Below are 56,107 nucleotides of genomic sequence, written 5' to 3'. Positions count from 1 at the left end.
GCGGTGGACCGCGCCCATCCGGGTGGACCGGTCGCCGGACAGCCCGGCGGGCGGCGCCGGCCAGGCGTTCCTGCCGCAGGTGGACGTGGGGGACAGCGGCGAGGTGGCCGTCACCTACCACGACTTCCGTGCCAACACCCCCGATCCGGGCGCCCCCACCGACGTCTGGATGCTCACCTGCCGCGGCCCGCGGTGCGCGACCGCCCCGAAGGCGTGGCGGGAACGGCACCTGGCCGGGCCGTTCGACATCGAGAAGGCGGCCACCTGGTCGGGCGCCCCCTACCTGGGGACCTCCGTCGGGCTCGGGCACACCAGGGCGGGCTTCCACGCGGCGCTCGTCCTGACCAACGACACACCGGACAACCCACAGGACATCCATGTCGTACGGGCACCGTCGCCCTGACGGCCACTCGAACGGGAGGAACATATGTTCGCGGAAATGATGGCTGGGGCCGGGGCGCGCATCGTGCGGCGGTACCCGCCGGACGGGGCGGCGTACTGGTCCCAGCGGTTCTGGGACCGGGACACCCTGGAGCAGGTGCCGGTCTTCGGCGACCAGCTCCAACTGGTGAAGAAGGACATCGCCGCGCTGATGACCCGGCACGCCACCGACATCGGCACCGTGCTGGAGTTCGGCTGCGGCACCGGGGAGTTCACCGCGATGGCCGCCGAGCTGGCCAGGCCGACCGAGATCACCGCGCTGGACATCTCCCCCCAGGCGATCGAGATCGCCACCCGGCGGGTCGACCACCCGGCGCTGAAGATGGTGTGCGGCGACTTCTGGGCCGACCACGGGCTCGGCCAGGCCGACATGGTGATGTGCGTGGACGCGATCCACCACCTGGGCAACGTCCGCCAGGTGCTCCGCCGGCTGAAGTCCTTCCTGGCCCCGGGGGCCATCCTGGTCGGCAACCTGTGGACCATCGACCACTTCCACGAGGAGCAGCGGCACAAGCACGGCAGCTTCCGCCACCTGGTGAACTGCGCCAAGTTCCTCGGCGGCGCGCTGATGCTGCGCGCCACCAACGGCCGGGTGCGTCCCGCCTCCTACCGCAGCCACCTGCTGCGCTCCCGCGAGGTCGAGCCGGTGCTCCGCCAGGAGTTCGGCGAGGTGCTGGAGGTCATCCCGGCCCGCTACTTCGTGAGCTTCGTCGTCAAGGCCTGACCGGCCGCCCGCGAGAGCAGGAGGATCAATGCGCATCCTGGTCACCGGCGGAGCCGGATTCATCGGCAGGCAGGCCGTGGCGGCCTTCCTGGCAAAGGGCCACGAGGTCCGCGTGATCGACGCCGCGCTGGAGGACGCCCACGGCCCGGTGCCGCCGGCGGCCCCCGAAGGCGCGGAGACGATCTGGGCGGACCTGCGGGACGACGGGGCCGCCGAGCGGGCCGTCGCGGGCGTCGACCTGGTGTGTCACCAGGCCGCGCTGCCCGGGCGGGGCCGCGAGATCTTCGATGCGGCCAAGTACGTCGGCTGCAACGACCTCGGCACCGCGGCGCTGCTGGCCGCCATGGCGCGGGCCGGCACCCCGCGCCTGGTGCTGGCCAGCTCGGTGGTGGTGTACGGCGAGGGCCGCTACGCCTGCCCCGAGCACGGCGAGGTCACCCCCGCGCCCCGGCGGGACGAGGACCTGCGGGCCGGGCGGTTCGACCCGCCCTGCCCGTCCTGCGGGCTGCCGCTGGCCCCGGTGCGGGTGCTGGAGGACGCCGAGGCCGAGCCGCGCAACATCTACGCGGTCACCAAGCTCGCCCAGGAGTACCTGTGCCGGATCTGGGCGCACGAGACCGGCGGCTCGTGCGTCGCGCTGCGGTACCACAGCGTGTACGGGCCGGACATCTCCTACGGCAGCCCGTACTCCGGGACGGTCGCGGCCTTCCGCGCCGCCCTGGACCGCGGCGAGCCGCCGAACGTGTACGAGGACGGCACGCAGCTGCGCGACTACGTGCACGTCCGGGACGTGGCGGCGGCCAACGTGGCCGCCGCCGGGTGGCAGGGGACCGGGTTCCGCGCGTTCAACGTGGCGAGCGGCGACCCCCGGCCGCTGATCGACATGGCCAGGGTGCTGGCCGCCGCGGCCGGCGGGCAGGAGCCGTACATCAGCGGCACCTACCGGCTGGGCGACATCCGGCACATCGCCGCCTCCCCCGAGCGGCTGATGGCCGAGCTGGACTGGCGGCCGACCGTGGACTTCGAGACCGGGTTCAAGGAGTTCGCCACCGCGCGGCTGCGCGACGTCACCCCGCGGGCCGGCGGATGACCAGCGCGATCCTCGCCGAGGGCCTGGTGAAGACCTACGGGTCGGTCCAGGCCCTGTCCGGCTTCGACCTGGAGCTGCCGGTGGGCGGCGTGCTCGCCCTGCTCGGCCCGAACGGGGCCGGCAAGAGCACGGCCGTCCGGGTGCTCACCACGCTGCTGCGCCCGGACGCCGGGCGGGCCACCATCATGGGCGTCGACGTGCTGCGGGACGCCGGCGCCGTCCGGAAGATCATCGGGGTGACCGGCCAGCGCACCTCGGTGGACGACCACCTCACCGGGCGGGAGAACCTGGAGATGGTCGGCCGGCTGTGCCGGCTGTCCCGCCGGGCGGCGCGGGCCCGCGCCGGTGAACTCGTCGAGCGCTTCGGCCTCGGCGGCTTCGCCGGCCGCCCGGCCCGCACCTACTCCGGCGGCCAGCGCCGCCGGCTCGACCTGGCCGCCTGCCTGCTGTCCCGCCCGCCCGTCGTGTTCCTGGACGAGCCGACCACCGGCCTGGACCCGCGCAGCCGGTTCGCGCTGTGGGAGACCGTCGCCGAGCTGGCCCGGGAGGGACACTCGGTGCTGCTCACCACGCAGTACCTGGAGGAGGCCGACAACCTCGCCGACACCATCACCATGGTCGACCACGGCCGGGTGGTCGCCGAGGGCACGCCGGACGAGCTCAAGGCGCGGGCCGGCGGGTCCTGCCTGGAGGTGGTGGTCGCCTCGGCGGACATGCTGGACAAGACCGAGCGGATCATCGAGCACGCGGCGCGCACCCGCCCCGAGGTGGACACCCGGGCGCTGCGGGTCAGCGCCCCGGTACCCGACCAGGCGGAACTCCTCAGCGAGGTGGTGCACGCGCTCGCCGCGGCCGGCGTCCGGCTGGTGGACTTCAGCGTGCGCCGGCGCACGCTGGACGAGGTCTTCCTGGCGCTGACCGGGGAGCCGCAGACGGGAGGCGCGCGATGACCGCGGGAATCGCAGAGGGGAGAGGCCCGATGACCGCGGGAGTCGCGAGCCTCGGCTGGGCGGCCGGCGACGTGCTGGTGCTGACCCGCCGGCACCTGCTGCAGGTGCTGCGCGAGCCGCAGGCCCTGTTCTGGACCATGGTGCAGCCGATCACCAACGTCCTGCTGTTCGTGTACGTGATCGGCGGCATCGTCGCGCTGCCGGACGGCGGCAGCTACCGCGACTACCTGATGGCCGGGGTGTTCACCCAGACCGTCGTGTTCAGCGCGGCGTCCACCGCCATCGGCCTGGCCGAGGACCTGCAGCGCGGCGTCGTCGACCGGTTCCGGGTGCTGCCGGTGGCCCGGTCGGCGGTGCTGCTCGGCCGGACCGTCGCCGACCTGGTCCGCAACACGGCGCTGCTGGCGGTGATGATGGGCATCGCGCTGCTGGTGGGCTGGCGGGCGCCGAACGGCATCGGCGGCGTGCTGGCCGGCGCGGCGCTCATCGAGTTCTTCGCCTACGCGGTGGGCTGGCTCGGCGTCATGATCGGGCTTTCGGTGCCGAACGCCCAGACGGCGACCGCGGCCGGGCTGACCTGGGTGTTCCCGCTGATGTTCGTGTCCAGCTCGTACGTGCCGCTGGCCAGCCTGCCGGGCTGGCTGCAGCCGGTGGCCGAGTGGAACCCGCTGACCGCGGTGGTCAGCGGGGCCCGGGAGCTCTTCGGCACCCAGGCCGGCGTGGCCGGCCTCGGGCACCCGTCGATCCCGCTGGCCCACCCCGCGGTCACCGCCGTGGCGTGGGCCGTCGCGGTCATCGCGGTGTCGGTGCCGGCGGCCGGGCGGAAGTACGCGCGGCTGAGCCGTTCGTGACCTTCGCCGCGATCGCGGGGCCGTGCGCGACGACGAATCGGATGATCTCGCAGACGCGGATCACCTCGTCGTCGCGCACGGCCGTTCCGGTGGGCAGGCCCAGCACCCGCCGGGAGACGGCCTCGGTGTGCGGCAGCCGGGGCGAGCCGCGGTAGGTGTCCATCATGTGGCAGCCCGGCGCGAAGTAGGACCGGCACCGGATGTTCTCGGTGGTCAGCACGGCGCGCAGCAGGTCCCGGCTCACCCCGGTCACCCGCTCGTCGATCTCCATGACCACGTACTGGTGGTTGTTCCCGCTGGTGTACGGCAGCACCCGCACCCCCGGCACGCCGGCCAGCTCGGTGGCGTACCGCCGGTGGTTGGCGAGGTTGCGGGCCAGCAGCTCGGGCATCGCCTCCAGCGAGGTCAGCCCCATCGCCGCCGACGCCTCCGACATCTTGGCGTTGGTGCCCAGGTAGGTCACCTGGTCCTCGCCGGTCTGCCCGAAGTTGCGCATCGCCCGGGCGGTGGCGGCCAGGCCGTCGTCGTCGGTGACCAGCGCGCCGCCCTCGAAGGCGTTGACGAACTTGGTGGCGTGGAAGCTGAACACCGACGCGTCGCCGAGCGTGGCGACCGGCCGGCCGTGCCAGCGGGTGGCGACCGCGTGCGCCGCGTCGTACAGCAGCGGCAGGCGGTGCCGGCGGGCCAGCGCGGGCAGCGTGCCCGGGGCGCACGGCTGGCCCCACAGGTGGACGCCCATGATCCCGGTGGTGGCCGGGCCGATCAGGGACTCCACGTGCGCCGGGTCCATCAGGTGCGTCTCGGGGTCGATGTCGCAGAAGACCGGCGTGACGCCGATCCACGACAGCGCGTGCGGCGAGGCGACGAAGGTGAACGACGGCATGATGACCTCGCCGGTCATCCCCATCGCCCGGGCGGCGATCTGCAGGGCCAGGGTCGCGTTGCACATCGCCACGCAGTGCCGGGCGCCGGCCAGCTCGGCCACCCGCTGCTCGAACTCCAGCACCAGCGGGCCCTGGTTGGTCAGCCACCGCCGGTCCAGCGCCTGTTCCAGCCGCTCGAACAGCAGCTTGCGGTCGCCGATGTTGGGACGGCCCACGAACAGCGGCTCGGTGAAGGCCGCGGGTCCCCCATAGAACGCCAGGTCACCAAGAGTCTGTTTCATTGCGCAAGGGTGACAACGCCTGCTCGAAGCCGGCTCGAACGGCCGGCCGGCGCCGTCGAGCGCCGGACGAGCGCCGCTCGAGCCCGCGCTGCGATCGTGGCGTCCCTGGCTGCCCGTGGACGGAGCGCAAGGAGTGGTGGACATGCCGGAGGAGACGTCACTGTCGGTCCTGCTCGGCCCGGAGGCGGGCTTCGAGGACGGCGACCGCATCGAGACGCTGGTGGAGCTGTGGGCGGCCCGGCGGCCGGACGCGCCCGCCGTGCGGTGGCGGGACGGCGACGTGAGCTACGCCGAACTGGTCGCCCGGGCCGGCCGGGTGGCCGCGTCGCTGGCCCGGCTGGGGGTGGGCGCCGGCCGGATCGTCGCGGTGAGGGCGGCCCGGAGCCCGGACATGATCGCCACCCTGCTCGGCGTGCTGAAGCTGCGCGCCGCCTATACCGCCATCCCGCTGGAGTGGCCGCCCGGCCGGGTCGAGGACGTGCTCACCCGGACCGGCGCCCGGCTGTGCGTGGCCGACGAGGCCGCCCCGCCGATCGCCGGCGTCCCGGTGGTGGCGCTGGCCGGCCTGCTGGACGGCTCGGCCGCGCCCGCGCCCGCGCCGTCCTGCACGGTGCCGGTACCGGTGCCGGCGGCGCCCGCGGGGCCGGCCGGCGCGCTGGTCCCGGAGGAGGCGTGCTGCGTCTTCTTCACCTCCGGCAGCACCGGAACCCCCAAGTGCGTGCTGTCCCCGCACCGTGGCACCATCCGGGTGGCCGTGGAGAAGATGATCGGTTTCGCCGACGACACGGTCATGCTGCAGTCCGCCCCGGTCGCCTGGGACGGGTTCGGCTTCGAGGTGTGGTGCCCGCTGGTCAACGGCGGCACCACCGTGCTGCGCGAGAGCGAGCACTTCGGCTACGGCGACATCCGCGCCGCGGTGGCGCGCGGCGTCAACACCGTGTTCCTCACCCCGACGCTGTTCAACGCGACGGTGGACGACGACGTGGACGCCCTGGCCGGCCTGTCGGCGGTCATGCTCGGCGGCGAGAAGGCGTCTGCCAAGCACATCGCGGCCGCCATCGGCCGGCATCCCGGCCTGCGGGTGCTGAACCTGTACGGCCCGGTGGAGGCGACCATGTGTCCGACCGGGTACGCCGCGACCGGCGCGGAGGACGAGGAGGTGCCGATCGGCACCGCCATCGCCGCCACCGGGGTGTACCTGCTGGACGACGAGCGCCGGGTGGTGCCGCGCGGACAGGCCGGTGAGATCGCCGTCTCCGGCGCCGGGCTGGCGCTGTGCTACCTGAACGACGAGGCGGAGACCGCCCGCCGCTTCCCGACGCTCCCGCTCGGGCCGGACGGCGAGCAGGTGCGCGTCTACCTGACCGGCGACCTCGGGGTGGTGGCGCCGGACGGGCTCATCCGCTACCGCGGGCGCAAGGACCGGCAGCTCAAGGTGCGCGGGGTGCGGGTCGACCCGGGCGAGGTGGAGCGCGCGGTGTGCGCGGTGCCCGGGGTGGGCAGCGCGGTGGTGGTCCCGCTGCCGGCCGGCGGCATCACCGTGGAGTCGCTGGCGGCCTTCTACACGGCGGCGGGCGGCGGCCCGGCGGAGGAGGAGGTGCACGCGGCGCTGTCGGCGCGCTTTCCGGCCGCGTTCGTGCCCAACACCGTCCGGCGCGTCCCGGCCCTGCCGGTGACCAGCATCGGCAAGATCGACAATGCCGCGCTGGCCCGGCTGCTCGACGGCGGGCCGGTGGCGGAGGCACCGGCGGACCCCGGCGGGACGGGCACCCTCGGCCTGGTGCTGGCGCACGTGACCGAGCTGCTCGGCCGGCCGGTGGGGCCGCAGGACGACATCTTCCAGCAGGGCGCCACCTCGATCGTGGCGATCCAGCTGGCCAACCGGGTGGGCCGGGACCGGGGGACCGAGCTGCCGGTGGCGGTGTTCCTGCGCGGCCGGACCCCGGCCCGGATGGCCGAGGCCCTGGACGACCCGTCCTTCGCCGCCACCGCGCCCTCCTGACCCGGGCCTGGCGTCCCTCGCCGCCCTGCCCCCGGACGGCCCGGCGCTCGCCGCCGCGCCCCCCGGCCCGCCATCCCGGCCTGGACGATCCGGCGCTCGCCGCCGCGCCCGTCTCCGGCACCACCCGCCCGGCCGCGGGACGAGGCACCGGGGCACCGCCTGCCCGGCCCGGTCACCCGCCCGGCCGGGCAAGGCGGACCGGGCGCTAGTCGCCGACGAGCGTGGTGAGGGTGAGGGTCTCCTCGCCGGCCGGGCCGGTGAGGCGCACCGACAGCTCCCACCCCCCGTCCATGGAGAACAGGCCGCCCTCGGCGACGAAGTGGCCGGGGGCCGCCTTCCGGGCGGTGACCTCGGGCATCGCGTGACCCATGGCGGGCATCACGGCGGCGATGGTTACGGTGTCGGCCGCGCCCCGGTCCACTCGTACGTCGATCGTGTCCCGGGCGGCGGTGACGGTGACGGTGTAGCGGGTGCCCGCGGCGGTCACCGGGTCGGCGCCCGAGGCGCGGGCGACGGCGAACGCGGCCACCGCGGCCGCCACCAGCGCGGCGAACGCCAGGACCAGCAGGCGCTTCGCGCGGGTCAACGGGGTACCTCCACGGTGAAGGGCACGGTGGTGATGCCGCGGCCGGTGGCGTACTGCGCCCAGGCGAGGTAGCGGCCCGGCACGGGGAAGCCGAAGGTGAAGCGCAGCCGGGCGCCGGGCGTCCCCATCTCGTGGACGTGGCCGAGGAACCCGCCGTCCGCCGACCGCACGATGAGGTGGCCCGCCATCCCGAGCCACGGCAGCGGTGTCCCGGCGGTGGCCACCTCGACGGTGGCCGGCCGCCCCGCCCGGGGCACGGCCGGCGTCACCGTCACCGTCCCGGCCGGGGCCGCCGGAACCTCCGGGTCACCCGGCGCCGTGGCACCCGCGCCGCTCCCCGAGCCCGCGCCCTTTCCGGAGCGTGCGCCGTTTCCGGAGCCCGTACCCGTGCCCGAGGCCGTACCGTTCCCTGCGTCTGTACCGGTACCGCCGGCACCCGCATCACCGGCCACGTCCGCGTCGGCCACGTCCGCGCCGGCACCGTCCGCGCCGTCTCCCGGGTCCGCGGCGTCCCGCCCGCCGACCGTGAAGGCGCCGGTGAGGAGCTGGCCGCCGGAGTCGGTGCGTTCGAGCTCGACGTAGGTGAGGTAGCGACCGGGAGGTCCGGCGCGCAGCCGTACCTCAAGGCGGCCCGGCGCGGTCCGCAGCGGGTGGACGTGGCGGAAGTAGCGGCCGTCTTCGGCGGTGACCACCAGGTGGGCCATGGCCTCGTGGTGCACGGCGAGATCGTCGACGGGCCGCCCGGTGGACCCGTCGAACAGCTCCACCCGCGCCACGAACTCCTCGCCCGGGGCCGGCCGGGCCGGCACGGTGGTGATCACCCGTTGGACGTACGGCCGGCCGGCCGGCGCGTCCGTGGGACGCGGTTCGGCGCCGTCCGGCGGTCCGGCGGGCAGCCAGGGGTCGAGCACCACGATCAGCGCGGCGACCGTGAGCCCCGCGGCGGCGACCGCGGTCACCACGAACGCCGACCGGCCGCGCCGGCCGAACGCCCCGGTGAGCAGGCCGCCCACCAGGAGCAGGCCGGCGGTGAACAGGCCGCCGTAGATCAGGAACTCCCACCCCGAGCCGCGGTCCACCAGGACCCGGAACGGGATCACCGTGGTCTCGCCCCCGGCGGTGACGGACAGCTCGTGCGGCCCGGTCTCCTCGGCCCGCAACCGCGCGGGCCGGCCGGGGGCCGCCGTGCCGCGGGTGACCCCACCGCCGGTCATCGACCGGAGCCGCAGGTCAAGGGCGGGGGCGGCGGGGAAACCGATCACCTCGACGCGCAGCGGCCCCGGCACCCGGGTCGTCGCCTTGATCACGAGGGTCAGCTCCGCGCCCGCGATCGTCTGCGCGATCCGCAGGTCGGCCCCCGCCCGGACGTCGTGCGCCGCGGCGGGCGGGGCGATCAGCAGGGCCGCCACCATCGCAAGGACGGCCAGGCGGATCAGCCGGAGCGGCCTGATCATGCCCGCCGGGCGCCGGACTCGCCCGCCCGGGCCGGCGCCTGGTCCGGGAACGGGGCGCCGGGCTCGCCGGCCGCCGGCACCGCGCCCGGCAGGGAACCGGCCGCCGCCGGTACCGCGTTCGGCAGGAACAGGACGCCGAGCGCCAGGCCGATGAGACCCGCGACGATCGGGGCGCCGGTCCACAGTTCGGGTACGGCGGGCAGCCGCCCAGTGACCAGCGAGGCGACCGCGACGTACAGCGACCAGGTGACGAACGACGACAGGCCGGCGAAGGCCCAGTAGGCCGCCCGGCGCTCCCGCGAGGGGCGCAGCCACCGGATCAGCAGGTCGCCCGCCAGCCCGGCGGCGACGAACGTCAGCAGGACCGGGATGTTGTCGAAGGCCGTCTGCGCGCCGGGCATCAGGACGGCCACCACCGACAGCACGGTCACGCTCCCGAACGGCAGGTGCCACCTGCGCTGCAGGAACAGAACCGGGGCGAGCAGCATCACGTTCGTGATGACGATCGAGGCGGCCAGCGAACCGGCCATGCCGTCCTCCGCGCTGGAGAAGGCCCGGACGATGCCCTCCGTGCTCCACTGGACGGCGTTGCCGTAGGACAGGAACAGCGACACCAGCGCGGCGGCGAAGCCGAGAGAGATCAGTGCGGGGAGCAGGCGCGGCAGGCGGGGCCGGTCCCCGAGGTCCGGGGCGCTCCACGCCGAGCGGAGCGGGCTGGTGATGATCAGCATCATCGTCACGATCAGCCCCAGGTGGGACGGGCTGAACAGGATGTCGATGGTCTGCTCGATGCCCAGCAACGTGTGCCACATCAGGTCGGCCAGCCCGAACGCGGCGAACCCGGGGATGGCGAGCAGCCCGGCCAGGTACCCGTCCGGTACCGCGGCCGTCCCGCTCCGCCCCGCGCGCACGTTGCGGTAGACCTGCCAGATGATCCAGCCCGACACCGCCGCGAACCCCGAGTAGAACGCCGCGTGCCAGGGCGTGAAGAACGTCTCCAGCTCGGCCAGGTTGCTGTGCGCCCAGGCGTCGATCATCAGCCCGATGCCGAACCAGACGCCGAGCAGCGTCGTGATCAGGTCGGTGCGCGGGCTCACCCGCGGACGTGCCTGCCCGGAGTCCGCGAGCAGCCGCCGCACTCCAGCGTCCACCGCCATCAGCGTGTCCCTTCCTCGGCCCGGTCCCGGCGGCCGTTCCCGGCCCGGTGACCGGGCGGCAACCGGTCGCCGCGTCACGGCGACTCCCCGTCGCCTTGATCCTCGACGACGGCCGCCGGACCGGGAACCCGGCTGGCCTCCTCATCCGGGTGCGGTTATCCGTACCATCGGGCCGCCGCGCATCCGCCCCCCCGGCGCCGCCGCGCGGCCGCCGCGCACCCGGCCGGGCCGCCGGAGCACCCGACGCGCCGACGAGGACGGGGGCCGGCGGACCCGCCCTCAGGCGTTCAGGTACCGCAGCACCGCGAGCACCCGCCGGTGGTCGTGCGCGCTCGCCTCCAGGCCGAGCTTGACGAAGATGCTCGTGCAGTGCTTCTCCACGGTGCGCTCGGCGATGACCAGCCGTTCGGCGATCGCCATGTTCGTGCGGCCCTCGGCCATCAGCCGCAGCACGGCGCGCTCGCGCTCGGTGAGCCGTCCCAGTGGGTCGCCGGGCTGCCGGTGGCGGCCGACGAGCCGCTCGACGACGACCGGGTCCAGCACCGACCCGCCCGACCCGACCCGGCGGATGGCCGCGGCGAACTCCGCCAGGTCCGACACCCGGTCCTTGAGCAGGTAGCCGACGCCGTCGGTGCGGCCGCCGAGCAGTTCGACCGCGTAGCTCACCCGGACGTGGTGCGACAGCACCAGCACGCCCACCTCCGGATGCCGTTCCCGCAGCGTGACCGCGGCCCGCAGCCCTTCGTCGGTGTGGGTGGGCGGCAGGCGGATGTCCAGCACGGCCACCTCGGGCGGGTCCTGCGCCACGTGCGCGAGCAGGTCTGCGGCGTTGTCGACGCACGCCGCCACCGCGAACCCCGACTCCGCCAGCAGCCGGGCCAGGCCCTCGCGGAACAGCGTGGAGTCCTCGCAGATCGCTACGCGCACGGCAGGACCACCCTCAGCACGGTTCCCTTCCCCGGCGGGCTGTCGATCGTGAGCCGGCCGCCGTTGGCCTCGGCGCGGTCGGCGAGCCCGGCCAGCCCCGAGCCGCCGGCCGGGTCGGCCCCGCCGGCGCCGTCGTCGCCCACCTCGACCAGCAGGCCGCCGTCGCGTCGGGCGAGCCGCACCCAGGCCCGGGACGCGGCGGCGTGCCGGGTCACGTTGGCCAGCGCCTCGTTGACGATGTAGTACGCCGCGGTCTCCACCGACTGAGGCAGCGGCCCGCCCAGCGTCACCTCGCAGGTGACGGGGACCGGGGAGACGGCGGCCAGCTCCTTGACCGCGCCCGAAAGGCCGCGCTCGGTCAGCACCGGCGGGTGGATGCCGTGGCTGACCGCGCGCAGGTCGTCCAGCGCGGCCAGCACCGCTGCCTTGGCCTCGCCGACCAGCGGTCCGGCCCGCCCGGGGTCGGCGCCGGCGGCCTCGGCCAGGCCGAGCGTCATCGCCACCGACAGCAGTCGCTGCTGCACGCCGTCGTGCAGGTCGCGTTCGAGCCTGCGGCGTTCGGACTCGCCCACCTGCAGCATCCGCCGCCGGGAGGCCGCGAGCTGCCGCAGCCGGGCCCGCAGGTCCGCGGTGAGCCGTTCGTTCTCCAGCGCGAGCGCGGCGGCGGCACACGCGGCCTCGACCAGCAACGGCTGCTGGAGGAGGCCGGCGTCGTGCACGAGGACGGCGAGCGGCGCCTCGCCCTGGTCGACGCGGGTGACGGCCCGGCCCGGGCCGGGCGCGAGGTCGACCGGGCGGCCGTCGGCGTCCACGTAGCGGTCCTGCTCCGCGGTCCAGTAGCCCACGGCCAGCCCGGGGTCCCGCAGGGTGGCGGCCAGCTCGTCGCGCAGCGTGTCCGGCCGCCGGCGCCTGCTCAGCTGGACCACGAGCTCGGCCACCCGGCCGTGGTCCATCCGGCTGCGCATCAGCCCGGCCAGGTACGCCAGCGGGACCGCCACGAAGGAGGCCAGCATGACGAGGACGGCGGGAAGCTGCAGCGGGTTCGGGGGCATCAGGTCGGCCATCCGGTCCCAGGCGAAGGCGACGGTGGCGACCATCGACGCGCCGGTGACCGGGGCGATCGCCCGGCGCTGCGCGTGACCGGCCCGGCGCCAGCGCCGGACGGTGAGGACGAGCACCGCGGCGCAGATGGACACGGTCACCTGCCAGGACGACGCGTCGATCTGCAGGACGGTGTGCCGGAGCGGCGCGGGCAGCGGCAGGCGGAGCAGGGCCTGGGCGCCGGGCAGCACCAGGGCCGTGCCGTACGCCAGGGCGGTCACCACCTGGTAGGACACGGACTCCAGCCGGCCGGTCGGGAAGGCGAGGAACAGGTGGCAGGCGACCCCCGCCCACATGCCGCACGACGCCAGCGCCCACAGCGGTTCGTCGGGGAGGAACAGCAACTGCTGGGGGATCCAGGCGATGCCGAGCACGACCATGAGCGGGCCGACCTGGTTGCCCGGGTGCTCCCGCGAGATCACCACCCCGACCGTGAGGAAGGTGAGGCCGACGATCGCGCCGAGCGCCCAGATCAGGCCGTTGCGCCAGATGACGCCCTGACCGGCCGCCAGCACGGTGACGACCAGCAGCCACGCCGCTCCGGCCGCGACGGCGAGCGACGCGGTGGCGCCGGTGGAACGCGGTGACGTGGCGGCGCCGGCTGAACGCGGTGACGCGGTGGTGCCCGTGGAACGCGTGGCCATCGCCCACCCCCGATGGGGATTGTACGGACGAACCACCTCGGATGCGCATGATCGCCGAACGAGCCGGCGATCAGCCGATCCGCCGGACGAAGTCGCGGGTGACCCGGGTGCCGGCCTCGCTCAGGAAGGTGGCCAGGTCGGCCGACATGAGGGCCTGGTCGACGCCGATGACGAGGTCTTCGGCATCGATCTCGGCGACCGCCAGCTCGGACCCGAGGTCCCCGCTGCGCCGCACCCGGACGCGCAGCGCGGGTTTCGGGCGGGTCTCCTCCACCGGCTGGAGCAGCTCGAGCGCCGTCCGGCCGATCTGGTCCAGCCGGGAGGTCAGCACCGGGTCGAAATGCGCTTCGCCGACGTAGGCGATGATCCGGTGGCCGGGCACCAGGTGGCTGATCACGCCTGGGCAGCCGCCTGGCAACGAGACGCGCCGGAACTCCACGCTTGCCGCGGACGGCGAGGACGGACGGGTCATCCACCGCAGCCTTTCTGCCGTACTTCCCGGGCTTTGGTCCGGCCGTCAGGCCCCCGGGTGACAGAAAGTTTGGCGTATCGGACGCCGGCCTCGATGCATTATCCGGAAAACTATGGTTCTCGTGGATTGTCGGATTTATTAGCCGGATCCAGCGCCCTGCCCAGCTCGTCGGCCAGCCGGTCACACTGTTCATCGGTGTAATCGCCAGGTACGCGAAATATAAGCCGCTCACCACTTGCGAGCTTGATGTCGGCGATGTCCCAACCGATCCACTGGGTGATGGCCAGAGCCTTCACGGTGTCGGGATCCAGGCCAAGCCCGGTCGCCAGCGCGTTCAGCCGCCACAGGTCGGGCATCCGGGGCACCCGGCCGCTGAGCACGTCGGTTATCCACTGCGCGGTCAGGTGCTGCCGAGTGCCCGGGTCGACGGATCGCAGGGCCAGCGCGCGGATGCTGAGGCCTTTGTCTCTTATGTGAGCGCGGATGCTGTCGCTCAGTGGAGTGGGGGACGGGTCCGCTGTCACGCGCCAGGACGGCATTAGGTTGTCAGCTCCTCGACTCTTTCTCGCCGCGATCACCCTCATGATGCCCGCTAGATCTTGACGACAGGAGGTAATCGGCGGCAAACCTGACCCGGACCGCTGTCAATGAAATGCCGGGGGCGAGATAGCGGTTCCGGGGGACCTTCCTTGTTCGCCTGCGGAGGTGCGCTTCTCCGGATTAGAGTGCGACACGCAGTCGAGCTGTCAGCAAAATCTGACGACGTAGCAATCCCTCGGAAAGGTGAACAATGCCGGGTAAGCCGCAAATGCACCTGCGGAGCGCGGTGTTGCTGCGCGTACTGATGTCGGGCGGGACGGCTCGCAGTGTCGCCGAGTTCGCCCGGCGGGCCGCCCTCACCCGGCAGTGCATTGACGGTCTGCTCAAAAGAGGCACATGCCGTCGTACCACGGCGGACGCCGTCGCGTCAGCGGTCGGTGTCCGGACGCTCGACCTGTTCGACCCCATAGTGTCAGCAAATTCTGACGACAAACCGGGTCGGTGACCTTCCACGACTCAGAAAGGACTCGTCTCTTGACGACGAAGAAGACCCTCGTCACCGGCATCCTCGCCGCGGCCGCGACGGCGGTGCTCGCCCCCATGGTGGCGGCCGCGGCACCGGCCGGCGCGACGACCGGCGCCGCCCGGCAGGCGGCCGCGCCGGCCGCCATCGCCCGCCCCGCCGCGCCCGCCGCCCAGGCGAGCCCGGCCCGGGACGCCTTCCGGCCGCCCGCCGGCCGGTCCGGAGCCCGCCGACCCGGCGGCTGGGACCGCGGGCGCGCCCACGAGTTCATCCTGCGCGGCCGGACGTTCGTCCTGCCGAGCTGCCAGTTCGCCATGAACGGCGGCGTCTACGTCGCGCCGGGCTGTGCCTACCGCGACCCGGTGTACATCGTCGGCGGCCGGTCCTTCGACCTGCCGGGCGACTGGTGCGACCAGCCGGTCGGCCTGCCCGGCCGCTGGTACGGCGCCACCGGCTACCAGTTCCGCTGGGCCACCGGCTGGGGCGGCCGGTGGGGCGGCCGCTGGCACGGCGGCCACGGCCCCCGCTGGGGCGGCCACTGGGGCGGCCACTGGGGCGGCGGCAACCCGGGTGGCGGTCACCCCGGTGGCGGTAACCCCGGAGGCGGCAACCCGGGCGGCGGTCATCCCGGTGGCGGTAACCCCGGAGGCGGCAACCCGGGCGGGGGCAACCCCGGAGGCGGTCACTTCGGTGGCGGGCGCTCGTTCACGAGGCTCGGCTGATCGTCAGGCCGGGCCGACCCGCCCGGGCCGGCCGGCCCGCGAGGTTCGTCCCACCCCCGGCACCGGCACCTCGCGCACCGCGCGAGCGGTGACGGAACGGCGGGACCGCACCGGCCACCACCCGGCGTGCGCGACCACGCCCTGGAGACAGGGGCCGTCCAGAGACGCGGAGTAGGCGCCTCTGGACGACATCCGTGGCGAGGGCCGCGACGGCGCCGGCATCCACGGGGCGGCTGCGAGGAGGGGACGCAGCCGCTCCACCGGCCTTTCCGGCCGATCCGGCCACGTCTCGAACGTGGCCCCCAAGCTGCGAGCGGCGCGGACTCCGGCACCACCGGCCGGGTCCTGGCGGTGATTCGACCGATCGGGGACCTCCGGCGACTCGTCCGCCCGGACCCGGCCGGTGGAGTCCCGCCGCTCGCGCCCCTCGGCCGGCCTCGGCCCGGCGGCAGGGACGTGACCAGGAGGTGACGGCGAACACCTCCTCCCCGCCCTGCCGGGCCCTGGCCGGCCCCCTCCCCCCGTCCCCTCTTCTCTTCCCCCGTCCCGCCTCGGCCGCCGTCCGGCCGGTTCGAGGTGATCGACGACACGAGCCGCACCCCCCGGCCGGTCCGCGCGCCGGGGTCGCGGACGAACGGAGTCGCATTGAACGTGCACTGGTGGATCGCCGGCACATCACTTCTCACCCTGCTCGCCGCCTCGGTCTGGCCGCCGTGGCGGGCCGTCCTGACCCGCACCCGGCCGCACCTGTTCGGCGGCATCACCGAGATGGCCCCGGACGACGGTCCGGAGCCGTACACGATGACCAGCGTCAGCGCCGGCTGGTGCACCACGACGCTCGTCATGGCGACCTGGGAGCAGGTCGCCGAGCACGCCGCCCGGCGGTCGGCGGACGCCGACACCTCGTACGTGTGCGTGCTCCGGGGCACCCGCGAGTGGTACTGGCAGCAGGGGCGCCTGACCGACGCCATCGCCAGCTCCGGAGAAGACCACCACCCACCCACTCTCCGTTGACACCGCCCGCGTGATGCCCCGCCGGTGTGATGCCGCCCGTGGTTGTCAGCAGAATCTGCTGACAACCACGGGCTGAAAAATGTCGCAGGAGCCGCCCGTTGGCTCTCCTACGACCGGTTGCCGGTCAGCCGCAGAGGGACGATCCGTAGACCAGCCCGCCGCCGCAGCCGCCGCCGCAGGCGGATCCGTAGACGAGGCCACCGCCGCCGCAGCCGCCGCCGCCGTTGACGACGACTACGCCGCCGCCACCGCCCCAGTAGCCGCCACCCAGGGGATAGCCGCCCCAGAAGCCGCCCCAGCGCGGACCCCAGTAACCGCCCCAGCGACCGCCCCAGCCGCCGCCCCAGTGACCGCCGCCCCAGCGGCCGCCACCCCACCGGCCGCCGCCGCCCCAGTCGCCCTGGGTCGCGGACTGCTCGGCCTTGACCTGGTGCCGGGACGTCGCCGTGTCGGCCGACGCGGCGGCCGGCGCCATGACGGCGAGCGCCGCGCAGGCGGCACCCGTCCACAGCAGTCGTCGGATCATGATCGGGTCTCCTTTTGTCGTTGCCATTCCGTCACTGAGCGTGACTGTGCCCAGGCTAGCCACCCGTCGATCATGCTTCCGGCCGTCCTCGGGTCAAGCACCGGTAATCAGCGCCGGCCCATCCGCCGCACTCGCCCCGATCCCCCGCAGACCGCCCACCGCCCTGGCCCGGTCAGGCAGGAACGGCGCACTCGAACCACACCGTGCGCCCGCCCGGCCGCTCCAGCACGCCCCAGGCGGCGGCCAGCCGATCGACCAGCCACAGCCCGCGCCCGCTCTCGCTGAACGGATCCACCTCCGCGGCCGCCGCCGGAATCCCGGCCGGCGATCCCTCGTCGCCGACCTCGACGCGCACCCGGGTTCCGTCGGCGAACACCCGTACCTCCACGGTCCCGCCCGGACGCCCGGAGTCCGAATGCCGGACCGCGTTTCCCATCAACTCGCCCGCCAGCAACACCGTGTCATCGACCTCGGAGATTCCCGCGGCGACCAGCACCGTCCGGACGTACGACCGGCCGTGCGTCACCGACTCCGGCGTGCCGGCCAGCCGTACCGTGCCGAGCGGGCGCGCGGTCGTGATCCGGGAGCCGCCCCGTACCGAAGCGCCGCTCTCGCCCATGTTCATGGGACCACCTTTCGAGTTCGAAGAAGCCTGGTCAGTGATAGCCGAACCGAATTCCGTTTCCGGTCATCATGTGGTCCGCCTTTGCGGGGAATCCGCTTTCCCAGCGTGCGGTACGGCGGTAGCGTCGGACGGGTGAATCCTTGCACGGTCTAAGCACAGTATTTGTGAGACCGCGGTCGTACTCGTGAGATAGGTGTGAGACTTCAGGAGAAAGCTGGCATGCCTAATCCAATTTCCATTAACCCCGACGAATCACCGCAAGCACGTTTCGCCTACGAGCTGCGCCGCCACCGGCTCGAAGCGGGCTGGACCCAGCTCCGCCTCGCCCGCGCGCTCAACGTGGCCGTCAGCACCGTCGGCATGCTGGAGACCCTGAAGCGCAGGCCCGACCGCGGCTTCGCCGACGCCTGCGACCGGGTCCTCCACCTGGACGGCGTCTTCCACGAACTCTGGAAGAGGACGCGCTGGGACATGGCGCCGGAGCATTTCCGGGATTTCGTGACCCTGGAAAGCCAGGCCTCCGCGCTACGGACGTGGGACCCGATGCTGATTCCCGGGTTCTTCCAGACCGAGGCCTATGCTCGGCGGGTATTCGAGACCGAGCCCGGGATTACACCCGAGGACCTGGAGAGACGCCTGGGGAGCCGGATGGAACGCCAGGCGATGCTGACCCGGCCGGCCGCTCCCATGATCTGGAGTCTCGTCGATGAAGGAGCGCTCCGCCGCCCCATGGGGGACATTTCCATGATGCGCGAGCAGTTGACCAGGCTCATGGAGGTCGCCCGCTTGCCTCGGGTAACGGTACAGATCGTGCCGTATGCGGCGTGGTGTGCGGTCGGCCTGCAAAGCGCGTTCACGATTGCCGAGCTTCGGGGCGTGCCGCATAGTGTCTATATCGAGAGCTCACCGCGCGGCTTCATGATCGGAGAACGCGAGGCCGTCGCGGCCCTCGTGGGACGGTACGACGCTCTGCGAGCCGCGGCCCTTCCCCGGAATCTATCGCTCGGCACCATCGAGGAAGTGAGAGCGCAATGGATCTGAGTACCGCAAAATGGCGTAAATCCTCCTGGTCCAGTGGAGATGGCGGCCAATGCGTGGAAGTGGCCGGCAACCTGCCCGGAGTCATCGCCGTGCGGGACAGCAAGAATCCCGGTGGGCCGGCTCTGGTGGTCTCTCCCGCCGAGTGGCGCGCGTTCGTCCAGGCCGTGCGGCCCGGGGCGCCGCCCCGATAGCGGCGGCGCCCCTGGGCCGGTCAGCGGACGACGGGGCGTTTCTCCTTGGGCAGGGATTCGATCAGGGAGCGGGGGACGTTGAGGGTGTCCGCGCTCACCTGGGGCGGCAGGTTGGCCATCCACTGGGTGGCCGAGACGTCCTCGAAGCGCGGGTTGCGGAACATTTCCAGGAAGACCAGCGGCTCGGTGCCCAGGTTCTCCACGTAGTGGCCGTAGGCGAACGGGACGTAGCCGACGTCGCCCGCCTGGAAATTGAAGGTCCGCGCGGCACCGGAGGCGGCGAACACCCCCATCCGCCCGAACCCGGAGATGTAGTACTGCCACTCGTCGTTGGTGGGGTGCCAGTGCAGCTCGCGCAGCCCGCCGGGTTCGATCTCCACCAGGGCGGCACAGATGGTGGTGGCGGCGGCGAAGTTGGTGGAGTCGGTGATCCGCACGGTCCCGCCGGAGAAGCGTTCGGGCGCCTGGGCGAGCATGCGGTGCTTGAAGGTGCGCGGCACGTCGGCGGTCGGGCTGACCACCCGGTCCGACTCCAGCGGCGGCGGCACCTGGCCGGCGAAGATGTACTTCTCCCGCTCCGGCATGCTCGCCAGCTGCGGCTCGCTCCAGCCGAAGTTCTTGGCCAGCACGCTCTTCGGGGTGTGCGCGAAGAAGTCGCTGATCATGAAGGTGGAGTTCTCCGAGAACATGCCGTCGTCGAAGACCAGCAGGAACTCCACCCCCTCGTCCAGCGCCTGGATGTAGTGCGGGATGCCCTTGGGGAAGAACCACAGGTCGCCGCATTGCACGTCGTCCAGGAAGCGCCGGCCCTCCTGGTCCACCGCGCCGATCCGGCAGCTCCCCTCCAGCACGTACGCCCACTCGGCCTGCTTGTGCCAGTGCAGCTCGCGGTAGGCGCCGGGGTTGAGTTTCATGTCCACGCCGGCCAGCGTGGTGGCGACCGGCAGCTCGCGCTGGGTGACCTCGCGGGTCCAGCCGCCCTCCTCGATCCGGGTGTGCGCCATCGAGAAGGAGAACTTCAGGTTGGGCACGGTGCCGTAGTCGGTGACCGGCGGGGTGAGCAGGTCCGGATTCTGCAGGTCCAGCTGGAGGTTGCGCGGGCCGGTGTCGACGCCGCCCTGGCCGTCTCGCTGCGGCTGCGGGATCTGCTCGCGGGAACGCTTGGCCATGGGTCTTCCTTTTCGAGGTCAGGACAGCAGGACGAAGGGCAGGCAGCAGCCGAGGACGGCGACCACCGCGCCGGCCGCGGCCGCGGCGGCGGTGGTGCGCGGGTGGTTGACCAGCGGGCCCATCAGCCCCGGGCTCCGGCACAGCGTGACCAGCAGGAACAGCGCGACCGGCACGCCGAGGGAGATGGCCACCTGGCTGAGCACGAGCAGCCCGGTGAGCGGGGCGCCGCAGCCCAGGGCGAGCACGGCCGGGATCATGGTGATGAGGCGCCGCAGGTGCACGGGCACCCCGCGGCCGAGGAAGCCGCGCATCACGACGTCCCCGGCCAGGGTGCCGACCCCGGCGGAGGACACCCCGGACGACAGCAGCGCCACCGCGAACGCCAGCGCGGCGGCGCCGCTCACCCGGCCGGCCAGCCCGGCGTGCGCGTCGGCCAGATCGCCCTGCCAGCCGTGGCCGAGCGCCGCGGCCAGCCCGGCACCCAGGGCGATCATGGAGACGTTGACCGCGGTGGCGGCGCCGAGGGCCAGCGCGCAGTCCAGCCGCAGCGCCCGCCGGACCAGGGCGGGCCGCCGCCAGGCCGCCGCCGGGTCCGTCCCGTGCCCTCGCGCCAGCGCGGAGTGCAGGTAGACGGCGTGCGGCATGACGGTCGCACCGACGATGCCCATGGCCAGCACCAGCGAGCCGGTGCCGTCGAACGCGGGCACCATCCCGGTGGCCAGCTCGGCGGCGGACTGGTGTCCCACCGCCAGGATGTCGTAGCCGATACCCGCGCCGACCAGCAGCAGGGCGGCGGCGCCGACCAGCTCGAACGGCCTGGTCCGGCCGCGCCGGCGCAGTTCGAGCAGGGCCAGCGAGACCACCGCGGTGACCAGCGCGGACGCCATGACCGGCATGCCGAACAGCAGCCGCAGGCCGATCGCCGCGCCGACGAACTCGGCCAGGTCGGTGGCGAGCACCACCGCCTCGGCCTGCAGCCAGAGCAGCCGGTTCCCGGCCGGCCCGAAACGCTCGCGGCACAGTTCGGGCAGGCTCCGCCCGGTGGCGACGCCGAGTTTGGCGGCCTGGTACTGCACGAGTATCGCCACCAGGCTGGCCAGTACCACCACCCAGACCAGCAGATATCCCGACGTCGCACCCGCGGTGAGGTTCGTGGCGACATTCCCGGGATCGACATAGGCGATGGCCGCGACGAAGGCCGGGCCGAGGATCGGCGTCACCCGTCCTCGCTCCGCCCGGCCCGGCGGCCGGACGAGAACCGGCGGCGGCCCGTCCGGCCGGGTACCAGCGATCATGTGCATTTCCCTCGGAAGTGTGCGTAGCACTTCATACGTCCTGACGGCTCGATTTTCGAAAGGACGGCGGAAAGATGCACGATTTGGCGCCACGAAAAACTGGCCATGATGCCATGCCTTGGCAAAAGGAAAGCTGTTCCGGGAAATGATGGAAAGTCCAAATAGACGCGTCAGGTGCCGACTCGCCGGTGATTCATAGAAATCAAGGGATGAATTATGTTTTCACGCCCGACCGTCGATGGTCAGAGGCGGGCGAGGAGGTCGGGGGTGTAGAGGTCGCGGATGGAGCAGGCGCCGGCGACGGTGGAGAAGTACCGCTCGATGTCCCCCGGGTCCTCGGCGATGGCCCGCAGCATGGTCAGCCGCTCGGGCTGGACCTGGAGGCGGGCGACGATCAGCGTGGCCTCGTAGATCTCGGCCAGCTCCCGGTCCCGGTCCTCGCCGAAGGCGCGCAGCGCCTTGTCCAGCGCGGCGGCGTCGGCCAGGTCGGTGCCGGACACCCGCCCGGCCAGCAGTTCGGCCTGGGTCAGCGCGTCGCTGATGCCGCGGGCGGTGATCGAGTCCTTGTGGTGGCCGGCGTCGCCGACCAGCGCCCAGCCCGGGCCGGACGCCTCGCGGAAGAAGTTCTGCTGGTCGCCGGTGCCGTACATCCGCTCCACCCGGGTGCCGCCCTGCAGCCGCCGGTACATGTCCGGCGCGGTGTCGCGGATGTTGGCCAGGTAGGCCCCCTCCACGTCGGCGCGCACGGTCTCGAACTCCTCCTGCGGGAAGTAGGCGGCCACGCAGGTCGCGCCGTCGTTGGTCGGCGAGGCGCCCACCCAGCGCCCCGGCGCCTCGTACAGCTCGAAGACCGACGGCACCCCGGTCCAGTACGTGTAGTAGACGCAGGTCAGCCGGGGATCCTCGATCACGGTCCGCGCGCCGGCCAGCCGGGCGACGGTGGAGCGCATGCCGTCGGCGCCCACGGTCAGCGGGGCGCGCGCCTCGAACTCGGCGCCGCCCGCCGCCCGGTAGCGCACCCCGCACACCCGGTCGCCGTCCCGGAGCAGCCCGGTGACCGTGCAGTTCTCCCGCAACTCGGCACCCGACGCCGCGGCGGCCTCGGCCAGGATGCGGTCCAGCACGTGGCGGCGCGGCGCGTACGCCTCGGCGTGCCCGTCCACCGCCGCCGAGGAGCCGGTCAGGCGGACCCCGCCGACCTCGTACACCGTCTCGCGTAGCGGCGGGCAGCCGGTGGCGGCGATCGTGTCCAGCAGACCCCAGCGGGCGAGCCGGGCGACGCCGGGCTGGTGCAGGTAATGCGTGGACAGGGTGTCGCGGGGGAACCTCGCCCGCTCCAGCAGCAGCACCCGGTACCCGGCGCGGGCCAGGAGCATGGCGGTGGGCGCGCCCGCGCACCGCGCGCCGACCACGATCACGTCGTACATGTTCGACCTCCATAGCCTCGGCCCGCACACCGGCGGTGTGCGCCTCACGGTCGCAGCCCCGGCTCGAAGCTCGCTCGATCCGCGCTCCGTGCCACCGGATCGCAGGTCACGGACCCTCGGGGCCGGCCTGGGCGGCGACCCGAGCGCGATTCGAGCGGAGTTCTAGCCGCCGAACCGAGTCTCGGCACATGAGACGAACCGATCTCCACATCGCCGGCGCGGGCATGTACCTGCCGCCCACTCGCACCATCGAGGAGGCGATCGCGGCCGGAGACTGCGACGAGTCGGCGCACGCCGAGACCGGCGTCAGCGGCGTGCGGGTGGCGGGCTCGACGTCCGCGCCCGAGATGGCGGCGCTGGCCGGCGCCGAGGCGCTGCGCCGGTCCGGCCGCGCGCCGGACGAGATCGACGCGCTCTTCTACGCCAACACCTGGCACCAGGGGCCGGACGGCTGGTCACCGCAGTACTACGTGCTGCGCGAGGCGGTCGCCCGGGACGTGCCCGCGTTCGAGGTGCGGCAGGGCTGCAACGGCGTCTTCGCCGCGATGGACCTGGCGGACTGCTACCTGAAGGCGTCGCCGGAGCGCGACGCCGCGCTGGTCGCCGCGGCCGACAACTTCGGCACCCCGCTGGTGGACCGCTGGCGGTCGGCGCCGGGCAGCGCGCTCGGCGACGGCGCCACCGCGTTGGTGCTGTCCCGGCAGGGCGGGTTCGCCGAGGTGCTGTCCATCACGCTCGGTTCGGTGACCGACCTGGAGGAGGTCGACCGGTTCGGCGAGCCGCTGTTCCCGCCGGCCTGCACGGTCGGCACCACGATGGACCACCGCACCCGGTCGCGTCGCTACCTGGAGAGCTTCGAGACGCGGATGCCGCCGATCGTCACCCTCACCCCGGCGGCCACCATCAAGGCGGTGGAGCAGACGCTGGCCGAGGCCGGCGTGACGGCCGCCGACGTGGCGCGGGTGTGCCACGTCAACGTCTCGGAGGCCTACCTGCGCCGGTTCGTGTTCGCGCCGCTCGGCCTGGCGCCGGAGATCGGCACCTTCGCCTTCGGCCGGGGCAACGGGCACATGGCCGCCAACGACGTCTTCTCGTCCTTCGTGCACCTGGTGGAGACCGGTCAGGTACGCGCGGGCGACAACGTGCTGCTCTTCGGCACCGCCCCCGGCCAGTCCATCGCGGCGGCCCTGGTGCGGATCACCGCCGAGCCCGGCTGGGACGTCCCGGCCGCCGGCCGCTGACATCCCCCGGCCCGCCGAAGGAGGCGAGGACCCGTGCGCGTCCTGTTCGTGTCCACCTGGCCCACCCACTTCTATCCGATGGTGCCGCTGGCCTGGGCGCTGCGCTCCCGCGGCCACGAGGTCCGGGTCGTCGCGCCGCCCGCGCACGCCGACACCGTCGCCCGCTGCGGCCAGCTCGCCGTGCCGGTGGGCGACGACGTGGACATCACCGAGCTGTTCAAGCGGGACGTCCAGCCGCTGATCGGGAATCCCGACCCGGAGGTGCGCCGCCGCCGGACGATGGCCGCCATCGGCATCTTCGCCACCGTCGCCGAGGCGATGGCGCCCGGCGCGGTGGACTTCGCCACCTCCTGGTCGCCGGACCTGGTGGTGTACGAGCCGACGGCGTTCACCGGGCCGCTGGTCGCCGGGGTGCTCGGCGTGCGGGCGATCCGCCACCTGTGGGGCCCGGACGGCACCAACGCCGGTCCGGCCGGCGGCGGCCGCATCGAGGTGCCCGTGCTGCGCGCGCTGGCGGAGCGGTACGGGCTGGACGACCTGGACCAGATCGGCGACCACAGCGTCGACCCGTGCCCGCCGAGCATGCAGGCGCCGGTCGAGCTGTCGCGCATCCCGATGCGCTACGTGCCCTACAACGGGTCGGCGCCGGTGCCGCGCGACCTGCTGGCGCCGGCCGGGCGGACCCGGGTGTGCGTCACCTGGGGGGTGTCCACCGCCGCGCTCGCCGGTCCGGAGGCGTTCCTGGCGCCCCGGGTGGTCGGCGCGCTGGCCGGGCTGGACGCCGAGATCGTGGTGGCGGTCAACGCGGCCACCCGCCGGCTCATCGGCGAACCGGCCCCGAACGTGCGGGTGGTGGAGTCGGTGCCGCTGCACCTGCTGCTGCCCACCTGTTCGGCCCTGGTGCACCAGGGCGGCGGCGGGTCGATGCTCACCGCGGTCGCCGCCGGGGTGCCGCAGCTGGTCGTCCCGCAGCTGCCCGACCAGCGGTTCAGCGCCGCCCAGCTGGCCGGCACCGGCGCCGGGCGCACCCTGCCCGCCGAGCAGGCCGAGCCGGCGGCGATCCGCGCCGCGGTCACCGCGCTGCTGACCGCTCCAGAGCACCGGGACGCGGCGGCCCGGCTGGCCCGGGAGAACGCCGCCCGGCCCACCCCGCTGCAGGTGGCCCGGCGGCTGGAGGAGATCTCAAGCCTGCCTGTAGCCGGGCGTCGCAGCATGGCGATGCCCGCCCGATAAGCCCGACACGGAGGGAACGCAGATGAGCAGGACGTTGATCGTGGCCCGGCTGGACCCGGGGCCCGCGGAGGAGATCGCCGGCATCTTCGCCGAGTCCGACGCCACCGAGCTGCCGCACATGGTGGGGGTGACCCGCCGGACGCTGTTCCGCTTCCACGACCTGTACTTCCACCTGGTCGAGGCGGACGACGAGATCACCCCCAACCTGTACCGCGCGCGCAGCCACCCGCTCTACAAGGACATCAACGAGCGGCTCGCCAAGCACGTGCGCCCGTACGACCCCAACTGGAAGGAGCCGAAGGACGCCATGGCCACGCCCTTCTACGTGTGGGAGAAGGACCCGGCCCGCTCCTGACGGCGCCGTGCGGACTAAAAGGAGAGGAACCATGCCTGACAAGGTGGCCTGCTGCCCGGTCGCGGCGAGCGATGTGGCGCCCAACCGGCGCCGGGGCGGCGACATCCGCATCCTGCTCAGCCCGAAGACCGTCGGATCGACCTCCGGCTTCATGGGCGTGCTCACGCTGGAGCCCGGCGAGTACGTGAGCGAGCACTATCACCCGTATTCGGAGGAGTTCCTGTACGTCGAGCGGGGCTCGCTGGTGATGACGGTGGAGGGCGAGCCGGTGACGCTGTCGCCCGGCCAGTCCCTGATGGTGCCGAAGAACGTCCGGCACCGGCTGGTCAACGAGGGCGCGGAGACCGCGTTCGTCGTCTTCCACCTCGGCCCGCTGGCCCCGCGCCCGGAGCTCGGGCACGTGGACACCGAGCCGCTGCCGGCCGCCGGGGAGCCCATCGCCGCCGTCGGCGCCTCACCCGGGGGAGAGGGCGCCGCCTGATGGACACGCTGAGGGTCGTCATTACGGGTATCGGGGTCGTGGCGCCCGGCGGCATCGGCACCAAGGCCTTCTGGGAGCTGCTCACCAGCGGCAAGACCGCCACCCGCGCGATCTCGCTGTTCGACGCGACCGGGTTCCGGTCCCGGGTGGCCGCCGAGTGCGACTTCGACCCCGCCAAGGAGGGACTCACCCCGCAGGAGATCCGGCGGATGGACCGGGCCGCGCAGTTCGCGGTGGTCTGCACCCGGGACGCGCTCGCCGACAGCGGGCTCACCCCGGCCGAGCTGCCCGCGCACCGCACCGGCGTGAGCATCGGCAGCGCGGTCGGCTGCACGATGGGCCTGGAGGAGGAGTACGTCGTGCTGAGCGACGGCGGGCGCAAGTGGCTCGTCGACTCCACCTACGGCGTGCCGCACCTGTACGGCTACATGGTGCCGAGCACGCTCGCCGTCGAGGCGGCCTGGGCGTGCGGCGCCGAGGGCCCGGTGGCGCTGATCTCCACCGGCTGCACCTCGGGTCTGGACGCGGTGGGACACGGTGCCCAGCTCATCCACGAGGGCTCGGCGGACGTGGTGATCGCCGGCGCCACCGACGCGCCGATCTCGCCGATCACCTCGGCCTGCTTCGACGCGATCCGGGCCACCACGCCGCGCAACGAGGACCCCGAGCACGCCTCCCGGCCGTTCGACCGGGACCGCAAGGGGTTCGTGCTGGGCGAGGGCTCGGCGGTGTTCGTGCTGGAGGAGCTCGGCCGCGCGAAGGCGCGCGGCGCGCACATCTACGCGGAGATCACCGGCTTCGCCACCCGGAGCAACGCCTTCCACATGACCGGCCTGAAGCCGGACGGCCGGGAGATGGCCGAGGCCATCCGGGTCGCGATGGACAAGGCGCGGATCCGGCCGGAGGACATCGACTACATCAACGCGCACGGGTCGGGCACCAAGCAGAACGACCGGCACGAGACCGCGGCGTTCAAGGCCAGCCTGGGGCACCGCGCCTACGAGGTGCCGGTCAGCTCGATCAAGTCGATGGTCGGGCACTCGCTCGGCGCCATCGGCTCGATCGAGATCGCCGCCTCGGTGCTGTCCATCGAGCGGGGCGTCGTCCCGCCGACGGCCAACCTGGACACCCCCGACCCCGAGTGCGACCTGGACTACGTCCCGCACACCGCCCGGGAGCACCGGGTGCGCACGGCGCTGACGGTCGGCAGCGGCTTCGGCGGGTTCCAGACCGCGATGCTGCTGTCCAGCCTGGACGTCCGGGACGCGGCATGACCGCGGTCATCACCGGGGTGGGCGTGGTGGCCCCCACCGGGATCGGAGTGGAGGAGCACTGGACCGCGGTCGTCAACGGCGACACCGCGATCCGGCCGATCAGCCGGTTCGACGCCTCCGGTTACCCGGTGCGGCACGCCGGCGAGATCCGGGAGTTCGACGCGGCCGAGCGGGTGCCGAGCCTGCTCGTGCCGCAGACCGACCACTGGACGCACCTGGGGTTCCAGGCCGCGGAGATGGCGCTGGCCGACGCCGGGGTCGACCCGGCCGAGCTGCCGGAGTACGAGATGGCGGTGGTCACCGCCGCCTCGTCCGGCGGCACCGAGTTCGGGCAGAAGGAGATCCAGAAGCTCTGGTCGAAGGGGTCCAGGGCGGTCGGCGCCTACCAGTCGATCGCGTGGTTCTACGCGGCGAGCACCGGCCAGATCTCCATCCGGCACGGTATGCGGGGCCCGTGCGGGGTGATCGCCAACGAGCAGGCCGGCGGCCTGGACGTGCTGGCGCAGGCCCGGCGGATGCTGCGCAACGGCGCGAAGGTGGTGGTCAGCGGCGGCACCGACGCCTCGCTGTGCCCCTACGGCCTGACCGCGCAGCTCAGCAGCGGGTTGCTCAGCCGCGACCCGGACCCGGCGCGCGCGTTCCGGCCGTTCACCCCGGGTGCGGCCGGCTACCTGCCGGGCGAGGGCGGCGGCAAGCTGATCATTGAGGACGCCGCGCACGCGGCGGCCCGCGGGGTGCGCGCACCGTACGGCGAGGTGGCCGGCTACGCGGCGACCTTCGACCCGCCGCCGAGGTCGGGCCGGCCGCCGACGCTGCGCCGCGCCATCGACGGCGCGCTCGCCGACGCCGCGATCACCGCGGCCGAGGTGGACGTGGTGTTCGCCGACGCCATGGGCGAGGCGGGGGCCGACCTGCGGGAGGCCGCGGCGATCAGCGCGGTGTTCGGGCCGTACGGGGTGCCGGTGGCGGCGCCCAAGGTGCTCACCGGCCGGCTGTACGCCGGCGGCGCGCCGCTGGACGTGATCACCGCGCTGATGTGCATGCGCGACGGGATCGTCCCGGCGGTGCCCGGCGGCTGGGAGCTGGACCCCGAGCAGCACATCGACCTGGTCCAGGGGGAGCCGCGGCGGATGCCGGTGCGCACCGTCCTGGTCCTGGCCCGCGGTTACGGCGGGTTCAACGCGGCGCTGGTGCTCCGCGCCCCGTGACGCGGAGGCGACGACCCAACGAGGAGGAGACGATGGCCGACCTCGGCCTGGACGAACTGAAGAAGATCATGCGGACCTGCGGCGTCGCCGAGTCGGTCGACCTGGACGGCGAGATCCTCGACGTCCCGTTCGAGCAGCTGGGCTACGACTCGCTCGCCGTCCTGGAGATCCAGGGCCAGATCGAGCAGGAGTTCGCGGTCGCGATGTCCGACGACGCGCTGGAGCACACCAAGACGCCCCGCCAGATGCTCGACTTCGCCAACGACCTGATCACCACGGGAGCCTGACCATGGCCGCGCACACCGAGAACGAGATCACCATCTCGGCCCCCCTCGAGGTGGTGTGGGAGCTGACCAACGACGTCGCGAACTGGCCGAACCTGTTCAGCGAGTACGCCGCGGCCGACATCATCAGCCGGGACGGCGACACCGTCCGGTTCCGGCTGACGATGCACCCGGACGAGGCGGGCAACGCCTGGAGCTGGGTGTCGGAGCGCACCGCCGACCGGGCGACCCGCACGGTGCGCGCGCACCGGGTGGAGACCGGCTGGTTCGAGTACATGAACATCTTCTGGAGCTACCAGGAGACCGGCGAGGGCACCCTCATGCGCTGGGTCCAGGACTTCCACATGAAGCCGGAGGCGCCGCTGGACGACGACGCGATGGCCGCGCGCATCAACGGCAACAGCAAGGTGCAGCTCGAACTGATCAAGGAGCGGGTCGAGAAGGCCGCGGCGGAACTTTCGGAGGCACGATGAGCACGTCACTGGCCGGTAAGAACGCGCTGGTCACCGGCGGCACCCGCGGCATCGGCCGGGCCATCTCGCTGGCCCTGGCCGCCGCGGGCGCCAACGTCGTCACCAACTACCGCGGCGACGTCGAGGCGGCCGAGAACCTGGCGGTGGAGCTCAAGGAGACCGGCGGCACCCACCACGTGCTGAAGGCCGACATCACCCGGGCCGAGGCCGTCACCGAGCTGGTCGAAACCTGCCGGGAGCGGCTCGGCTCGCTGGACGTCGTGGTGCACAACGCCGGCCTCATCTCGCACGTGCCGTTCGGCAAGCTGACCGACGACGCGTGGTCCCAGGTGGTGGACAGCAACCTGACCGCGGCCTACCGGGTCACTCAGCAGGCGCTGCCGCTGCTCGGCGAGCAGGCGTCGGTGATCTACGTCGGCTCCAAGGTGGCCACCGTGGGCGTGCCGCTGCGCGCCCACTACACCGCGGCCAAGGCCGGCCTGGTCGGGCTGGCCCGGTCGCTGGCCAAGGAGCTCGGCCCCAAGGGGGTCCGGGTGAACATCGTGGCCCCCGGGATCATCGACACCAGCGACCCCGACCGGCTGCCGCCGCAGGAGTACGAGGCCATGCAGGGCCGGCTCGCCGACTACAAGAAGCGCATCCCGCTCGGCCGGCTCGGCCGGGCCGAGGACATCGCGCGCGCCGTGCTGTTCCTGGCCGGCCCGGACGCGGCGTTCATCACCGGCGAGACCCTCAACGTCGACGGAGGCATGTGACATGTCCGAAGGGACCTTCCGGGTGATGCTCCGGATGCAGATCATCCCGGGCAAGGAGGCCGACTTCGAGCGCACCTGGCTCGGCATCGGCGACGTGATCACCGAGCACCCGGCGAACCGGGGGCAGTGGCTGATGCGCGGCGCCGAGGAGGAGAGCGTCTACTACATCATCAGCGACTGGGTGGACGAGCCGCGGTTCCGCGAGTTCGAGACCAGCGCCGAGCACCTGGAGCACCGCACCAAGCTGCACCCCTACCGCTCGGGCGGCTCGATGACGACGATGACCGTGGTGGCCCACCTGGCCGGGTCCGCCGTCGGGGCGGCACGGTGAGCGGCGCCCGCGGCGGCACGGCGCCCGGCGGCGCGGCGGTCGCCCCGGCGATCGACCCGTCCCACCGCGTCCGCGTCGTGGTGTGGTACCGGGCGCCGTCCGGTGACGACGCGGCGGTGCTGAACGCCTACCACGGCATCAGCCGGGCGATGGCCGGCACCCCCGGGCTGCTCGGCAACGAGCTGCTGCGCTCGGTCCCGGACCGGGCGGCCTTCGCCGTGATGAGCGAGTGGGAGAACTTCGAGGTCTTCGATCGCTGGGAGCGCGGCCCCGACCACCAGGGCACCACCGCGCCCCTGGTCCCCTACCTGGACCGCGCGCCGGACCGGCACTTCGAGCTGTACGAGGTCACGGCGGCCTACTGAACCGACCGGCATCCATCTGGAGCGACTATGAGCCTGGCCATCGAAGGACAAGTGACGGACGCGGACTGGCTGATCTGCTCGGGATGCCGTTCCCTGGTGTACCGCAGGCGGTTCGCCGACGATCTGCACGTCTGCCCCTCCTGCGGTCACCACGACCGGCTCTCGGCCCCGCAGCGGCTGGCCCTGCTGCTGGACGAGGGCTCGGCCGTCCTGCTCGACCCGGTTCCGGCGGTGTTCGACCCGCTGGAGTTCACCGACTCCCGGCCCTACCCGGACCGGCTGCGCGAGGCGCACGAGACCACCGGCCTGTCGGAGGCGGTGGTGTGCGCGCGCGGCACCGTCCGGGGCCGGCCGGTGGTCGCGGCCGTCATGGACTTCCGCTTCCTCGGCGGCAGCCTCGGCTCGGCCACCGGCGAGCTGATCGTGCGGGCGGCCGAGACCGCGCTGGCCGAACGCGTCCCGCTGCTGCTGGTCACCGCCTCCGGCGGCGCCCGCATGCAGGAGGGCCTGTTCTCGCTGATGCAGATGGCCAAGACCAGCCAGGCGATGGCCGAGCTGGACGAGGCCGGCATCCTCACCATCACGCTGGTCACCGACCCGACCTACGGCGGGGTCGCGGCGTCGTTCACCACGCTGCCGGACATCATGATCGCCGAGCCGGGGGCGCGGCTGGGCTTCGCCGGCCGCCGGGTGATCGAGCAGACGATCGGGCAGACGCTGCCGGCCGACTTCCAGACGGCGGAGTTCCTGCTCGCCCACGGCCTGATCGACATGATCCAGCCGCGGCGGCAGCTCCGGGACACCCTGGCGCGCCTGCTGTCGCTGGGCGGCCCGCGCGAGCCGGCACCGGCCGCGGTGGTAGGCGCCATCGTCACCGACCCGGCGCTGCTGCGCCCGCGCGAGGCGTGGACGGCGGTGCGGCTGGCCCGCGAGCTCGGCCGGCCCACCACGCTGGACTACGCCGGCTACCTGCTGGACGGGTTCGTCGAGCTGCACGGCGACCGGATGTCGGCCGACTGCCCGGCGATCGTGGGCGGCGTCGGCCGGCTGGACGGCCTGCCGATCATGCTCATCGGCCACCAGAAGGGCCACGGCACGCACGAGCTGATCGCCCGCAACTTCGGCCGGGCCACCCCCGAGGGACACCGCAAGGTCGCCCGGTTGATGCGCACCGCGGCCAAGCTCGGCCTGCCGATCGTCACCTTCATCGACACCCAGGGCGCCGAGCCCGGGCTGCGCGCCGAAGAGAACGGCCAGGCGGTCGCCATCGCCGAGAACCTGCGGCTGATGTCCGGCCTGCCGGTGCCGGTGGTGGCCGTGGTGACCGGCGAGGGCGGCAGCGGCGGCGCGCTGGCGCTGGGCGTCGCCGACCGGGTGCTCGCCTGCGAGAACGCGGTCTACTCCATCATCAGCCCGGAGGGGTGCGCGGCGATCCTGTGGCGCGACGCCGCGGAGGCGCCGCGTGCCGCCGCGGCGCTGCGGGTCGACGCCCGCGAGCTGCTCCGGCTCGGACTCATCGACGGCGTGGTGCCCGAGCCCGATGGCGGGGCCCACACCGATCCGGCGCGTGCCGCCGCGCACCTGCGCGCGGCGATCACGTCCGCCCTCGCCGAGCTGGTGCCGGTGGACGGCGCGCAGCTCGTCCGCGACCGCCGGGCGAAGTTCCGCCGCCACGGCGCGCAGGCCTGTCCCTGAGCTGGAGGTTGCATTGTTCTCGTCTATCCTGATCGCCAACCGCGGCGAGATCGCGCTGCGGGTGGCCCGCACCTGCCACGAACTGGGCATCCGGACGATCGTCGCGCACTCCACCGCCGACCGCGACTCGGCGGCCGTCCGGTTCGCCGACGAGGCCATCCAGATCGGCCCGGCACCGGCCAAGGACAGCTATCTGAACATCCCCGCGCTGGTCGAGGCGGCCCTCGCCACCGGTGCGGAGGCCGTGCACCCGGGCTACGGGTTCCTGTCGGAGGACCGCTACTTCGCCGAGGTGTGCGAGGCGGCCGGGCTGGTCTTCATCGGCCCGCCCGCCGAGGTGATCGGCCGGCTGGGGGACAAGGCCCAGGCTCGGACGATCATGTCCGAGGTGGGGCTGCCGGTGCTGCCGGGCAGCCCGGAGACGCTGGACTCCGCGGCCGAGGCCAAGGCGCTCGCCGACTCCATCGGCTACCCCGTGATCATCAAGGCGGCGGCCGGCGGCGGCGGGCGCGGCATGGGCATCGCCCGGCACGGCGGCGAGTTCATGCGGGTGTACGGGGAGACCCGCGCGCACGCGCAGGCCACCTTCGGCGACGGCCGGGTGTACATCGAGCGATTCTGCGAGACCGCCCGGCACGTGGAGATCCAGATCCTCTGCGACCGGTACGGAAACGCCGTCCACCTGGGGGAGCGCGACTGCTCGGTGCAGCGCCGCCACCAGAAGCTGGTGGAGGAGACCCCCGCGCCGGGCCTGCCGGCCGAGCTGACCGCCGAGATGGGTGCGGCCGCGGTGCGCGGCGCGCTGGCCACCGGCTACGTCGGCGCCGGCACGTTCGAGTTCATCGTGGACCAGGACGGCGCCTTCCACTTCATGGAGATCAACTGCCGGCTCCAGGTGGAGCACCCGGTGACCGAGATGGTGACCGGGATCGACCTGGTGCGCGAGCAGATCGCGGTGGCGGCCGGCCGGCCGCTGTCGTTCACCCAGCGGGACGTGGTGCGCACCGGCGCCGCGGTCGAGTGCCGGATCAACACCGAGGACCCGGCCCGCAACTTCGCGCCCGCGCCGGGCACGCTGACCGAATTCATGGTCCCCGGCGGCCCGTTCACCCGGGTGGACACGCACGGCCGGCCGGGCTGGCAGGTCGGCCCGCACTATGACTCGCTGCTGGCCAAGGTGATCGCCTGGGGACCGGACCGTGAGCAGGCGCTGGCCCGGATGGACCGCTGCCTGGCCGAGATGCGCGTCGAGGGCCCGCGCGTGCACACCAACACCGCGTTCCTGCGCGAGGTGCTGGCGCACCCGCTGTTCCAGGACGGCAAGCACACCACCTCGCTGGTCGACCAGATGCTCACCGACGGCGCTCCGCCGGAGTCGCCGCACCACCACGACAAGGAGTGATCATGCTCGGACCGCTACGCGGAGTCCTGCGGACGGCCGCGGGACTCGCGGTGATTCTCAGCCTGACCCTGCCGGTGCCCGCCGATGCGGCGGGTGCCGGCGGTGGCGCCCCGGCCGCGGCCTCGCGACCGGGGCCGCCCCCTGTGCTGGACCTTCCGGTCTCGGCGCAGGGGTTCGCCGTTCCCGGCCCCAATCCCCGGCCCAGCGGCCCGGTGACGTTCCGGGTGAGCACCACCGAGGCCGAGTGCATGTTGCTCGCGCTGTTCCGCGTCAAGCCTGGCGCCACGTTCGAGGAGATGAAGAAGGCATTCGACGACGTCGAGTCCAAGGATCCGGCGATCTACCTGCAGGGGCTGCGCGACCAATACCGGACCACGACCTTCGCCGGAGGAGCCCAGGTGTACCCGGGCCGGCCGGTGACGCTGACCGTGTCGCTGGAGCCGGGCACCTACTACATGGTCGCCGCCTCGTCGACCGGAGGCGTGGGCGTGCAGACGCTGGAGGTGTCGGCGGAGCGCGGGACGGCGGTCCTGCCGCGCTACGACGCGGTCATCCGGTTCGTCCAGGCCGGAGACCGGGCCCGGCTGGTGCTGCCGCGCCGGCTGCCGGCCGGCGGCACGTTCCTGATCCGCAACGACTCGGCGCTGCCGCAGGAGGCCATCTTCGCGCCCACCGTTCCGGGGACGACGTACCGCACGGTACAGAACTACTTCGACGCGCTGCGGGCAGGTGCGACGTTGCCTCCGAACCCGCTGCACCAGAACGCGGCCGGCCTGCTGGCCATCGACCCCGGACGCTTCGCGGTGTTCCACGCGGACTTCACCCCGTGGCGGTACAGCCTGCTGTCCTTCCTCGCCGAGCCGGAGCACGGCGAGCAGCAGGCCTACCTCGGTCTCCATCGTGAATTCGATTTTACGGCTGACTGATATTCAGGTTTCGGTCTGATGGCCGGAACCGGGCCCTCGCTCCGGCCTCGGAAAACGCGACAGGCGGCTTCCCGGGATCCGAACCGCCAATGGGTAGACGTTCTACCCGTCAGTGGCTTAATGTGGTAATTGCCTTTCTAGGTGGTTATGCCGTACTGCATAGGCCATACCAGGGGCCGGGGCGATGGGGACCGTCATGCTTTTCAAGGTTCTAGGAACATTCGAGGTGCGTATCGGCGAGCAGGATTTAACGCCCTCAGCACCGAAACTCCGCACGGTACTGTCCTTGCTGTTGATCAATTACAACCGGATCACCAGGGCGGACGCACTGATCGACGAGCTGTGGGGGGACTCTCCCCCCATCAGCGCGGCGACGACACTGCAGACGTACATCTACCAACTGCGCCGCATGATGACCGCTGCGGGGCACCCGGGCGAGGAGTTCCTCGTCACCAAGGCCGCCGGCTACGAGGCACAGGTGCCGCCGGAGGCCATCGACATCCACCACTTCGAGCGGCTCGTCAAGCAGGGACGCGAATCCCTGCAGGCCGGCGAGCTGGAGCAGGCGTCCGAGACGCTCGGACACGCGCTCACGCTGTGGCGCGGCAGCGCGCTCACCGATGTGCCGCGCGGCCGGCTGCTGGACGCGCACGCCACCAAGCTGGAGGAGAGCCACCTCAACGCGCTGGAGATGCGGATGGACGCGGCGCTGCGCCTCGGCCGGCACCGCGAGCAGATCAGCGAGCTGAAGGAGCTCACCGCCAACTACCCGATCTGCGAGGGGTTCTACTCGCGACTCATGCTCGCGCTCTACCGCTCCGAGCGGCGCAGCGAATCGCTCGCCGTCTACCAGCGGCTGCGCGCGATGCTCAACGAGGAGCTCGGCCTGGAGCCGTCGCAGCCCGTGCAGCGGCTGCAGCAGGCGATCCTGCGCGGCGACCCGTCGCTGGAGCTGCCCGCCCGGCGCCCGGAGGGGGCGCGGGGCACCGCTCAGGTACGGGCCGCCCCGCCGGCGCCGCCGGCCGAGCTGCCGCCGGACATCGTCGACTTCACCGACCGCAGCGACGTGCGCGGCCGGATCGAGGTCTCGCTGGACGGCACCGGCAACGCCAGCGCGCTGCCGATCGTCTCCCTAACCGGCATGGCCGGGGTGGGCAAGACGGCGCTGGCCACGCACGTCGGCCACCGGGTACGCAGCCGGTTCGCCGACGGCCAGCTGTACGTCAACCTGCGCGGCATGTCCGCCGAGCCCCGCGACAGCGAGGACGCCCTCGGCGCGATGCTGCGGGCGGGCGGCCTGCGCGACGAGCAGATCCCGAAGGGGATCGAGGCGCGCCGGAACCTGTTCCGCACCTGGAGCGCCGACCGCAGCCTGCTGGTCGTGCTGGACGACGCCTGCTCCGGCGCCCAGGTGCGGCCGCTGTTCCCCACCGGGCCGAACAGCGCCGTCATCGTCACCAGCCGCTCGCCGCTCTACGGGCTGACCAGCGCCGACCACATCGAGCTGGGCGCCTTCGACGTGGATTCCGGGCTGGAACTGCTGCGCAAGATCATCGGTGGCGACCGGGTGACGGCGGAGGAGAACGCGGCCCGCTCGATCGTGGAGATGTGCGGCGCGCTGCCGCTCGGCCTGCGGATCGCCGGGGAGCGGCTGGCCGCCGCGCCGCACTGGACCCTGGAGCGCTACCGGTCCAAGCTGACCGACGAGAGCTCGCGGCTCACCGAGTTACGGTGGGGCGACCTCGACGTCCGCACCCGGCTGGCCTGCAGCTTCCGGCAGCTCGACCCGGAGATGCGCCAGGCGTTCACCGTGCTCGGCTCCTCCCGGCAGCGGGTCTTCTCCACCCGCAGCACCGCCGACCTGCTCAACGTGAGCATCAGTTCCGCCGAGGACATCCTGTCCCACCTGATCGACATGCGGCTGATGACCATCTCGGCGAGCGCCCCGCGCGGCGACCTGTCCTGTGCCATCCCCGAGCTGATCCGCCTGTACGGGGCGGAGGAGGAACGCGAGCACTGCGCCATCTAGCGGTCACCAGGCGGCCACCGGGCCGCCGGCGGCCGGGTGGCGTGCCCACTCCGATTCGAGAGCGCTTCGAGCGGTCCGCGGGACGATCGGATCGTCACGGTCCCGACGGATCCAGAAGGGCTCTCCCGTATGTATCACCACCGCACGGCCGTACTGATCGTGGGTGGCGGGCTCGCCGGGCTCAGCTCCGCGGTCTTCCTGGCCCGGCAGGACGTTCCGGTCCTGCTGGTCGAGCGGCACTCCGGCACGCTGATCCACCCGCGAGCGCGCACCATCAACTCACGCACGCTGGAGCTCTACCGGCAGGCGGGCCTGGAGGAGGAGATCCTGGCCGCCCGCCGGCCCTTCGACGGCAAGATCATCCTGCACGCGGGCACCCTGTCCGGGCCCGAGGAGCGGTCCCGGCCGATGGAGATGCAGGAGGACGCGCGGGACGCGAGCCCCTGCCCCTGGGTGCCGATCGACCAGGACGTGCTGGAGACCATCCTGCGGCGCCGCGCCGAGGAGCTCGGCGCCGACATCCGCTTCTCCACCCGGCTCGACGGCTTCGACCTCGACCGGGGCGGCGTGACCGGCACCCTGCGCGACCTGCGGTCCGGACGGGACGACGTCGTGCGCGCCGACTACCTGATCGCCGCGGACGGCGGCCCGAGCCCGATCCGCGAGCGGCTCTGCGTCCCGCGCGCCGGGGCCGGCCGGCTCGGCCACACGGTGACGCTGGTCTTCGAGGCCGATCTTTCGGAGGCGCTGCGCGGCCGCTCGGTCGGGCTGTGCCACCTGCGCGAGCCGATCCTCGGGACCGTGCTGATGCCGCACGACTCCGAGGAGCGCTGGGTGGTGAGCTTCCCCTACGACCCGGCTCGCGGCGAGTCGCCGGAGACCTTCACCGAGGACCTGTCGGTCGACCTGATCCGCAAGGCGGTCGGGCTGCCCGACCTCGACGTGCGCATCGTCCCGCAGCTCGCCGACGGCACCACGGTGCTCGCCTACGACATCGACGCGCTGCTGGCCGGCACCTACCGGGTCGGCCGCGCCTTCCTGGTCGGCGACTCCGCGCACTCCATGCCGCCGTCGGGGGCCTACGGATCGGGCACCGGCATCCAGGACGCGCACAACCTGGCCTGGAAGCTCGCCGCGGTGCTGCACGGCCACGCCGGCCCCGCCCTGCTGTCCAGCTACGAGGCCGAGCGCCGCCCGGTGGCCGCCAAGACGATCGCCCAGGCGGTGCTCAAGCGCGAGGTCAACATGGGCCTGGCCGACGCCGACGCGGCCGAGACGCTGTGGCCGTCGGAGTCGGTGATCCTCGGCTACACCTACGGCTCCGGCGCGGTGATCGGCGGCGAGCCCACCCGGTTCGTGCCGCCGGCCGAGCTGGACGGGCGGCCGGGTGGCCGGGCGCCGCACCTGCCGGCCCGGCTGGCCGGGCGGGACATGTCCCTGCTCGACCTGTACGGGCGCGGCCTGGTGCTGCTGTCCGGCGGCGCGACCTCGGCGTGGGTGGACGCGGTGCCCAAGGTGACCGGCGGGTTCGGGCTGCCGGTGGACGCCTACCGGATCGGGATCGACATCGAGGTGCCGGGCGGCCACGAGGCGCACGGCATCGCGCGGGACGGTGCGGTGCTGGTCCGGCCGGACGGCTTCGTCGGCTGGCGGGCCCGGCACCGCCCGGCCGACCCGGTGGCCGCGCTGGACCAGGCCGTGACCCGCCTGCTGTGCCGCAACTGAAGACGCCCGGCCGGGCCCGCTACCAGGCGACCGGCAGCGACTCCGGCCCGCGGATCATCTTGCCCCTGGACCAGGTGATCCGCCCGGCCGGGACGGCCGGCCGCAGCTCCGGGAAGGTGGCGAGCAGCCCGGCGACCGCGGCGCCCAGCTCCAGCCGGGCGAGCTGGGCGCCCAGGCAGTGGTGCGGTCCGTGCCCGAAGGCCAGGTGCGGGTTCGGCCGCCGGGCCAGGTCCAGCTCGTCGGGCCGGTCGAACACCGACGCGTCCCGGTTGGCGGACGTGGTGGCCGGCAGCACGGCCTCGCCGCGGCGGATCGGCGTGCCGCCCACCTCGGCGTCGGCCACCGCCACCCTGATCGTCCCGCCGGTGACCGCGAGCGGGACGTAGCGCAGCAGTTCCTCCACCGCCGGCACCAGCAGTGCCGGGTCGCCGCGCAGCGCCGCGAGCTGGGCGGGATGGGTCAGCAGGGCGTACACCGCGCCGGAGATCAGGTTGGCCGCGGTCTCGTAACCGGCGACCAGCAGGGTGACGCCCAGCGTGACCAGCTCCGACTCGGTCAGCCGGTCACCCTCGGCGGCGCCGGCGAGCGCGCTCAGCAGGTCGTCGGCGGGTTCGCGCCGCTTGGCCGCGACCAGCTCGGCGAGGAATGCCTTCAGCCGGTCGCCCGCCTCCCGCATCGCCTCCGGCGGTGCCCCGGTCACCGCCAGGTAGGTCTCCGACCACTCCTGGAAGCCCTCCCGGTCCTCCTTCGGCACGCCGAGCAGCTCGCAGATGACCGTGATGGCCAGCGGGCGGGCCAGCCCGGCCACGACGTCACCGGACCGGCCGCCGGCCGCCATCGCGTCCAGCAGCTCGGCCACCAGTTCCTCCACGCGCGGGCGCATCGTCTCCACCCGGCGGGCGGTGAAGGCGCGCATCACCAGGCCGCGCAGCCGGGTGTGCTCGGGCGGGTCCATGGTGGTCATCGAGTCCCGCTCCAGCGGGATGGCCCGGGCCCGCGGCGCGCCCGGCGCGGCGGCGGCCGCCCGGCTGAACCGCGGGTCGGCCAGCATGGCCCGGTTGTCGGCGTGCCGGGTGACCAGCCACGCGCGGTCGCCGGTGGGCAGCGCGACCGGCGCGACCGGCCGGTCCCGGCGCAACGCGGCGAGGACCGGCGCCGGCTCCCACGGCACCGGGACCTCAGGCGGGAACGGCAGCGGGAAATCATTCTCCACGGGCTCGGCCACTGTTTCTCCTGAAATGAGAAGGGCGGTGGAGAATATCATCGCAACGGCTGCTGGAAGACGGCTCGAAAAGCTCTGGAAATCAGCGGCGCGAAATTGCCGCCCTGGTGGAACCGAGACTACCCTCGATTTCGGATTAATATGCGAACAGGGAGGTAGGGCGGGATGGAATCCACGTCTGTGCTGATCGTCGGCGGCAGCCTGGTCGGCCTTTCCCAGGCTCTTTTCCTCGCCCACCAGGGCGTCGACTGCGTGCTGGTCGAACGGCACCAGGGGCTTTCCGCGCACCCCCGGGCGCGCGGTATAAATCCCCGCACCATGGAGCTGTTCCGGCAGGCCGGCGTGGAGGGGCGGCTGCGGGCCGCCGAGTCCGCCCGCGCGCTGGCCGGGAACTCCGGGGTCGTCATGGCGCACACCCTGGCCGGCGAGCACACCCGGCTGGACCAGGCGTACTTCATGGACACCGACACCGACTTCTCCGAGCACACCCCGGTCGCCTGGTGCCTGTGCCACCAGGACGAGGCCGAGCCGGCCATCGCCGCCCGCGCCCGCGAGCTCGGCGCCGACCTGCGGTTCGGCACCGAGCTGACCGGCTTCACCTCGGGCGGCGACGGCGTCACCGCGACGGTCCGCGACGTCGCCACCGGCGCGACGCGCACCATCCGGGCCGGCTACCTGGTGGCCGCGGACGGGGCCCGCGGCCGGGTCCGCGAGGAGCTCGGCATCCCGCTCACCGGGCCCGGCACCATCAGCGACTTCCTGAACATCTCCTTCACCGCCGACCTGCGCGAGGTGCTGGGCGACCGCCGCTTCGTCATCTGCTACCTGCGCGCGCTGCCCATGCGGGCCGCGCTGCTGCCGGTCAACAATGCCGACCGCTGGCTGATGCACGTGGAGTGCGACCCGGCGCGCGCGGCCGCGATGAGCGAGGAGGAGTGCCGCGAGCTGGTGCGCACCGGCACCGGCGTCCCGGACCTGGCGGTGACCATCGAGCAGGCGGCGCCGTGGCCGATGGCGGCGGCGGTGGCCGACGCCTTCCGGGCCGGCCGCGTCCTGCTGGCCGGCGACGCCGCGCACGTGATGCCGCCGACCGGCGCCTTCGGCTCCAACACCGGCATCCAGGACGCGCACAACCTGGCCTGGAAGCTGGCGCTGGTGCTGCGCGGCCGGGCCGCGCCGGCCCTGCTGGACACCTACGACGCCGAGCGGCGGCCGGTCGCGGCCGAGACCGCCCGGCAGGTGGTGCTGCGCTCGCGGGACCGCTCCCGGATGACCAGGGGGAACGGCGAGGAGGCGGCACCGGCCATCCGGTCGGACGCCGAGCTGATGTTCACCTACCGCTACGAATCGGCCGCCGTCGTCCCCGAGGGCACCGGCGCGCCGGCCGGCAAGGGGGCCCCCGGGGTGCGGGTCCCGCACCTGTCGCTGGTCCGGCCGGGCGCCCGGGTGGACCTGCTCGACCTGCTCGGCCGCGGCTTCGTGCTGCTGGCCGCGGCCGGTGGCGCCGGCTGGGCGCGCGCCGCCGCCGCGCTGGCCGCCGAGCGGGATCTCCCGCTGGACGCCTACCGGGTGGTGCCCGCGCTGGAGGAGGCGACCAGCCACCGCGACGTGCTCGCCGACCCGATGGGCCGGTGGCCGGCGGTCTCCGGCACCGGGACGGCCGGCGCCCTGCTGGTCCGCCCGGACGGGATCGTCGCCTGGCGCGCGACCGCGGCGAGCGCCGACCCCCGGGCCGAGCTGGCGGCGGCGCTGGACCGGGTACTGGCCGGCACCGCCCCGTCCCTGGTCTAGGGCCACCGGCCCGAAGGAGAGGAGATCTCATGCGACAGCACCGCAGGGCGCTGGTCACCGGCGCGTCCGGCGGGCTCGGCGCGGCCTTCGCCCGCGAGCTCGCCGCCCGCGGCACCGCGCTGGTCCTGGTGGCCCGGGACGAGGCGGCGCTCGCCGGGCTCGGCGCGGAGCTGGCCGGGCGGCACGGCGTCGAGGTGGACGTGCTACCCGCCGACCTGGCCGACCCGCTGGACCTGGCCCGCGTCGAGCGGCGGCTGGCCGGTGAGGACGCCCCGGTGGACCTGCTGGTCAACAACGCCGGCGTCATCGGCCAGGTCGGCCCGTTCGGCGCCCGGGACGCCGACGTGGAGGAGGCGAACCTGCGGCTGAACGTGCTGGCGGTGCTGCGGCTCACCCGCGCCGCGGTCGGCGCGATGGCCCGGCGGCGGCACGGCGGGGTGATCAACGTGTCGTCCGCGATGGGGTACCTGCAGATCCCCGGCGGCGCCACCTACGCGGCGGCCAAGGCGTTCGTCACCTCGCTCAGCCAGACCGTGCACAGCGAGGTGCGGCCGCTCGGCGTGCACGTGCTCGCGCTGTGCCCGGGGTCCACCCGCACCAACCTGCACCGGGCGGCCGGCCGGCGCGGCCGGACGCTCGGCCGGGTCCGCGAGCCGGAGTTCGTCGTCCGGGAGGCCCTGGCGGCGCTGGCCGCCGGCCGGCCGGTGCACGTCCCGGGCCGCGAGTACCAGGCGAAGGTGCTGCTCGCCCGGTACGCGCCGCGCCGCCTGGTCAGCCGGCTGCTCTACCACGGCTGGGACGTGCAGACCTCCCGGCGGCTGGCCGAGTCGTTCGAGACCTGACCGGCGACTCGTCCGAACCCGCCCGACCCCGGCCGCCGGGACGCCGCCACCACGCGGACGTCCCGGCGGCCGGGCCCCTTTCCGGGGCCGGCCGCCGGGACGCGGCGGGGACGGGGACCGGTCAGGCCATCAGGACCTGGCTGTTCTCGCCGAGCACCAGCCGGTGCCCGCCTCGGGCCGGCTCGGCGGCGGCGCGCACCGAGGTGGCCCGGCCGATCAGCGACCCGTGCACGCCGCGCACCTCGCGGATGAGCGCCCGGTCCATGACGATGGAGAACTCCACCGAGGAGTCCTCGATGACGCACTGCTCCCCGACGGAGGTGTAGGGGCCGACGTAGCTGCCGTCCACGATGGCCTCCGGGCCGATGACCAGCGGCCCGACCAGCCGGGACCGGGTGACGGTGGCCCGCTCGTCGACGAAGACCCGGCCGATGACCTCGGTTTCGTCGTCGACCTTGCCGAGGATGCGCGGGCCGACGTGGTCCAGCACCGCCTGGTTGCACTCCAGCAGGCTGTCGATCAGCCCGGCGTCCCGCCAGAAGCCCCGATAGTGGTGGCCGCGCACGTGGTGGCCCTGCTCGATCAGCCAGCCGATGGCGTCGGTGATCTCCAGCTCGCCGCGCGCGCTCGGCCGGATGGCGCGCACCGCCTGGTGGACCAGCGGGGTGAACACGTAGATGCCCATCAGTGCCAGGTTGCCGACCGGGTTCTTCGGCTTCTCCTCCACCGCGGTCACCCGGCCGTCGGCGTCCAGCACCGCCAGGCCGCCCTCGCGCGGGTCGGCCGGGTGCACGGTCACCTGCGCGTCGCACGGGTCGGCCCGGAACCGCGCCACCAGCTCGTCGATGCCGTCCAGCACCACGTTGTCGCCGAGGTACATCAGGAAGTCGTCGTCGCCGAGGAACTCGCGGGCGATGACCACCGCGTGGGCCAGGCCGAGCGGGGCCGCCTGCTCCAGGTAGGTGACCCGCAGGCCGTACCGGGAGCCGTCGCCGACGGCCTCGCGGATGTCGTCGATCCGGTCGCCGACCACGATGCCGACCTCGGTGATGCCGGCGCCGGCGATGGCCTCCAGCCCGTAGGCGAGGACCGGCTTGTTGGCGATGGGGACGAGCTGTTTGGGCATGGTGTGGCTGAGCGGGCGCAGCCGGGTGCCGCTGCCGCCCGAGAGCACGAGGGCTTTCATGGTTCCTCCTGAGGGATCTACGAGGTCAACACGACGGGCGTCGGTTCGGGGGCGTCCTTGCGGGGTGCGGCGAACTCGCGGGTGACCCGGCCGCCGAACGCGGCCAGCGCCCCGGCGGCGGCCAGCAGCGCGCCGCCGACCAGCAGGTAGTAGACCGGCTGGGGAAGGGCGGCCGACAGCCGGACCACGATGCTGCCGAGCGAGGCGCCGAAGGCGACGAACAGCCAGTACAGGCCCATCATCCGCACCCGGAACGCCGGCGGCGCGGCGTCGGCCACCGCGCTGATGCCGACCGGGCCGAGCGCGATCTCCCCGCAGGCCTGCAGGAAGTACACCGCGAGCAGCCACAGGATCGAGGCCCGCTCGCCGTCGGCCGCGGTGCCGGCGCCGAACATGACCATGAAGCTGGCCCCGGCCATCAGCAGGCCGAGGACGAACTTGCGCCGGACGCCGAACCGGTCCCCGAGCCGCAGCCACAGCCAGGCGAAGGCCGGCGCCACCACCAGGATGATCAGCGGGGTGGTGCTCTGCAGCCAGCCGGCCGGCACGGTGAAGCCCAGGAACGTCCGGTCGATGCGCTCGTGGGCGAACAGGTTGAGCAGCGAGCCGGCCTGGCTGACCACCATCCAGAACAGCGCCGAGCACAGCAGCAGCCAGGTGGCGGCGCCGAGCCGGCGCCGGTCGGCCGGGCCGAGGGCCGGGTGCCGGCGCAGCGCGCGCAGGAACAGCGGCGGCGCGACCAGCGAGACCAGGCCGAGCGCCATCAGGACGTGCTCGATGGAGAAGGTGCCGGCCACCACGTCCGCGGCCAGCAGCACCGCGGCCACCGCCGCGGCGGCGCCGGCCCGGCGGGCCACCCGCGACAGCTCGGCGCCGGACGCCGGCCGGGCCGGGCGGTCGCCGTGCCCCTCGAAGTGCCGGGTGCCGGCGGCGAACTGGACGACGCCGAAGGCCATGCCGACGGCCGCGGCGGCGAACCCGGCGTGCCAGCTCACGTACTCGCCGAGGAAGCCGGTGACCAGCGGGGCGAGCACCGCACTGACCTGGATGCTCATGTAGAAGACCGAGAACGCCGCCTCCCGGCGGGCCGGCTCGGTGTAGAAGCGGCTGAGCAGCGCGCTCAGGCTCGGCTTGAGCAGGCCGGTGCCGAGCGCGATCAGCGCCAGCCCGGCGTAGGCCGCGCCGGCCGGCGGCAGCGCCATGCAGACGTGGCCGGCGGTGATCAGGCAGCCGCCGTACATGACGGCGCGCCGCTCGCCGAGCACCCGGTCACCCAGCCAGCCACCCGGCTGGGCGAGCAGGAAGACGGTCGCCATGTAGGCGCCGAACAGCGCGGCGGCGGTGGGGGCCGGCAGCCCGAGGCCGCCGCGGCTCTCGGGGGTGACGGCGTACAGGACGAGGATGGCCTGCATCCCGTAGAAGCTGAAGCGCTCCCACATGTCGGTGAGGAACAGCGTGGCGAACCACCGAGGGTAACGGGACCACGGCGACATCGGACCCTCCGGGCGAACGTGCGGAGCGGCCCCGGAACCGGGCGCCGCGTCCGTCCGACCATCTCGAAGCGGTCTCAAAGCGGGGTCGAGGACACCTGGACCGCTGTTCCAGCCGCCCGCGAGTAGGATAGGTTTGGGTTCTACATATAGACTGCCGACTCTTCTGGGGGCGATGGTGGAGGTGCTCGACCTGGCGCGGCTGCAGTTCGCCGTGACGACCAGCTTCCATTTCCTGTTCGTGATCGTCACGCTGGGTCTCGCCCCCTTCGTCGCGTTCATGCAGACCCGTTACGCGATCACCGGCAAGCCGGTGCACGAGCGCATGACGAAGTTCTGGGGGCAGATCTACGTCATCAACTACGCGGTCGGCATCATCACCGGGCTGTTACTGGAGTTCCAGTTCGGGATGAACTGGACCGGGCTCACCGCCTACACCGGCAACATCTTCGGCGCGCCGCTCGCCATGGAGACGCTGGTGGCGTTCTTCCTCGACTCGACCTTCCTCGGCATGTGGATCTTCGGCTGGGGCCGGCTGCCCAAGTTCGTCCACCTGCTGCTCTTCTACCTGGTGACGATCACCGCCTACGTCTCCGCGTTCTGGATCATCGTCGCCAACGGTTACATGCAGCACCCGGTCGGCGACGTGGTGGAGAACGGCGCCGCCCGGCTGGCCGACCTGTCCGCGCTGCTGACCAACCCCAACGCGCTGGCCGCGCTCAAGCACGTCATCGCCGCGGCCCTGCTGATCGGCGGCTACCTCATCGCCGGGGTGAGCGCCTGGCACCTGCGCCGGGGCACCGGCGACCGCGACGTGCACGGCCGCGCGCTGCGGCTCGGCCTGCTGGTGGCCTTCTTCGCGTCCTGGACCACCAGCATCATGGGCTTCCAGCAGGTCGACCTGGTGGCCCGGACCCAGCCAGGCAAGATCGCCGTGATCAACCCCGGCAAGGTCCAGGAGCTCGGCCTGCCGCCCGGCGACGTGTCCGCCGGCACCGCCCCCGCATGGATCAAGGGGTTCTTCGACTGGATGCTGACGGTGGGCGAGATCTACCAGTACGTCGGCCTGATCTTCGTGCTGATGCTGATCGGGAAGTTCATCGAGCGCCGCAAGCTGGTGCTGCGCCTGCTCACCTGGCTGATCCCGATCCCGTTCACCGCGGTCGTCGCCGGCTGGCTGGTGCGCGAGGTCGGCCGGCAGCCCTGGGCGGTGTACGGCCGGCTGAAGACCGAGGACGCGGTCGCCCCGCTCTCCTTCGGCCCGGTGCTGGCGTCGCTGGTGCTGTTCACCCTGCTGTACGTGGTCGCCGTCGGCACCGACTGGTTCCTGATCGCCAGGTACGCCCGGCGCGGCCCGGACGGCTCGGTGCTCGGCCGCACCCTGGCCGACACCGAGAAACGCGACCGCAGCGACGAGGCGGTCACGCCGGCCTTCTGAACCGCCGGCCGGCCGTGTCCCTCGGTTCCCTTCCCTCCCGGCGATTCCGGGCGGATCCGAAGCCCTTCGCAGCACTTTGAGGAGAAGCGCAGATGGACGTCGTGTGGCTCACCGTTCTCATCCTGATGCTCGGCGGCTGGGCGCTGCTCGACGGGTTCGTCATCGGGCTCGGCATGCTGCTGCCCAGGCTCGCCGATGACGCCGCGGGCCGCCGGCTGGTGCTCACCGGCATGGGCCCGTTCTTCCTGACCAACGAGGTGTGGTTGATCGCCGCCGCCGGCGTGATGACCGGTGCCTTTCCCGAGTTCGAGAGCCGCCTGCTCAGCGGCTGCCGGCCGATCGTGATCATCATGCTGGCCGGGTGGATCGCCAAGGACGCGGCCACCTGGTTCCGCAGCCGCCGCGACTCCGACCGCTGGCGCACCACCTGGGAGCGCGTGCTGGCCGTCGCGTGCGCGTGCTTCGCGTTCGCCTTCGGCCTGCTGCTCGGCAACATCACGCAAGGCCTGCCCGGCGCCGCCGCCGGCAGCGGGTTCTTCGACCTGTTCAACCCCTTCACGCTGCTGTGCGGCGTCGCGACGGTGCTGCTGTTCGCGCTGCACGGCGCCGCCTTCGTCGCCGTCCGGGTGCCCCAGGCGCCCGGCGACCAGGCACGGCGGATCGCCGCCGCCCTGGTGCGCCCCGCACTCGGTGCGGTCGCGCTGGCGGTGGTCGCCGGCGCGTTCTCGGGCGACGTGCGCGGCGCGGTCTCCTGGCTGCCCGCGCTGGCGTTCCTGGTGGCGGGCCTGGCCGCGGTCGTGGGGGCCGGCCGGGCCGTCACCGCGCGGCCCGGCCGCGCGTTCGCGCTGACCGCCGCCGGCGCGGTCGCCCCGGTCCTCGCCGCGCTGGCCGGCGCCGCGCCGGCCGTCCTGCACGGCGCCGCCGACGCCGCCTCGCTGTCGCTGTTCGCCGGGATGGCCCTGCCGGTGCTCCCGGTGATGCTGCTCGCGCAGGCCTGGCTGTGGTGGACCTTCCGCCACCCGGTCGGCCCCCGCTCCCCCGTCTTCTTCTGACCGCGAGACGGGACGAGCCGCCCCCGGGATACCGGGGGCGGCTCGCGCGCGCCCGGACATGACCGCGGCCCGGCCGGAGTGCCGGCCGGGCCGCGCGCGGCGGCGCCGGGTCAGCCCACCGGCTGGCGGCCGGCCGACAGCATCGAGATGCGGCGCATGGTGTTCTTCTCGAACTGCCGCAGGAAGTCCTCCTTGGTCGCCACGTGCCGCTCCTCGGCCATGTACGGCGCGAGCTTGCGCTCCATGTCCGGGCGCCCGCCCCGGGCGGCCATGTAGCGGGCCACGTCGGCGAGTTCGCCGTCGTACTGCACCACCCGGATCATCGAGTCGTCCTTGACGAACAGCGCGACCGCCACGATCAGCCCCACCTCCTGGCCGGACTGGTCGCGCAGCGCCGGCCGCGCCTCGGCCTGCACCTCGCTGAACACCTTGGCGATGTCGTCGGCGTGCCCCGGCTTAACCTTGTAACGCAGCGCGGCCAGCTGGGCGCCCGGCACGTCGGCGATCGTCCGCTGCTGCACGCACAGCATGGTGCTCCTGCGGAAGTACGACAGGAAGCCCTCCACGGTGGAGGTGTCCCGCTCCTCGGCCAGGTACGGCGCGATCCGCTCCTCGGCCTCCCGCACGCCGCGCTGGGTGGCCATGTGCCGGGCCACCGCGTCCAGCTCGCCCTCGTACTGGATGGCCCGCACCATGATGTCGTCCTGGATGAACAGCCCGGTGCCCAGGATGCGCGCGGCGGGCGCGCCCTGCCCCTCGCCCGGCGCCGGCGCCTGGGCGCGCTTGAAGTTGGCCGGCGAGAAGATCTCGGCGATCTGCTCCTCATGCCCGGGCTTGACCCGGTAGGTGATGGCGGCGAACGGCATGACGGTCCTCTTTCTGTCGGTTGACGATGGCCTGGGAGACCCGTGGCCCCACTACGGGAGCAGCACCGCGCCCGCACCCGCCGCGACCAGCCCGGCCAGCGCCAGCGCGGTGCGCAGCAGGTGCCAGCCGCGCCACGCCGGGCGCGGGTCGGGCCAGTCGGCCGGGATGGCGGCGACGTCGATCCGGTGCAACGCCCGGTTGATCGGCACGTTGCACAGATGCGAGACGAACTGGGTGCCGAGCAGCAGCACGGCCGCCGCGGCGAAGTACGGCGCGGACGGCCCGCGTACCAGCGCCGCCAGCGCGATGTCGATCAGCATCGTCGCGTTGACCAGTAGCGGCATCAGCGGGTGGTAGCCCTTGCCCAGCATCCGGTGCGTCTCGACGTACCGGTCGGCCGGCAGCGCGATGAGCGTCGGCAGCACGCTCACCGCCACCGCGACGAAGACCCCGGCGACGATCCCACCACCCACCAGGACGGCGACGCCCGCAACCTGTGCCAGCACGTAGCCCGCCTCCTTCCTCGGCTCGGTGCCCGCTTGCCCGCCCATGCTCGCCCGCCCGGCTCGAACCCCCCTCGAGAGCGCATGGGGCCGCCGGACCCCGGCTACAGCCGGGCTCTAGGCGGATTCGAGAGCCGGTGCGGAAGGTCGAGGCACCAGATGCTCGAGCGGAGTCGCGGAAAGGCGGCGGGATGAACAACGTCCTCATGCTTCTCGCCCTGACCGGGAACGGGCTGGCGGCGGGCGTGCTGCTGGGAACCGTGCTCGGCGGCGTCCCCCTGTTGCTGGCGCTGCCGCCGGCGAGGTACGTGCACGCGCACGGCTTCCTCGCCCAGCGCTACGACCCGTTCATGCCGGTCACGCTGGCGGGAACGGCCGTGGCGGACGCCGCGCTCGCCTTCCTCGCGCCGGACGTCACCGGCCACGTGCTCTACGCGCTGGCCGCGCTGACGGTGGCGTCGGTGATGACCATCTCGGTGACGAAGAACGTGCCGATCAACAAGTACCTGATCTCCCTCGATCCGGACACCCTGCCGGACGACTGGGAGCGTCGGGACCCCCGCTACCGCTGGCGGACGTGGAACGCGGTGCGCACCGCGCTCACGGTGACCGCCCTGGCGATCAATCTCGTGGCGAGCGCCGGTGCGCTCCTTTGAGGAAGGACCGCGACTCATGGAGAACAGACCCCCGGGCATCGTCGGAGCCCCCTTCACCGCCCAGCTCCCCCCGGCGGCCCGCCTGCTGCTGCTGACCAGCGGCAAGCGCGTCTCGCAGCTGGTGCACCTGGTCGCCCGGCTGGGCGTGGCCGACCACCTGGCCGGCGGGCCGCGCACCTCCGCCGAGCTGGCCGAGGACACCGGCTGCCACGCCGGGTCGCTGGCCCGGGTGCTGCGCGCGGCGACCGCGATCGAGCTGCTCCGCGAGACCCCGGACGGCTCGTTCGAGCTCACCCCGCTGTCGGACATGCTGCGGCGCGACAACCCCGACAGCGTGCTGGACATCGTGCTGTTCAACGGCGGGGAGCTGGTCGCGGCGCCGCTCACCGAGTCGATGCACACCGTGCGGACCGGCGAGCCGGCCTTCGAGCACATCTACGGCAAGCCGTTCTTCGAGTACCTCAAGTCCGACCAGGAGAACGGCGCGCTGTTCGACCGGGCCATGGAGCACATGAGCCGGGTCACCGCGCGCGGCCTGGCCGACCGGATCGAGCCGGAGCGGTTCTCGCTCATCGTCGACGTCGGCGGCGGCCGCGGCCACTTCCTGGGCGAGCTGCTGCGCCGCACGCCGCTGGCCCAGGGGCTGCTGTTCGACCTGCCCGGCGTGGCGGCCGAGGCCGAGCGGACGCTGGCCGCGCTCGGCGTGGCCGGCCGGGCCAAGTTCGCCGCGGGCGACTTCTTCCAGGACGTGCCCTCCGGCGGCGACGCGTACGTGCTCAAGGCGGTGCTGCACAACTGGGACGACGACTCGGCCCGCACGATCCTGACCCGGATCCACGACGCCATGACGGCCGGCGACCACTCCCGGCTGTTCATCGTCGAGCAGGTGATCGGCCCGCCCAACCAGTGGGACCACGCCAAGCTGCTCGACCTGGACATGATGCTGCGCTTCGGCGGCCGCGAGCGCGACCTGTGGGAGTGGCGGCGGCTGGTGGAGAGCGCCGGCTTCGAGCTGCTCAACGTCCCGTCCGCCGGCGCCTGGAGCGTCATCGAGTGCCGGAGGGGCCAGTGAACCTCAACCTCGAAGGCCGCAACGCGCTGGTCACCGGCGGCACCCGCGGCATCGGCCGGGCCGTCGTGCGGACGCTGGCCGCGGCCGGCATGAACGTCACCGCCTGCTACCGCGGCGACGAGGAGGCCGCCGCCGAGCTGGCCCGCGAGCTCAAGGAGCTGGGCGGCGACCACTCGGTGTTCCGTGCGGACGTCGCCGATCCCGAGGACGTCGAGCGGCTGATGGCGCACTGCCGCGACCGGGGCGGCCTGCACGTGGTGGTGAACAACGCGGGCGTGATCGGCGACCGGCCGCTGGTGAGCCTCACCCCCGACGAGTGGCACCGGGTGCTGGACGGCGACCTGACCTCGGTGTACCTGGTGATCCGCGCGGCGGTCACCATGGCGGTGCTCGCCGACGGCGGCTCGGTGGTCACCGTCGGCTCGGCCGCCGCGCTGCGCGGCCTGCCCGGCCGCGCCCACTACACCGCGGCCAAGTCCGGCCTGGTCGGCCTGAGCCGCACCCTGGCCAAGGAACTGGGCTCGCGCGGCATCCGGGTCAACCTGGTGGCGCCCGGCATCATCGACACCGACGACCCGCCGCAGGCGCCGTCCGAGCGGCAGCGGCGGCTCAGCGCGCTGGCCGCCCTCGGCCGGCTCGGCCGGCCGGAGGAGGTGGCCGACGTGGTGCTGTTCCTGGCCGGTGACCTGTCCCGGTACGTGACCGGGGAGACCATCACCGTGGACGGCGGGTTCTGACCTTTGCTGAAAGTTACACGGTAAAGCCGTCATCGTCGCAGGTCGGCCCGCACAGGTGCGCCGTTCTCGTTGACCGGGGACGGCCGGGCCGCGCACGCTCCCGGTGCCCGGGCCCGCGCGGCCCGGCCGGCGCGCCGTCCGGCCGCCGGATCACCTCGCCGGCGTGGCCGGCCCGCCGACGAGGAACGACGATGCCGCTGCGCCGTCCGCGTACGTCCTCACCCGACCCGATCGCGCCGGGCCCGCGCGCCGCCCGCCGGGCCCGGCACACCCTGGCCGCCGCCGCGGCGCTGCTCGCCGCCGGCGTGCTCGGCCCGGCGGGCGCCCAGGCCGCCGCGCTGCCCGCCGCCGCGCCGGCCGCCGTGCCCGCCGCCGCGCCGGCCGCCGTGCCCGCCGCGGCGGCCGACGGCGCGGTGACGGTCACGGTGAACGCCCGGGCCGGCCTGGCCGCCGTCCCGGACACCGGGATGGGCGCCAACCACGCGATCTGGGACGCCGGCCTCGGCGGGGACGCCGCCGCCGACCTGCTCAAGGACGCCGGCGTGAAGATGCTGCGCTACCCGGGCGGGTCATACTCCGACATCTACCACTGGAAGACCCACACCGCGCCCGGCGGGTACGTCGCCCCGGACACCGACTTCGACACCTTCATGAGCCGGGTCCGGCGCACCGGCGCCCAGCCGATGATCATTGCCAATTACGGCACCGGCAGCCCGCAGGAGGCAGCCGAGTGGGTGAAGTACGCCAACGTCACCAAGGGGTACGGCGCCAAGTACTGGGAGATCGGCAACGAGCTGTACGGCAACGGCCACTACGGCGCGAACTGGGAGGCCGACGACCACGCCGACAAGACCCCGGCCGGGTACGCCCGCGAGGTCGTCGCGTTCGCGGACGCGATGAAGGCGGTCGACCCGACCATCAAGATCGGCGCGGTGTTGACCACCCCGGCCAACTGGCCGGACGGCATCATCGCCGCGGGCGACTCGGCCACCTGGAACCAGACCGTGCTGTCCATCGCCGGTCCCAAGATCGACTTCGGTATCGTGCACTGGTACCCGAGCGGCGCCGACACCGCGGCCACCCTGCGCACCCCCGCCGTGCTGGGCGACACCATGTACGAGCTGCGCCGGCAGATCACTCGGTACGCGGGGGCGAACGCCGACCGGATCGGCATCGCGATGACCGAGATCAACAGCGACCGCGGCCGGAACACCCAGCCAGGCGCGATCTTCGCAGCGGACGCCTACTCGACGCTGCTCGCCGAAGGCGTCTTCAACGTCGACTGGTGGGACGTGCACAACGGCCCGGACAAGATCACCACCGAGGCCGGGCAGACCGACTACAACGACTTCGGCCTGCTGTCCAGCGGCGGCTGCGTCGGCGACGTCTGCGAGCCGCCCTACAACACCCCCTTCCCCGTCTACCACGCGATCGCGATGACCAGCGACTTCGCCCGCCCCGGCGACCGGTTCGTCCGGGCCGGCAGCGACGACGCGCTGGTCACCGCGCACGCCGTCCGGCGCGGCGACGGGGACGTCGCGGTGATGCTGCTCAACAAGGACCCCGACAGCGAGCGCACCGTCACCATCGACTACGCCGGGATCACCCCGGCGGCCGGCGCACCCACCGTGCGCACCCTCACCAACGGCGCCACCTCGGTCACCACCGCCCAGGCCGGCACCGCCACCACCCAGACCCTGCCCCCGTACTCGGTGACCACCCTGCTGGTGCACACCACCGACGGGCGGGTCGTCGGCGCCCCCCTCCCGCCGGGCCCGCCGGTCGCGACCGAGGTCACCGACCGGACCGCCACGCTCAGCTGGCTCGCGCCGCCCGGCACGATGGGCGGCGTCAAGTTCGAGATCCAGCGGCAGAACGGCACCACCAGCGAGCAGTGGGGCGAGACGACCGGCACCTCGTTCACCGTGCGCAACCTGCGGCCCGGCACCCGCTACACGGTCAACGTGCTGGCCCGGGACACCGCCGGCCGGATCTCCGGGCCGTCGGCCCCGCTGACCTTCACCACCGGCGCCCCCGCCGAGAGCACCTGCGCGGTGAAGTTCGCGCCGGCGAGCGACTGGGCCAGCGGATACGTCCTCAACGTCACCGTCACCAACAACGGGACCAAGGCGATCGGCGACTGGACGCTCGACTTCAGCTGGCCGACGCCCTACCAGCAGATCAGCGGCGGCTGGAGCGCCACCTGGACCCAGCAGGGCCGGGACGTCAAGATCGTTGGCACCGCCCCGCTGGCCGCCGGCGGCGGCTCGGCCTCGGCGGGCACCGTGGTCAACTACAACGGCCCCAACATCCTGCCGCAGGCCTTCACCCTCAACGGCACCGTCTGCTCCCTCACCCCCTGACGCCGCGCCGTCCCCGGCGTCCCGGATCAGGGACGCCGGGGACGGCGTGCGGGCCGGGGGCGGTCAGTACGGCATGCCGACGTAGTTCTCCGCCAGCGTCGCCGCCGCCGCGTCCGAGGAGGTCACATAGTCCAGGTAGGAGCGCTGCAGCCGCTCCCCGTAGGCGTCCTCGCCGTCGAAGGTGTGCAGCAGCGTGGTCATCCACCAGGAGAAGTGCTGCGCCCGCCACACCCGGCGCAGGCAGGCCGCCGAGTACCCGTCCAGCAGGTCCGCCGACCCCGAGGCGTACCACTCGGCGAGCGCGGCGGTGAGCAGCCGGACGTCCGCCACCGCCAGGTTAAGCCCTTTCGCGCCGGTCGGCGGGACGATGTGCGCGGCGTCCCCGGCCAGCAGCAGCCGCCCGTACCGCATCGGCTCGGCCACGAAGCTGCGCATCGGCGTGACGCTCTTCTCCAGGATCTCCCCGGTGGCCAGCGTGAACCCCGGCACCGTCTCCAGCCGGGCCCGCAGCTCGGCCCACACCCGCTCGTCCGGCCAGTCCTCGACGTCCGCGTCCACCGGCACCTGCAGGTAGAACCGGCTGATCTCCGGCGAGCGCATGCTGTGCAGCGCGAACCCGCGCCCGGTCCGGGCGTAGATCAGCTCCTCGGTGGACGGCGGCACCGCGGCCAGCACGCCGAGCCAGGCGAACGGATACTCGCGCTCGTACTCGGTGAGCACCCCGGCCGGGATCGACGGCCGGGACACGCCGTGGAACCCGTCGCAGCCGGCGATGAAGTCGCAGTCCAGCCGCTCCCCGCCGAACGTCAGGTACGGGCGGTCGGTGTCCATGTCGTGCGGCACGACGTCGGTGACCTCGAAGCGGACGTCCCCGCCGGCGGCCAGCCGGGCGGCGATCAGGTCCTTGACGACCTCCTGCTGCCCGTACACCGTGATCGCCCGGCCGGGGACCAGCTTCTCGAAGGCGATCCGGTGCCCCGCGCCGCCGAACCGCAGCTCGATGCCGTGGTGCGGCAGGCCCTCGCGCAGCAACCGCTCGCCGGCCCCCGACTCCACCAGGGTGTCCACCGTGCCCTGCTCCAGCACCCCGGCCCGGACCCGGCTCTCCACGTACTCCCGGCCGCGGCGTTCCAGCACCACCGAATGGATGCCTCGCAGGTGCAGCAGGTGGGACAGCAGCAGTCCGGCCGGTCCCGCTCCGATGATCCCGACCTGGGTACGCATGGCAACGAGCATGCCGCCCCCGCCCGGTCCCGGCGACCCGAACATTCCGCCCAGCGGAAGCGTGGAGCAGAATGGCCGCCCAGGAGGTGCACCATGTCCGGCGGATCCTCCCAGGCGGGGCGGACGGTGACGTCCCGGGTGCTGGCCGTCCTCGGCGCCTTCGACACCGGCCACCCCCGGCTCACCCTCACCGACATCGCGCGCCGCGCCGGGCTGCCCCTGACGACCACGCACCGGCTGGTGCGCGAGCTGGCCGCCGCGCGGGTGCTGGGCCGGGACGGCGACGGCCGCTACCACGTCGGCCTGCGGCTGTGGGAGCTCGGCATGCTCAGCCCCGGCCGGCTGCCGGAGGTCGCCCGGCCCTGGCTGCAGGAACTCTTCGGCGCCACCGGGGAGAACGTCCACCTCGCCGTGCGCGACGGGACCGAGGTGCTGTACGTGGAAAAGGTGTACGGGCGGCGCGCGGTGCCCATCCTTTCCCGGGTCGGGGCCCGGCTGCCGATGCACCCGACCGGGGTGGGCAAGGCGATCCTCGCCTGGGAACCGGCCGGGTTCCGCGCCGCCTACCTGGCCCGGCCGCTGGAACGCCCGACCCCGCACACCATCACCGAGCCGGGGCGGCTGGCGCGCGAGCTGGACGCGGTCCGCGTCCAGGGCTGCGCGTTCACCTACGAGGAGATGACGCTGGGCTCCTGCTCGGCGGCCGTCCCGGTCCTGGTGGCCGGCCGGCCGGTCGCCGCCGTCGGCGTCGTGCTCGCCTCGCGGCGGGCCCGCGAGCTGCCCCGGCTGGTGGAGCCGCTGCTCGCCACCGCCCGCCACGTCGCCGAGGTGTACGCGGCGGGCCCGGCGTGACGGCTCGGCAGGGGAGACCGGCGTCGGGGGGCGGCGTGCGCGGCCCGGGGTGAGGGTCAGCCCACCGAGAACAGCCGGCGCAGGTAACGGAGATGTAGGTCCAGCTGCCGGCCGCTACCGCCCTCGTGCTCGTTCCACGGCCACACGTTGATCTCCTTCGGGCCGGCCCAGTGGTTGTGCGCCGCGAAGACGGTCGACGGCGGGCAGACCTGGTCCATCAGCGCCACCGAGTACGCCGCCGGCACCCGGCCCCGGGCGGCGAAGTTCAGCCCATCGAAGTACGCCAGGGTGCGGAACACCTGCTCCTCGGTGCCGCGCTGCGAGGCCAGGAAGCGCACGATCTCCTGGTAGGGGTAGGCGTCGGTGATCTCGACCGCCCGGCGGAAGTGGGTGAGGA

At 73.4% G+C, this 56,107-nt stretch carries 55 protein-coding genes (1 of these 55 cut by a window edge); 35 read left to right on the top strand and 20 right to left on the bottom strand.

Annotation, left to right across the window (positions count from 1 at the left end; translation table 11 throughout):
* The 5 genes in view from Sru01_RS29880 to Sru01_RS29860 are tightly spaced (at most 36 nt apart) and all read left to right on the top strand, a layout consistent with a single transcriptional unit that may run on beyond the window.
* Window positions 1–403, top strand: the end of a protein-coding gene (locus Sru01_RS29880; RefSeq protein ID WP_203992600.1) for a sialidase family protein. Its footprint begins 1,082 nt before the window's first position; the window shows 403 of its 1,485 coding nt (coding positions 1,083–1,485); its start codon lies off the left edge, out of view; the stop codon is at window positions 401–403.
* Between the two features lie 36 nt (window positions 404–439).
* On the top strand, window positions 440–1,165 hold the full coding sequence (locus Sru01_RS29875) for a class I SAM-dependent methyltransferase (RefSeq protein WP_203992598.1): 726 nt from the start codon (window positions 440–442) through the stop codon (window positions 1,163–1,165).
* A 28-nt stretch (window positions 1,166–1,193) separates the two neighbouring features.
* Entirely contained in the window at window positions 1,194–2,255 is a 1,062-nt protein-coding gene (locus Sru01_RS29870) for an NAD-dependent epimerase/dehydratase family protein (protein ID WP_203992595.1), read from the top strand.
* Window positions 2,252–3,205: an ATP-binding cassette domain-containing protein gene (locus tag Sru01_RS29865; RefSeq protein WP_203992592.1), complete on the top strand. Its 954-nt coding sequence runs from the start codon at window positions 2,252–2,254 to the stop codon at window positions 3,203–3,205. The genes Sru01_RS29870 and Sru01_RS29865 overlap by 4 nt, the downstream gene beginning before the upstream one ends.
* Before the next feature lie 29 nt (window positions 3,206–3,234).
* Window positions 3,235–4,056 carry an ABC transporter permease gene (locus Sru01_RS29860; protein WP_203992583.1) on the top strand — a complete coding sequence of 274 codons (822 nt, stop codon included), beginning with the start codon at window positions 3,235–3,237 and terminating at the stop codon, window positions 4,054–4,056.
* Here the strand turns inward: Sru01_RS29860 and Sru01_RS29855 are convergent.
* Complete coding sequence (locus Sru01_RS29855; protein WP_203992581.1) at window positions 3,998–5,221, bottom strand: DegT/DnrJ/EryC1/StrS family aminotransferase; 1,224 nt, start codon at window positions 5,219–5,221, stop codon at window positions 3,998–4,000. The two genes, Sru01_RS29860 and Sru01_RS29855, sit on opposite strands and share 59 nt — an antisense overlap.
* Window positions 5,222–5,363: 142 nt before the next feature.
* On the opposite strand from Sru01_RS29855, the gene Sru01_RS29850 reads away from it, so the two are divergent.
* Window positions 5,364–7,223 (top strand): AMP-binding protein, encoded by a 1,860-nt coding sequence (locus tag Sru01_RS29850; RefSeq protein WP_203992579.1) that lies wholly within the window; start codon window positions 5,364–5,366, stop codon window positions 7,221–7,223.
* Between the two features lie 205 nt (window positions 7,224–7,428).
* Here the strand turns inward: Sru01_RS29850 and Sru01_RS29845 are convergent, their stop codons facing one another.
* The 7 genes from Sru01_RS29845 to Sru01_RS29815 all read right to left on the bottom strand — a co-directional run bounded on the left by Sru01_RS29845 (window position 7,429) and on the right by Sru01_RS29815 (window position 14,103).
* Window positions 7,429–7,809: a FixH family protein gene (locus Sru01_RS29845; RefSeq protein ID WP_203992576.1), complete on the bottom strand. Its 381-nt coding sequence runs from the start codon at window positions 7,807–7,809 to the stop codon at window positions 7,429–7,431.
* Complete coding sequence (locus Sru01_RS29840; RefSeq protein WP_203992573.1) at window positions 7,806–9,263, bottom strand: DUF8832 domain-containing protein; 1,458 nt, start codon at window positions 9,261–9,263, stop codon at window positions 7,806–7,808. Before Sru01_RS29840 ends, Sru01_RS29845 begins: the two co-directional genes overlap by 4 nt.
* On the bottom strand, window positions 9,260–10,414 hold the full coding sequence (locus Sru01_RS29835; protein WP_203992570.1) for a hypothetical protein: 1,155 nt from the start codon (window positions 10,412–10,414) through the stop codon (window positions 9,260–9,262). Before Sru01_RS29835 ends, Sru01_RS29840 begins: the two co-directional genes overlap by 4 nt.
* 285 nt (window positions 10,415–10,699) lie before the next feature.
* Window positions 10,700–11,347: a response regulator transcription factor gene (locus tag Sru01_RS29830; RefSeq protein ID WP_203992567.1), complete on the bottom strand. Its 648-nt coding sequence runs from the start codon at window positions 11,345–11,347 to the stop codon at window positions 10,700–10,702.
* Window positions 11,338–13,092: a sensor histidine kinase gene (locus Sru01_RS29825; RefSeq protein ID WP_203992564.1), complete on the bottom strand. Its 1,755-nt coding sequence runs from the start codon at window positions 13,090–13,092 to the stop codon at window positions 11,338–11,340. Before Sru01_RS29825 ends, Sru01_RS29830 begins: the two co-directional genes overlap by 10 nt.
* A 70-nt stretch (window positions 13,093–13,162) precedes the next feature.
* Entirely contained in the window at window positions 13,163–13,564 is a 402-nt protein-coding gene (locus Sru01_RS29820) for a hypothetical protein (RefSeq protein WP_203992561.1), read from the bottom strand.
* A 110-nt stretch (window positions 13,565–13,674) separates the two neighbouring features.
* On the bottom strand, window positions 13,675–14,103 hold the full coding sequence (locus Sru01_RS29815; RefSeq protein WP_203992558.1) for a helix-turn-helix domain-containing protein: 429 nt from the start codon (window positions 14,101–14,103) through the stop codon (window positions 13,675–13,677).
* Between the two features lie 535 nt (window positions 14,104–14,638).
* Between Sru01_RS29815 and Sru01_RS29810 the strand changes: the two genes are divergently transcribed.
* Window positions 14,639–15,349 carry a hypothetical protein gene (locus Sru01_RS29810; protein ID WP_203992555.1) on the top strand — a complete coding sequence of 237 codons (711 nt, stop codon included), beginning with the start codon at window positions 14,639–14,641 and terminating at the stop codon, window positions 15,347–15,349.
* Between the two features lie 645 nt (window positions 15,350–15,994).
* The gene (locus tag Sru01_RS29805) at window positions 15,995–16,363 is read left to right on the top strand and encodes a hypothetical protein (protein ID WP_203992552.1); all 369 of its coding nucleotides are present in this window, start codon (window positions 15,995–15,997) and stop codon (window positions 16,361–16,363) included.
* Window positions 16,364–16,487: 124 nt separating this feature from the next.
* Here Sru01_RS29805 and Sru01_RS29800 read toward each other — a convergent pair whose 3' ends face one another.
* Complete coding sequence (locus Sru01_RS29800) at window positions 16,488–16,889, bottom strand: hypothetical protein (RefSeq protein ID WP_203992549.1); 402 nt, start codon at window positions 16,887–16,889, stop codon at window positions 16,488–16,490.
* A 172-nt stretch (window positions 16,890–17,061) separates the two neighbouring features.
* Window positions 17,062–17,514 (bottom strand): ATP-binding protein, encoded by a 453-nt coding sequence (locus Sru01_RS29795; protein WP_203992548.1) that lies wholly within the window; start codon window positions 17,512–17,514, stop codon window positions 17,062–17,064.
* Between the two features lie 195 nt (window positions 17,515–17,709).
* Here Sru01_RS29795 and Sru01_RS29790 point away from each other — a divergent pair, with 195 nt between their 5' ends.
* Window positions 17,710–18,555, top strand: coding sequence for a helix-turn-helix domain-containing protein (locus tag Sru01_RS29790; RefSeq protein WP_203992545.1), 846 nt, complete (start codon window positions 17,710–17,712; stop codon window positions 18,553–18,555).
* Window positions 18,546–18,746: a DUF397 domain-containing protein gene (locus Sru01_RS29785; protein ID WP_203992542.1), complete on the top strand. Its 201-nt coding sequence runs from the start codon at window positions 18,546–18,548 to the stop codon at window positions 18,744–18,746. Before Sru01_RS29790 ends, Sru01_RS29785 begins: the two co-directional genes overlap by 10 nt.
* Window positions 18,747–18,766: 20 nt before the next feature.
* Here Sru01_RS29785 and Sru01_RS29780 read toward each other — a convergent pair whose 3' ends face one another.
* From Sru01_RS29780 to Sru01_RS29770, 3 genes are all read right to left on the bottom strand, one after another.
* A complete protein-coding gene (locus tag Sru01_RS29780; protein ID WP_203992539.1) occupies window positions 18,767–19,915 on the bottom strand; it encodes an oxalate decarboxylase family bicupin in 1,149 nt (382 codons plus the stop codon).
* 18 nt (window positions 19,916–19,933) lie between these two features.
* On the bottom strand, window positions 19,934–21,211 hold the full coding sequence (locus Sru01_RS29775) for an Nramp family divalent metal transporter (RefSeq protein ID WP_203992536.1): 1,278 nt from the start codon (window positions 21,209–21,211) through the stop codon (window positions 19,934–19,936).
* A 242-nt stretch (window positions 21,212–21,453) separates the two neighbouring features.
* Entirely contained in the window at window positions 21,454–22,638 is a 1,185-nt protein-coding gene (locus Sru01_RS29770) for an NAD(P)/FAD-dependent oxidoreductase (RefSeq protein ID WP_203992533.1), read from the bottom strand.
* A 188-nt stretch (window positions 22,639–22,826) separates the two neighbouring features.
* On the opposite strand from Sru01_RS29770, the gene Sru01_RS29765 reads away from it, so the two are divergent.
* The 16 genes from Sru01_RS29765 to Sru01_RS29690 all read left to right on the top strand — a co-directional run bounded on the left by Sru01_RS29765 (window position 22,827) and on the right by Sru01_RS29690 (window position 38,415).
* Window positions 22,827–23,879, top strand: coding sequence for a ketoacyl-ACP synthase III family protein (locus Sru01_RS29765; protein WP_203992530.1), 1,053 nt, complete (start codon window positions 22,827–22,829; stop codon window positions 23,877–23,879).
* 33 nt (window positions 23,880–23,912) lie between these two features.
* Window positions 23,913–25,112, top strand: coding sequence for a nucleotide disphospho-sugar-binding domain-containing protein (locus Sru01_RS29760; protein WP_203992528.1), 1,200 nt, complete (start codon window positions 23,913–23,915; stop codon window positions 25,110–25,112).
* Window positions 25,113–25,134: 22 nt separating this feature from the next.
* The gene (locus Sru01_RS29755; protein ID WP_203992526.1) at window positions 25,135–25,467 is read left to right on the top strand and encodes a TcmI family type II polyketide cyclase; all 333 of its coding nucleotides are present in this window, start codon (window positions 25,135–25,137) and stop codon (window positions 25,465–25,467) included.
* Window positions 25,468–25,498: 31 nt separating this feature from the next.
* Window positions 25,499–25,948, top strand: a complete 450-nt coding sequence (locus Sru01_RS29750; RefSeq protein WP_203992524.1) for a cupin domain-containing protein — start codon at window positions 25,499–25,501, stop codon at window positions 25,946–25,948.
* Window positions 25,948–27,222: a beta-ketoacyl-[acyl-carrier-protein] synthase family protein gene (locus Sru01_RS29745; RefSeq protein WP_203992522.1), complete on the top strand. Its 1,275-nt coding sequence runs from the start codon at window positions 25,948–25,950 to the stop codon at window positions 27,220–27,222. The genes Sru01_RS29750 and Sru01_RS29745 overlap by 1 nt, the downstream gene beginning before the upstream one ends.
* A complete protein-coding gene (locus Sru01_RS29740; RefSeq protein ID WP_203992520.1) occupies window positions 27,219–28,430 on the top strand; it encodes a ketosynthase chain-length factor in 1,212 nt (403 codons plus the stop codon). The genes Sru01_RS29745 and Sru01_RS29740 overlap by 4 nt, the downstream gene beginning before the upstream one ends.
* 32 nt (window positions 28,431–28,462) lie before the next feature.
* Window positions 28,463–28,717, top strand: a complete 255-nt coding sequence (locus tag Sru01_RS29735) for an acyl carrier protein (protein ID WP_203992517.1) — start codon at window positions 28,463–28,465, stop codon at window positions 28,715–28,717.
* A gap of 2 nt (window positions 28,718–28,719) precedes the next feature.
* Window positions 28,720–29,187, top strand: a complete 468-nt coding sequence (locus tag Sru01_RS29730) for an SRPBCC family protein (RefSeq protein WP_203992514.1) — start codon at window positions 28,720–28,722, stop codon at window positions 29,185–29,187.
* Window positions 29,184–29,942 carry an SDR family NAD(P)-dependent oxidoreductase gene (locus Sru01_RS29725; protein WP_203992512.1) on the top strand — a complete coding sequence of 253 codons (759 nt, stop codon included), beginning with the start codon at window positions 29,184–29,186 and terminating at the stop codon, window positions 29,940–29,942. Before Sru01_RS29730 ends, Sru01_RS29725 begins: the two co-directional genes overlap by 4 nt.
* A gap of 1 nt (window position 29,943) precedes the next feature.
* A complete protein-coding gene (locus Sru01_RS29720; protein WP_203992510.1) occupies window positions 29,944–30,273 on the top strand; it encodes an antibiotic biosynthesis monooxygenase family protein in 330 nt (109 codons plus the stop codon).
* A complete protein-coding gene (locus Sru01_RS29715; RefSeq protein ID WP_239137850.1) occupies window positions 30,270–30,638 on the top strand; it encodes an antibiotic biosynthesis monooxygenase family protein in 369 nt (122 codons plus the stop codon). The genes Sru01_RS29720 and Sru01_RS29715 overlap by 4 nt, the downstream gene beginning before the upstream one ends.
* 27 nt (window positions 30,639–30,665) lie before the next feature.
* Entirely contained in the window at window positions 30,666–32,333 is a 1,668-nt protein-coding gene (gene accD, locus Sru01_RS29710) for an acetyl-CoA carboxylase, carboxyltransferase subunit beta (RefSeq protein ID WP_203992508.1), read from the top strand.
* A 13-nt stretch (window positions 32,334–32,346) separates the two neighbouring features.
* Window positions 32,347–33,735 (top strand): acetyl-CoA carboxylase biotin carboxylase subunit, encoded by a 1,389-nt coding sequence (locus Sru01_RS29705; protein ID WP_203992506.1) that lies wholly within the window; start codon window positions 32,347–32,349, stop codon window positions 33,733–33,735.
* A gap of 2 nt (window positions 33,736–33,737) precedes the next feature.
* Complete coding sequence (locus Sru01_RS29700) at window positions 33,738–34,661, top strand: hypothetical protein (protein WP_203992504.1); 924 nt, start codon at window positions 33,738–33,740, stop codon at window positions 34,659–34,661.
* Between the two features lie 184 nt (window positions 34,662–34,845).
* Window positions 34,846–36,690 carry an AfsR/SARP family transcriptional regulator gene (locus tag Sru01_RS29695; protein ID WP_307812093.1) on the top strand — a complete coding sequence of 615 codons (1,845 nt, stop codon included), beginning with the start codon at window positions 34,846–34,848 and terminating at the stop codon, window positions 36,688–36,690.
* Window positions 36,691–36,819: 129 nt separating this feature from the next.
* A complete protein-coding gene (locus tag Sru01_RS29690) occupies window positions 36,820–38,415 on the top strand; it encodes an FAD-dependent monooxygenase (RefSeq protein WP_203992500.1) in 1,596 nt (531 codons plus the stop codon).
* A gap of 19 nt (window positions 38,416–38,434) precedes the next feature.
* Here Sru01_RS29690 and Sru01_RS29685 read toward each other — a convergent pair whose 3' ends face one another.
* Entirely contained in the window at window positions 38,435–39,640 is a 1,206-nt protein-coding gene (locus Sru01_RS29685; RefSeq protein ID WP_203992497.1) for a cytochrome P450, read from the bottom strand.
* A 162-nt stretch (window positions 39,641–39,802) separates the two neighbouring features.
* Between Sru01_RS29685 and Sru01_RS29680 the strand changes: the two genes are divergently transcribed.
* Window positions 39,803–41,428, top strand: coding sequence for an FAD-dependent monooxygenase (locus Sru01_RS29680; RefSeq protein ID WP_203992494.1), 1,626 nt, complete (start codon window positions 39,803–39,805; stop codon window positions 41,426–41,428).
* Between the two features lie 29 nt (window positions 41,429–41,457).
* A complete protein-coding gene (locus Sru01_RS29675) occupies window positions 41,458–42,270 on the top strand; it encodes an SDR family NAD(P)-dependent oxidoreductase (RefSeq protein ID WP_203992491.1) in 813 nt (270 codons plus the stop codon).
* A gap of 121 nt (window positions 42,271–42,391) precedes the next feature.
* Here Sru01_RS29675 and Sru01_RS29670 read toward each other — a convergent pair whose 3' ends face one another.
* Window positions 42,392–43,456 (bottom strand): glucose-1-phosphate thymidylyltransferase, encoded by a 1,065-nt coding sequence (locus Sru01_RS29670; protein ID WP_203992488.1) that lies wholly within the window; start codon window positions 43,454–43,456, stop codon window positions 42,392–42,394.
* A gap of 17 nt (window positions 43,457–43,473) precedes the next feature.
* Window positions 43,474–44,949, bottom strand: a complete 1,476-nt coding sequence (locus tag Sru01_RS29665) for a peptide MFS transporter (protein ID WP_203992485.1) — start codon at window positions 44,947–44,949, stop codon at window positions 43,474–43,476.
* Between the two features lie 172 nt (window positions 44,950–45,121).
* Between Sru01_RS29665 and Sru01_RS29660 the strand changes: the two genes are divergently transcribed.
* Together Sru01_RS29660 and Sru01_RS29655 are read left to right on the top strand one after the other, a co-directional pair.
* Window positions 45,122–46,384: a cytochrome ubiquinol oxidase subunit I gene (locus tag Sru01_RS29660; protein WP_239137849.1), complete on the top strand. Its 1,263-nt coding sequence runs from the start codon at window positions 45,122–45,124 to the stop codon at window positions 46,382–46,384.
* A gap of 92 nt (window positions 46,385–46,476) precedes the next feature.
* Complete coding sequence (locus Sru01_RS29655) at window positions 46,477–47,436, top strand: cytochrome d ubiquinol oxidase subunit II (protein ID WP_203992482.1); 960 nt, start codon at window positions 46,477–46,479, stop codon at window positions 47,434–47,436.
* A gap of 110 nt (window positions 47,437–47,546) precedes the next feature.
* On the opposite strand, the gene Sru01_RS29650 is transcribed toward Sru01_RS29655, so the two are convergent.
* Together Sru01_RS29650 and Sru01_RS29645 are read right to left on the bottom strand one after the other, a co-directional pair.
* Entirely contained in the window at window positions 47,547–48,302 is a 756-nt protein-coding gene (locus tag Sru01_RS29650) for a SchA/CurD-like domain-containing protein (RefSeq protein ID WP_203992479.1), read from the bottom strand.
* Window positions 48,303–48,353: 51 nt separating this feature from the next.
* A complete protein-coding gene (locus Sru01_RS29645) occupies window positions 48,354–48,809 on the bottom strand; it encodes an anthrone oxygenase family protein (protein WP_239137848.1) in 456 nt (151 codons plus the stop codon).
* Between the two features lie 188 nt (window positions 48,810–48,997).
* Here Sru01_RS29645 and Sru01_RS29640 point away from each other — a divergent pair, with 188 nt between their 5' ends.
* From Sru01_RS29640 to Sru01_RS29625, 4 genes are all read left to right on the top strand, one after another.
* Entirely contained in the window at window positions 48,998–49,462 is a 465-nt protein-coding gene (locus Sru01_RS29640; RefSeq protein WP_203992474.1) for an anthrone oxygenase family protein, read from the top strand.
* 16 nt (window positions 49,463–49,478) lie between these two features.
* The gene (locus Sru01_RS29635) at window positions 49,479–50,534 is read left to right on the top strand and encodes a methyltransferase (RefSeq protein ID WP_203992472.1); all 1,056 of its coding nucleotides are present in this window, start codon (window positions 49,479–49,481) and stop codon (window positions 50,532–50,534) included.
* Window positions 50,516–51,271: a 3-oxoacyl-ACP reductase family protein gene (locus tag Sru01_RS29630; RefSeq protein ID WP_239137847.1), complete on the top strand. Its 756-nt coding sequence runs from the start codon at window positions 50,516–50,518 to the stop codon at window positions 51,269–51,271. The genes Sru01_RS29635 and Sru01_RS29630 overlap by 19 nt, the downstream gene beginning before the upstream one ends.
* 191 nt (window positions 51,272–51,462) lie before the next feature.
* Complete coding sequence (locus Sru01_RS29625) at window positions 51,463–53,634, top strand: cellulose binding domain-containing protein (protein ID WP_203992470.1); 2,172 nt, start codon at window positions 51,463–51,465, stop codon at window positions 53,632–53,634.
* A 63-nt stretch (window positions 53,635–53,697) separates the two neighbouring features.
* Here the strand turns inward: Sru01_RS29625 and pobA are convergent, their stop codons facing one another.
* The gene (gene pobA, locus Sru01_RS29620; protein WP_203992468.1) at window positions 53,698–54,858 is read right to left on the bottom strand and encodes a 4-hydroxybenzoate 3-monooxygenase; all 1,161 of its coding nucleotides are present in this window, start codon (window positions 54,856–54,858) and stop codon (window positions 53,698–53,700) included.
* 93 nt (window positions 54,859–54,951) lie between these two features.
* Here pobA and Sru01_RS29615 point away from each other — a divergent pair, with 93 nt between their 5' ends.
* Window positions 54,952–55,710 (top strand): IclR family transcriptional regulator, encoded by a 759-nt coding sequence (locus tag Sru01_RS29615; RefSeq protein WP_203992466.1) that lies wholly within the window; start codon window positions 54,952–54,954, stop codon window positions 55,708–55,710.
* 56 nt (window positions 55,711–55,766) lie between these two features.
* On the opposite strand, the gene Sru01_RS29610 is transcribed toward Sru01_RS29615, so the two are convergent.
* Window positions 55,767–56,107 (bottom strand): acetylxylan esterase (locus Sru01_RS29610; RefSeq protein WP_203992464.1); only part of this gene is annotated, 341 nt, incomplete at its 5' end.

Source organism: Sphaerisporangium rufum (genome assembly GCF_016863395.1).
Lineage (GTDB): Bacteria > Actinomycetota > Actinomycetes > Streptosporangiales > Streptosporangiaceae > Sphaerisporangium > Sphaerisporangium rufum.
This window is presented reverse-complemented; position numbering and strand designations above follow the sequence as displayed.

Bases quoted from the DNA above. Each gene is read 5' to 3' on its own strand.
- Sru01_RS29655 (WP_203992482.1), top strand. From the start codon at position 46,477: ATGGACGTCGTGTGGCTCACCGTTCTCATCCTGATGCTCGGCGGCTGG.
- Sru01_RS29800 (WP_203992549.1), bottom strand. From the start codon at position 16,889: ATGATCCGACGACTGCTGTGGACGGGTGCCGCCTGCGCGGCGCTCGCC.
- Sru01_RS29745 (WP_203992522.1), top strand. From the start codon at position 25,948: ATGGACACGCTGAGGGTCGTCATTACGGGTATCGGGGTCGTGGCGCCC.
- Sru01_RS29865 (WP_203992592.1), top strand. From the start codon at position 2,252: ATGACCAGCGCGATCCTCGCCGAGGGCCTGGTGAAGACCTACGGGTCG.
- Sru01_RS29725 (WP_203992512.1), top strand. From the start codon at position 29,184: ATGAGCACGTCACTGGCCGGTAAGAACGCGCTGGTCACCGGCGGCACC.
- Sru01_RS29670 (WP_203992488.1), bottom strand. From the start codon at position 43,456: ATGAAAGCCCTCGTGCTCTCGGGCGGCAGCGGCACCCGGCTGCGCCCG.
- Sru01_RS29870 (WP_203992595.1), top strand. From the start codon at position 1,194: ATGCGCATCCTGGTCACCGGCGGAGCCGGATTCATCGGCAGGCAGGCC.
- Sru01_RS29735 (WP_203992517.1), top strand. From the start codon at position 28,463: ATGGCCGACCTCGGCCTGGACGAACTGAAGAAGATCATGCGGACCTGC.
- Sru01_RS29750 (WP_203992524.1), top strand. From the start codon at position 25,499: ATGCCTGACAAGGTGGCCTGCTGCCCGGTCGCGGCGAGCGATGTGGCG.
- Sru01_RS29855 (WP_203992581.1), bottom strand. From the start codon at position 5,221: ATGAAACAGACTCTTGGTGACCTGGCGTTCTATGGGGGACCCGCGGCC.
- Sru01_RS29700 (WP_203992504.1), top strand. From the start codon at position 33,738: ATGCTCGGACCGCTACGCGGAGTCCTGCGGACGGCCGCGGGACTCGCG.
- Sru01_RS29640 (WP_203992474.1), top strand. From the start codon at position 48,998: ATGAACAACGTCCTCATGCTTCTCGCCCTGACCGGGAACGGGCTGGCG.
- Sru01_RS29795 (WP_203992548.1), bottom strand. From the start codon at position 17,514: ATGAACATGGGCGAGAGCGGCGCTTCGGTACGGGGCGGCTCCCGGATC.
- Sru01_RS29815 (WP_203992558.1), bottom strand. From the start codon at position 14,103: ATGCCGTCCTGGCGCGTGACAGCGGACCCGTCCCCCACTCCACTGAGC.
- accD (WP_203992508.1), top strand. From the start codon at position 30,666: ATGAGCCTGGCCATCGAAGGACAAGTGACGGACGCGGACTGGCTGATC.
- Sru01_RS29675 (WP_203992491.1), top strand. From the start codon at position 41,458: ATGCGACAGCACCGCAGGGCGCTGGTCACCGGCGCGTCCGGCGGGCTC.
- Sru01_RS29765 (WP_203992530.1), top strand. From the start codon at position 22,827: ATGAGACGAACCGATCTCCACATCGCCGGCGCGGGCATGTACCTGCCG.
- Sru01_RS29875 (WP_203992598.1), top strand. From the start codon at position 440: ATGATGGCTGGGGCCGGGGCGCGCATCGTGCGGCGGTACCCGCCGGAC.
- Sru01_RS29690 (WP_203992500.1), top strand. From the start codon at position 36,820: ATGTATCACCACCGCACGGCCGTACTGATCGTGGGTGGCGGGCTCGCC.
- Sru01_RS29780 (WP_203992539.1), bottom strand. From the start codon at position 19,915: ATGGCCAAGCGTTCCCGCGAGCAGATCCCGCAGCCGCAGCGAGACGGC.
- Sru01_RS29650 (WP_203992479.1), bottom strand. From the start codon at position 48,302: ATGCCGTTCGCCGCCATCACCTACCGGGTCAAGCCCGGGCATGAGGAG.
- pobA (WP_203992468.1), bottom strand. From the start codon at position 54,858: ATGCGTACCCAGGTCGGGATCATCGGAGCGGGACCGGCCGGACTGCTG.
- Sru01_RS29635 (WP_203992472.1), top strand. From the start codon at position 49,479: ATGGAGAACAGACCCCCGGGCATCGTCGGAGCCCCCTTCACCGCCCAG.
- Sru01_RS29785 (WP_203992542.1), top strand. From the start codon at position 18,546: ATGGATCTGAGTACCGCAAAATGGCGTAAATCCTCCTGGTCCAGTGGA.
- Sru01_RS29660 (WP_239137849.1), top strand. From the start codon at position 45,122: ATGGTGGAGGTGCTCGACCTGGCGCGGCTGCAGTTCGCCGTGACGACC.
- Sru01_RS29720 (WP_203992510.1), top strand. From the start codon at position 29,944: ATGTCCGAAGGGACCTTCCGGGTGATGCTCCGGATGCAGATCATCCCG.
- Sru01_RS29740 (WP_203992520.1), top strand. From the start codon at position 27,219: ATGACCGCGGTCATCACCGGGGTGGGCGTGGTGGCCCCCACCGGGATC.
- Sru01_RS29665 (WP_203992485.1), bottom strand. From the start codon at position 44,949: ATGTCGCCGTGGTCCCGTTACCCTCGGTGGTTCGCCACGCTGTTCCTC.
- Sru01_RS29820 (WP_203992561.1), bottom strand. From the start codon at position 13,564: ATGACCCGTCCGTCCTCGCCGTCCGCGGCAAGCGTGGAGTTCCGGCGC.
- Sru01_RS29730 (WP_203992514.1), top strand. From the start codon at position 28,720: ATGGCCGCGCACACCGAGAACGAGATCACCATCTCGGCCCCCCTCGAG.
- Sru01_RS29775 (WP_203992536.1), bottom strand. From the start codon at position 21,211: ATGATCGCTGGTACCCGGCCGGACGGGCCGCCGCCGGTTCTCGTCCGG.
- Sru01_RS29625 (WP_203992470.1), top strand. From the start codon at position 51,463: ATGCCGCTGCGCCGTCCGCGTACGTCCTCACCCGACCCGATCGCGCCG.
- Sru01_RS29680 (WP_203992494.1), top strand. From the start codon at position 39,803: ATGGAATCCACGTCTGTGCTGATCGTCGGCGGCAGCCTGGTCGGCCTT.
- Sru01_RS29850 (WP_203992579.1), top strand. From the start codon at position 5,364: ATGCCGGAGGAGACGTCACTGTCGGTCCTGCTCGGCCCGGAGGCGGGC.
- Sru01_RS29695 (WP_307812093.1), top strand. From the start codon at position 34,846: ATGGGGACCGTCATGCTTTTCAAGGTTCTAGGAACATTCGAGGTGCGT.
- Sru01_RS29860 (WP_203992583.1), top strand. From the start codon at position 3,235: ATGACCGCGGGAGTCGCGAGCCTCGGCTGGGCGGCCGGCGACGTGCTG.
- Sru01_RS29615 (WP_203992466.1), top strand. From the start codon at position 54,952: ATGTCCGGCGGATCCTCCCAGGCGGGGCGGACGGTGACGTCCCGGGTG.
- Sru01_RS29840 (WP_203992573.1), bottom strand. From the start codon at position 9,263: ATGATCAGGCCGCTCCGGCTGATCCGCCTGGCCGTCCTTGCGATGGTG.
- Sru01_RS29825 (WP_203992564.1), bottom strand. From the start codon at position 13,092: ATGGCCACGCGTTCCACGGGCACCACCGCGTCACCGCGTTCAGCCGGC.
- Sru01_RS29755 (WP_203992526.1), top strand. From the start codon at position 25,135: ATGAGCAGGACGTTGATCGTGGCCCGGCTGGACCCGGGGCCCGCGGAG.
- Sru01_RS29770 (WP_203992533.1), bottom strand. From the start codon at position 22,638: ATGTACGACGTGATCGTGGTCGGCGCGCGGTGCGCGGGCGCGCCCACC.